At 48.6% G+C, this 57,671-nt stretch carries 34 protein-coding genes (2 of these 34 running past the window's edge); 9 read left to right on the forward strand and 25 right to left on the reverse strand.

Translation table 11 applies throughout. The annotated features are described in order from the left end of the window. From AAC022_RS07900 to AAC022_RS07910, 3 genes are all read right to left on the reverse strand, one after another. A protein-coding gene (locus AAC022_RS07900) for a hypothetical protein (protein ID WP_339729825.1) crosses the window boundary here: on the reverse strand, window positions 1-1,117 show its 5' end (the start). 2,897 nt of this gene lie to the left of the window's left edge; the window shows 1,117 of its 4,014 coding nt (coding positions 1-1,117); it begins with the start codon at window positions 1,115-1,117; the stop codon falls past the left edge of the window. Between the two features lie 131 nt (window positions 1,118-1,248). Beyond that, window positions 1,249-3,792, reverse strand: coding sequence for a vWA domain-containing protein (locus AAC022_RS07905; RefSeq protein WP_339729828.1), 2,544 nt, complete (start codon window positions 3,790-3,792; stop codon window positions 1,249-1,251). 35 nt (window positions 3,793-3,827) lie between these two features. After that, window positions 3,828-6,086 (reverse strand): BatA and WFA domain-containing protein, encoded by a 2,259-nt coding sequence (locus tag AAC022_RS07910; protein ID WP_339729832.1) that lies wholly within the window; start codon window positions 6,084-6,086, stop codon window positions 3,828-3,830. Window positions 6,087-6,397: 311 nt separating this feature from the next. On the opposite strand from AAC022_RS07910, the gene AAC022_RS07915 reads away from it, so the two are divergent. From AAC022_RS07915 to arsC, 5 genes are all read left to right on the forward strand, one after another. Beyond that, window positions 6,398-8,467 (forward strand): FAD-dependent oxidoreductase, encoded by a 2,070-nt coding sequence (locus AAC022_RS07915; protein WP_339729835.1) that lies wholly within the window; start codon window positions 6,398-6,400, stop codon window positions 8,465-8,467. Window positions 8,468-8,531: 64 nt separating this feature from the next. Next, window positions 8,532-10,070: a DUF1570 domain-containing protein gene (locus AAC022_RS07920; RefSeq protein ID WP_339729838.1), complete on the forward strand. Its 1,539-nt coding sequence runs from the start codon at window positions 8,532-8,534 to the stop codon at window positions 10,068-10,070. 27 nt (window positions 10,071-10,097) lie between these two features. Continuing rightward, window positions 10,098-10,931, forward strand: coding sequence for a TIM barrel protein (locus AAC022_RS07925; RefSeq protein WP_339729841.1), 834 nt, complete (start codon window positions 10,098-10,100; stop codon window positions 10,929-10,931). 17 nt (window positions 10,932-10,948) lie between these two features. Next, window positions 10,949-12,307 (forward strand): sulfatase-like hydrolase/transferase, encoded by a 1,359-nt coding sequence (locus AAC022_RS07930; protein WP_339729844.1) that lies wholly within the window; start codon window positions 10,949-10,951, stop codon window positions 12,305-12,307. A 6-nt stretch (window positions 12,308-12,313) separates the two neighbouring features. Further along, window positions 12,314-12,658 carry an arsenate reductase (glutaredoxin) gene (gene arsC, locus AAC022_RS07935; protein ID WP_339729848.1) on the forward strand — a complete coding sequence of 115 codons (345 nt, stop codon included), beginning with the start codon at window positions 12,314-12,316 and terminating at the stop codon, window positions 12,656-12,658. An 89-nt stretch (window positions 12,659-12,747) separates the two neighbouring features. Here the strand turns inward: arsC and AAC022_RS07940 are convergent, their stop codons facing one another. Beyond that, window positions 12,748-13,434 (reverse strand): hypothetical protein, encoded by a 687-nt coding sequence (locus tag AAC022_RS07940; RefSeq protein ID WP_339729851.1) that lies wholly within the window; start codon window positions 13,432-13,434, stop codon window positions 12,748-12,750. A 318-nt stretch (window positions 13,435-13,752) separates the two neighbouring features. Between AAC022_RS07940 and AAC022_RS07945 the strand changes: the two genes are divergently transcribed. Continuing rightward, the gene (locus tag AAC022_RS07945; protein WP_339729853.1) at window positions 13,753-15,078 is read left to right on the forward strand and encodes a Gfo/Idh/MocA family oxidoreductase; all 1,326 of its coding nucleotides are present in this window, start codon (window positions 13,753-13,755) and stop codon (window positions 15,076-15,078) included. 90 nt (window positions 15,079-15,168) lie between these two features. Here AAC022_RS07945 and AAC022_RS07950 read toward each other — a convergent pair whose 3' ends face one another. The 7 genes from AAC022_RS07950 to AAC022_RS07980 all read right to left on the reverse strand — a co-directional run bounded on the left by AAC022_RS07950 (window position 15,169) and on the right by AAC022_RS07980 (window position 22,161). Then, window positions 15,169-16,278 (reverse strand): type II secretion system F family protein, encoded by a 1,110-nt coding sequence (locus AAC022_RS07950; RefSeq protein ID WP_339729856.1) that lies wholly within the window; start codon window positions 16,276-16,278, stop codon window positions 15,169-15,171. 50 nt (window positions 16,279-16,328) lie between these two features. Next, a complete protein-coding gene (locus tag AAC022_RS07955) occupies window positions 16,329-17,189 on the reverse strand; it encodes a type II secretion system F family protein (protein ID WP_339729859.1) in 861 nt (286 codons plus the stop codon). Next, window positions 17,189-18,553, reverse strand: coding sequence for a CpaF family protein (locus AAC022_RS07960; protein WP_339729862.1), 1,365 nt, complete (start codon window positions 18,551-18,553; stop codon window positions 17,189-17,191). The genes AAC022_RS07955 and AAC022_RS07960 overlap by 1 nt, the downstream gene beginning before the upstream one ends. Before the next feature lie 14 nt (window positions 18,554-18,567). Continuing rightward, on the reverse strand, window positions 18,568-19,830 hold the full coding sequence (locus AAC022_RS07965) for a hypothetical protein (protein WP_339729866.1): 1,263 nt from the start codon (window positions 19,828-19,830) through the stop codon (window positions 18,568-18,570). A gap of 76 nt (window positions 19,831-19,906) precedes the next feature. Next, window positions 19,907-21,004, reverse strand: coding sequence for a Flp pilus assembly protein CpaB (gene cpaB / locus AAC022_RS07970; protein WP_339729869.1), 1,098 nt, complete (start codon window positions 21,002-21,004; stop codon window positions 19,907-19,909). Between the two features lie 114 nt (window positions 21,005-21,118). Further along, window positions 21,119-21,475, reverse strand: coding sequence for a TadE family protein (locus AAC022_RS07975; RefSeq protein ID WP_339729873.1), 357 nt, complete (start codon window positions 21,473-21,475; stop codon window positions 21,119-21,121). 113 nt (window positions 21,476-21,588) lie between these two features. After that, on the reverse strand, window positions 21,589-22,161 hold the full coding sequence (locus tag AAC022_RS07980) for an A24 family peptidase (protein WP_339729876.1): 573 nt from the start codon (window positions 22,159-22,161) through the stop codon (window positions 21,589-21,591). 627 nt (window positions 22,162-22,788) lie between these two features. On the opposite strand from AAC022_RS07980, the gene AAC022_RS07985 reads away from it, so the two are divergent. The 3 genes from AAC022_RS07985 to AAC022_RS07995 all read left to right on the forward strand — a co-directional run bounded on the left by AAC022_RS07985 (window position 22,789) and on the right by AAC022_RS07995 (window position 33,903). After that, window positions 22,789-23,574, forward strand: coding sequence for an inositol monophosphatase family protein (locus tag AAC022_RS07985; RefSeq protein WP_339729879.1), 786 nt, complete (start codon window positions 22,789-22,791; stop codon window positions 23,572-23,574). A gap of 307 nt (window positions 23,575-23,881) precedes the next feature. Next, a complete protein-coding gene (locus tag AAC022_RS07990) occupies window positions 23,882-27,232 on the forward strand; it encodes a hypothetical protein (RefSeq protein ID WP_339729881.1) in 3,351 nt (1,116 codons plus the stop codon). Continuing rightward, window positions 27,229-33,903 (forward strand): hypothetical protein, encoded by a 6,675-nt coding sequence (locus tag AAC022_RS07995; RefSeq protein ID WP_339729884.1) that lies wholly within the window; start codon window positions 27,229-27,231, stop codon window positions 33,901-33,903. The genes AAC022_RS07990 and AAC022_RS07995 overlap by 4 nt, the downstream gene beginning before the upstream one ends. Before the next feature lie 89 nt (window positions 33,904-33,992). On the opposite strand, the gene AAC022_RS08000 is transcribed toward AAC022_RS07995, so the two are convergent. From AAC022_RS08000 to AAC022_RS08065, 14 genes are all read right to left on the reverse strand, one after another. Then, window positions 33,993-35,963 carry a PDZ domain-containing protein gene (locus tag AAC022_RS08000; protein ID WP_339729887.1) on the reverse strand — a complete coding sequence of 657 codons (1,971 nt, stop codon included), beginning with the start codon at window positions 35,961-35,963 and terminating at the stop codon, window positions 33,993-33,995. 44 nt (window positions 35,964-36,007) lie between these two features. Beyond that, entirely contained in the window at window positions 36,008-37,054 is a 1,047-nt protein-coding gene (locus tag AAC022_RS08005; protein WP_339729890.1) for a trypsin-like peptidase domain-containing protein, read from the reverse strand. A gap of 29 nt (window positions 37,055-37,083) precedes the next feature. Then, window positions 37,084-38,832 carry a trypsin-like peptidase domain-containing protein gene (locus AAC022_RS08010; RefSeq protein WP_339729893.1) on the reverse strand — a complete coding sequence of 583 codons (1,749 nt, stop codon included), beginning with the start codon at window positions 38,830-38,832 and terminating at the stop codon, window positions 37,084-37,086. An 83-nt stretch (window positions 38,833-38,915) separates the two neighbouring features. Continuing rightward, window positions 38,916-40,082: an NPCBM/NEW2 domain-containing protein gene (locus AAC022_RS08015; RefSeq protein WP_339729895.1), complete on the reverse strand. Its 1,167-nt coding sequence runs from the start codon at window positions 40,080-40,082 to the stop codon at window positions 38,916-38,918. Window positions 40,083-40,117: 35 nt separating this feature from the next. Beyond that, on the reverse strand, window positions 40,118-41,254 hold the full coding sequence (locus AAC022_RS08020) for a hypothetical protein (protein ID WP_339729898.1): 1,137 nt from the start codon (window positions 41,252-41,254) through the stop codon (window positions 40,118-40,120). 40 nt (window positions 41,255-41,294) lie between these two features. Next, window positions 41,295-43,037, reverse strand: a complete 1,743-nt coding sequence (locus AAC022_RS08025) for a hypothetical protein (RefSeq protein ID WP_339729900.1) — start codon at window positions 43,035-43,037, stop codon at window positions 41,295-41,297. 214 nt (window positions 43,038-43,251) lie between these two features. Next, window positions 43,252-45,732: a hypothetical protein gene (locus tag AAC022_RS08030; protein ID WP_339729902.1), complete on the reverse strand. Its 2,481-nt coding sequence runs from the start codon at window positions 45,730-45,732 to the stop codon at window positions 43,252-43,254. A 64-nt stretch (window positions 45,733-45,796) separates the two neighbouring features. Beyond that, window positions 45,797-48,253 carry a vWA domain-containing protein gene (locus AAC022_RS08035; RefSeq protein ID WP_339729904.1) on the reverse strand — a complete coding sequence of 819 codons (2,457 nt, stop codon included), beginning with the start codon at window positions 48,251-48,253 and terminating at the stop codon, window positions 45,797-45,799. Further along, window positions 48,250-50,517, reverse strand: coding sequence for a BatA domain-containing protein (locus tag AAC022_RS08040; RefSeq protein ID WP_339729906.1), 2,268 nt, complete (start codon window positions 50,515-50,517; stop codon window positions 48,250-48,252). Before AAC022_RS08040 ends, AAC022_RS08035 begins: the two co-directional genes overlap by 4 nt. A 63-nt stretch (window positions 50,518-50,580) precedes the next feature. Further along, the gene (locus tag AAC022_RS08045) at window positions 50,581-51,492 is read right to left on the reverse strand and encodes a DUF58 domain-containing protein (RefSeq protein ID WP_339729907.1); all 912 of its coding nucleotides are present in this window, start codon (window positions 51,490-51,492) and stop codon (window positions 50,581-50,583) included. Beyond that, window positions 51,458-52,534, reverse strand: a complete 1,077-nt coding sequence (locus tag AAC022_RS08050) for a MoxR family ATPase (protein WP_339729908.1) — start codon at window positions 52,532-52,534, stop codon at window positions 51,458-51,460. The genes AAC022_RS08045 and AAC022_RS08050 overlap by 35 nt, the downstream gene beginning before the upstream one ends. Before the next feature lie 346 nt (window positions 52,535-52,880). After that, window positions 52,881-55,796, reverse strand: coding sequence for a phosphoribosylformylglycinamidine synthase subunit PurL (gene purL / locus AAC022_RS08055; RefSeq protein ID WP_339729909.1), 2,916 nt, complete (start codon window positions 55,794-55,796; stop codon window positions 52,881-52,883). Window positions 55,797-55,871: 75 nt separating this feature from the next. Next, entirely contained in the window at window positions 55,872-56,753 is an 882-nt protein-coding gene (locus tag AAC022_RS08060) for a prephenate dehydrogenase (protein WP_339729911.1), read from the reverse strand. Window positions 56,754-56,873: 120 nt separating this feature from the next. Further along, window positions 56,874-57,671: the 3' portion of a PQQ-binding-like beta-propeller repeat protein gene (locus tag AAC022_RS08065; RefSeq protein ID WP_339729913.1), read on the reverse strand. It continues 477 nt past the right edge of the window; only the last 798 of its 1,275 coding nucleotides appear in the window; the start codon falls outside the window, past its right edge — the gene reads right to left on this strand; the stop codon is at window positions 56,874-56,876.

Below are 57,671 nucleotides of genomic sequence, written 5' to 3' on the forward strand. Positions count from 1 at the left end.
CGGTCAACAGGTCGTCACTCAAGACAAACTCTTTTTGCTCGACCGGGGGGCGTTCTTTTGATTCCGTGCCGGATGCATAAAGCTGGTACTGCAAAGTTGCTTCTGTGACAGGGCGATCAAAAGTCAGGTTGATCGTGAGTTGGCTTTGCTCCAAAACATTGATTTCGCTGGGGAGAACCGTCAATTCCTGCTGTTTGTGTTGGGTGTATTCGGGGGGAACGATGATTAACTGGGTATCGGTGATGGAGGGCGGTTCAGAGATCTGGATTGCGTATTGTTTACTGCGGCTGTGATCCGTTGTGATTTTATATTGGAATCCGGTCAGCAGACGTGAGAATTGGGTCATGTAATGGCCGGCTTCCGGATCTAGATCCATGCGTCGGGTAAACTGTTCCCCCTTGGCATCTTCCCATTCGATCCAGACTTCATCGATGGTCCCCGGCTGCTTGGTATGCCAGTGTGGGGTTGCGACAATTTGCAGATCTTTTCCACGGGCAACGGTTTCATCGCCGGGCTGTACTTCGAAGTACAGTGAACTGACTGTAGCAAAATTACCCCAGGGAATGACACTCCGCGAGAGTAACAGACGATACGCATCCGGCCAGATCAACAGCGGCGTTAAAAAGATCAATATCGCGATGCCCGCACTCATGATAAAACGCATCGCGCGATCTGAGGGGACCGTGTCAGAAATGTTAAACGTGGTTAGCGAAGCGATGGTTTCTTTGGCCAGGCGTTCCCGCATCACAACCGAGCTGGATTCATTTTGCGCAGTGGATAATTCCAGTACCGACGTCAGCCGTTCATTCAGGTCAGACTGTGATTCTTCCACAATCGCAGCCAGTTCCACCGGCGTTCTTTTGTGAAAGACGCGACGCAGCATCGCAAACCAGACACAGGCAACGAGTACCGTGACAGAAAGCGAACTCAACACAATTCGTGCCATCGTGCCCAGGGAAAACAGAAAGTCCAAGCTGATCTGCAACGTCACCAGACAGATCAAAACGAGCACAATGAATCCTAACCCTCGGAGCAGAGCCAGAGAACGGATTCTGCGATCGAGCTGGTTCAACTGATGTTTCAGTTCATTAACAAAATGATCTAACTGCCCATCCATAGTTTGTCTCAGCAGGAAATGGTGTTGAATGATTTTGAGGTGAACGGTCCTTGCAGACCGGATACACAGATATTGTAACAAGATCTGGTGTGAAATAGGCCAGAAAAAACCGTTGGAAGCCTAAAATCGTGTCAAGGTAAACCATTCAGTTTGCGAATCGCCCATTCTACCGTGAGAATACCCATGATCAGAGTCAGAATCAGCCAGTGGTCCCATAGTGTGATTTCATCTTGATTGGTCGTTTCCTGGCTTAAAGTGGGCAATAATTCCAGCAGTTGATCGATTGTCCCGGGCGTCAGCATTTTTCCGCCACTAGATTCTGCCATTTCCGAAAGTAACTGTGGGTTGGACGTTAAATTACCCAGCTCAATTGTCTTAATTTCATGGACGAACAGCGGAGTCATAATTTCTTTTCCCTGAGCCACTTCCGGCGATGTAATCAGTTTGAGCTGGTATTCTCCCGCTGGAAGTGCGGGAAGATTCGCTTCATGGATCACTGGCTGGTTCTTTTGCCTGTTGAGATCAAATGACGCAATTACTTTATCTGGCTCGATTGCTTTCGCAATGGTTACACTGGATTTCACATCAGGGAATCGGTCCAGATACTTCTGAGTCCAGCGTGCCGTCGCAGTTGTGATTTCTCCGGCATCAATGTCGGTTTTGCTCAGGCTGAATTTGACGAATTCATTGCCGGCGGATGCTTTATTGCGGGCAGCCCAGCGTGCCAGTTGGCCCCAGAAGCGGTGGTGATATCGGTCTCCCACTCGATACCGCCAGCGCCAGGTACTGTCGATCCCAATCCAGATCACTTTTCCGGAACCGTATTGCCGCTGAATAATCACGCCATCGGTTTCTTCGTCAAGCGGGGCATTGAAAGGCGAAATCCCATAAGCCAATACGGAAGCACCCGGTTTCAATTCTCCCTGCAGAAACCAGAGGTGCCCCGGAAGCTGTTCCCAGATATCACGGTTGGTTGCCGGGTTCACGTCAAATTGGAATAGCGGTTCCGCTTCTCCTTCCGGCGTCAGGCGAAGCCGCATACCTCGCTCGGCGGGAGGCACTTTAAAATTTGCCTGATTCCAGTCGACTGCTTTCAGATTTTTGAGTGGCAGGAGTTCATTCAGGATTTCTGATTGATGTCCCAGAGGCAGATATTTTTTCCCCGCCAGTAGAACCAGTGTGCCTCCCTGGTCGGCAACGAAAGTTTGGATGTGTTCCCAGTTTTCCAGGTGCGCAGGACTCACATCGCCGATGATGATCAGATCTTTTTCTGCGAAGGGATGGGGGTTGTCTGCCAGATTCGGTTGTTTGTTTTCGGGGGGCGTTTTAATTAATAATTGATTTGGAAAAAACGGCTGGGGCAGGAGACCCATGTAAGGCTGTTCAAACAGGACCTGCTGCAGTTCAATCCGCTTATCGCGTTCGAGTGCGTTGTGCAGGTAACGAAATTCCCACCGCGCCGTTTCTTCGACCAGTAACACGTGTGATTTGTCATCCACGATATTAATCGCAAAGCTTTTCTCGTTGTTATCGTCGCGGGTCTCTCCCGGCAGGAGAGTTGTTTCGATTTTGAATTCCTGTCTCCCCAGTTTTCCAGAGTCGAGTTCAAATTCAAGCAGTTTGCTGATTCCCTGGGATTTAAATTGTTTCACAGCGACTTCACGGTCGTTCTGTTTTAAGACCACGCGCACTTCCTGGCCTTCGTAGCCGCTTGTCCCAATTCGGGCTTTGAGTAATGGCTTGTCGTCTTTGAAGGTCGTTTGCGGATAATCGAGGGCTGCAATTGAGATGTCTTTCGGCTGATGTGCTGAGCCCAGAATCACTGGGTAAATCGGTATCTGCATTTGCCCTAGTTGCTCCGCGGTCGAGACCGGGTTGAGTTGGCTATTATCGCGGCCATCTGTCAGCAGGATGTATCCGGAGATGGGCGAGGCTCCAGATTCGGGACTGCCGGCGGAGGCTTTGAGTGCCTGCGAAAGATTGGACAAGCCCATATGGACCTGATTGGGAACCTGATCGAGCCCTTCTTCCAATGCTGTTTTCTCTGCCAACACCGCATCGCCGGCAAACAGCACGAGATCAACCTGTCCCCGTTTCTGTAATTTCTCCAAGATCGGATTGGCCGGATTCAATAACAGTTTTTGCGCGATTTCCTTACGGGATAGTTTGTCGATTTCCGCAAAGAGTTCTTTGAGATTCTGTTTTCGACTTGCCGCTAGTTTGGTTCTTTTTTCCGGATTCGCAGTTTCGCTCTCATCGACCCATGGTGGTTCTTGCTTTAAGGAATAGGCGTTTTCCCAGCGGTCCAGGCGTTCGTCGATCTGATCGTTGCCGATCATTTTTAGAGCCCGCGCCAATTGCAGTTTTTCCAGATCGCTGGCATGGCGATCCTGGGTGTTCATACTGTCGGATACATCAACGGCGACTACCAGACGGCCTGTTGTTTCTGTATTGAAGGACCAGGTTAGAACTGGTTCCAGAAATGTGAGCAGAATAAAAATGAGGGTCGTTACACGCAGTGCGATCAGGGTATTTCCCACCGCAGGCGCAACCAGCCGCCGTTCGTAGCGAAAGAGCAGGACGATGGTCACCAGCGCCAGCATCACGGCACAGACGCTGACTATCGTCCATCCGCTCAATTCGAAACTGTTAAACTGGAAGTGCCGTTCACTCATGTCAGCAAAGATCTTAAATAGTGGGATGGGGGTGATTAATGGGAATTATCAGAGAGGGTCGCATGCCCACCCTGTACGAGTCGCCTTGTCAGAAACAACTCTCCTACCATTAACAGCAGGAAGATCAATAACAGAAATCTCCAGAATTCTGTTTCTGAAACATCCGAAAACATCGCCTGTTTCAGTTCATCCAGTGTATTAAAAAATTTCAAATGATAATCATCTGTCAGGGATTTCTGTTGTGCTTTCGAGAGCGGCGTTAAATCCGATTCACTGCGGTCAAAATTCACAACAAAGCGATCTGCTTTCAAGTCGGTTTCTACACCCTGTTTGGGATTCAATGCATATACGCCGGGTAGCGAGGTGTTTTGAGATTGAAAGGTCGCTCCGTTAGCAGAGGGATCAATCGTACCGGTGACCGGGGTGTTGTTCGGGTCGAGAACTTCGAGCTGGTCGATCGTCGTCTTGGCCGGTACGGGGACGACAATGGGTTCATCAGTATTAATATTTCGAAAAACGCGTCCTGAAGAGAGTTCGAAAACGGCTTCATGCAGAAAAGGGACATAATCGGGCTTGGTCGGCAGATTATTCCAGTCGGCATCGAGGGATGACGTCAGTAGTAAAACACGACCCCGTTCGTGGTTCATCAAATACATCAGTGGTTTGTTATTACTCAGCTCGGCAATTTTGACGGGTGTCGATCGCGGTTTAGCCTCCGATTTCTCAGCCTTATCGTCGGGAGGTTTCACGTCTTCGTCGAGAATCGAGACATCCCACCAGTGGTTAAACCGGGCTGAAGTCAGGCCGCTGGCGTATTCTCCGCGAAAGCGGGTTAGCCAGGGCATTTGCAGGCTGTCTGAACTGATTTGAGTCAGATTGCCGAAGTCGATCCCCGGATTTGATTCGTGTGCTTTGAGTTCAACAGGGATTAAGCCATCCGCATGAAACAGCAGCTTTTGATATTGTTCGGGGTTGATCTGATCTCCCAGCGTAATCATGACGCCGCCCCCTTCGTGATTGACGAAATCAATCAGATCGCCTGCTTGTGTTTCGGTGAGCGCATCCACATTTGCCAGAATCACAACCGCCTGATTTTTTAAGATCTCGGCATTCAGCTGTTCTTTCTCGATGATGGTTGTCTGAATCCAGGGGGTGCGGTTTGTGGGAGCCATTAATGCCAGGTTGGCAAAAAACACTTCGCTGCGTGTCGGGTCAAAACTGGGGGTGCCATCGACCAGCAGCACAGGCAGGGCGCTGGTGACATGCAGAGCCGCATCCGATCGATCATCTCCCGGAAGTTGATCCGGGTCCAGCACAACACTGACGACGTGGGTTCCTTCGTCTTCAAAGCGATACTGGAACTCAATCGCGGCCTCGCCATGATTTTCAATTTTCACCGATTGTGTCTTTTCTTTGATCCGCTGGCCATCGACCTCGAAATAGACAGGAGAGATCAGCGTTGGTTCAGTGCCATCGTAGCGAATGGTGGTCGCGATTTTTACAGGAAGGTTTTTCACACAGACTTCACGCGAAACGGTTAACTTTTCGACCCGTAAATTGGATTGCAGTCCCTGATTCTTTTCTCCCGCCACATTGGTGGCCCATAGATCAATGGGCACAGCCGATTGTTGCAGCAGGTCATTGACCTGATCCCAGAGAATCGTATCCTGTGGCGTCCAGCAGAAAGCCTGATCGTCCGTCAGGACAATGATTTCCCGTTCCAGATTGGATGTTTTACTCAGAGTCTGAACGGCTTTGGAAACCGAGTTTGCCAGATTAGATGATCCGGAAGGGGGGGGCAGCTGATTCAATTTTTCCCGCACCAGTTCAAACTGATGTGTGGGAGACTCGGTCACCAGACGCGGTTGGTCGCGGGCATCGATGATCGTAATCGTGTCTCCCGAGTTCAATTCTTCCATAAAACGGTGTACCCATTGAATGGCGGCAGAATGTGGCGTGGTTGCTTCTCCCTCCCATCCCATGCTGTAAGAACCATCTATGATGAAGACCACGTCGCGGGATTGTGTCGAAATAAATTTTGATAAAAATCCGCCGGAAATCCAAGGCCGTGCTAGTGCAAACGTGATGAGTGCAATCAGTAGCATGCGAATGGCCAGCAGCAGCCAGCCTTCCAGGCGAATGCGGCGTCGGGTACGTCGGCCCAGTTCCAGAAATTGCATCGCTCCCCAATGCACGATGTCGTAGCGTTTACGACTCAATAAATGCACTAAGAAGGGTAGTGAAATCCCCAGCAGGCCGAGCAGCATCAGCGGATTGAGGAAATCAAATGTCATGAATGCCTGCTGTGTCTGGGGGATGAATGAGGAAACTACGCACGAGATGTTTCAAAAAGAGAACATCAATAATTATATGCAGGAATCGTCGTAAATGGTATTGCTTACACAATTAACAATTTAAGTCTGGCATAAATACAGTTTTCTGGCGAACTGGTTTTTAAATCCCGGTTCAATGATTATGATGGACTGAACAGGGGCATGTAAACATGTCCGCTTGATTTTCACATCCGATTAATAAACTCCGTCATCATAGTGAGGTTTAGGGAATGCACTTTATTAATACGAAAATAGTCCGGCCAGTGTTAGTAATGATTTTGTTGTTCGTCGTTACTACGACAACGAATGCGAAGGAAATCAAGCCGGATCGAGTCGAATCATCCTATGATGTTGTCGTCTATGGTGGTGCCTCGGGAGGGATTGCGGCGGCCCTTCAAGCGAAACGGATGGGAAAATCAGTGTTATTGATCGAACCGGGCAGTCATTTGGGAGGACTCTCTTCCGGTGGTCTGGGGGCGACGGATATCGGAAATAAAGCGGCCATCGGGGGTATTGCCCGCGAATTCTATCGCGCATTAGGCACGTATTACAGTCAGCCTGAATCCTGGGTCTATCAGAAAGCTGCCGAGTATAAAAGCCGCAGAAAAAAAAGTACTGAAGCAGAGATGTGGACGTTCGAACCACACGTCGCAGAGGCAACGTTTGAAAAAATGCTCGACGACGAGTCGGTGCCTGTCTTAAAACACCAGCGTCTGGATCTGAAGCAGGGGGTTCAAAAACAACAGTCACGCATCGATTCCGTCAAAATGGAAAGTGGCCTGGTGATTAAAGGTAAGATGTTCATCGATGCGACCTACGAAGGTGACCTGATGGCGGTCGCTGGCGTGTCTTACCATGTAGGACGCGAGTCGAATGCAACGTATGGTGAAACGCTAAATGGAATTCAAACTAAAAATGCCGTGTATCATCAGTTTATAAAACCCGTTGATCCGTATGTCGTTCCTGGAGATCCGAAAAGTGGTTTGTTGCCGGGAGTACAGCAGGAAGGTCCCGGCGGTGCGGATGGGGATGGCGATCATCGCGTGCAGGCTTACTGTTTTCGCATGTGTACGACCGACGTTCCGGAAAATCAGCGTGAATGGGTGAAGCCTGAAAATTATGATCCGATACATTATGAATTGTTACTGCGAAATTTTGAAGCCGGCGACCATCGTGCTCCCTGGGCGCCCAGCCTGATGCCGAACCGGAAAACCGATACGAATAATAACTTCGCGATTTCGACTGATAATATCGGCAAGAACTACGAATATCCGAACGCCGATTATCAAAAACGTGCGGAGATTATTCAGGAGCATTTAGCCTATCAGCAGGGGCTCATGTGGACGCTGGCCAATTCACCTCGGGTTCCCGCAGCAGTTCGTAAGAAGTTTCAAACCTGGAAGCCGACCAAAGATGAATTTCAGGATACGGCAGGCTGGCCGTTCCAGCTTTATATTCGCGAAGCGCGGCGGATGATTTCGGAATATGTGATGTCCGAAAAGAACTGTATGTCCGATATTGTAGCAGAAGACAGCGTTGGAATGGGGGCTTACACGATGGACTCGCATCACCAGCAGCGTTATGCCATCAATGGAAAAGCACTGAATGAAGGAGACGTTCAGGTCGGCGTGCCACACCCTTATCCGATTTCCTATCGTTCCATTCGTCCGAAAAAAGAAGAGTGCGAAAACTTGCTGGTGCCCGTTGCGATGGCTGCCTCGCATATTGCCTACGGTTCGATTCGAATGGAGCCGGTATTTATGGTGTTGGGCCAATCCGCGGCGACAGCTGCCAGCCAGGCAATTGATGCAGGCAAAGCGGTTCAGGATATTGATTATTCCCAACTGAAAAAACGGCTTTTAGAAGATAAACAGGTGCTGGCCTGGGAAGGACCGCGTCGTGTTCCTCCGATTCGCGTTGCTGCGTTAACGGGAATTGTGGTTGATGACCGTGATGCCAAATCGACGTTAGGGTGGAAAAAAAGTTCATCAGGAACCCCTTATGTTGCGTATGGATATCAGCATGACAGTGATAGCAACAAAGGACAAATGCAGATCGCTTTTTCAGCGGAGATCCCAAAGAGTGGTTTGTATGACGTCCGTGTTTATTATGCACCTAATTCCAACCGGGCCACGAATACACCCTATACCGTCAAGTATTCTGGAGGGGCCAAAACCATCAAGGTCAATCAGCGACAAAAACCGAACCAGGAGAAATTTCATCTGCTCGGACGATTTGCATTTGAAAAAGGAAAACACGAAGTTCTGGTGATTACCAATGAAGGGACCGACGGGCATGTGATTGTGGATGCCTTGCAACTGGTTCCCGTGAAAACGAACTAAAAACGTCTTGAAATTGTCTTTTACCTTTATCCGGTAAGAACGACTTAACTTCATAAGGACCACCATGCAAAACAGCATTTTTAAATGCAGTATGAGCCTGCTGATATTTACATTGGCCTGCCACCTGGGGAACACGAATCTACAGGCAGATATCTTCACATACGTTGATGAGTCTGGCAAGACTGTGACCACGGAAGCATCGCTCTATGGTTCTGGGAAATATCGCGGAGAGATGCAGCATGGCCTGATGAAACCGGACGGCTACCTGGAAATGGTGCCGCAGGGGAAAATAAAAAAACGAGTGCTCAAAGCAGAGCCTCAACCGCTAACAGTAGAGCAGATGTCAGAAGGATTATTAAAAAAATTTGGCAGTGAAAAATTTCGCTTTCATCTGCAGAAGCCATTCGTCGTGGGCGTTGTACTGGCGGCACCACTGGATGGTTCGGATAGAACAGAACTGCGCGTCAAAACGTTTCTGGAAAAAGCAGGGCGTTTTATGCATAACGTGGAAATTATCTTCGAGACCTATGCCCGAAAGATGAATATCGAACTACAGGAATATGAGTTTCCGATGGCGATGCTCATTTTCGAATCGGATGACGATTTTGAAAAATATGCCAAAGAAACCTCTTCACTGGGAGATGGTGCTGGAAATGTGCTCGCTTATTATTCTCACATTTCCAACAACCTGATTCTCAGAATGAGTGAGTGCAGCTCTTTTGAAACACCATTACACGAAGCCATCCATTTACAGACCACCAATCGCGGAGTCGTCAAGCGAATGGCGCCGGTTCCTTCCTGGTTTATGGAAGGCATCGCTACCGGTTTTGAAGGCAAGGGGGATCGGATTAACGTCAGCCCGGAACGAATCAATTCACACTATGCGCTGCTTTCCGGGATCGCAAAGTTGTTGAACTGGGGGGATGTGGTCGCATTAAACGCTGCCTTCCGGGGAAGTATTTTGTCCGGCGATGCTTACGTGCATGCCTGGGGATTGCATTGGATGCTGGTCACCCAGTATCCGAAAGAGTATGTCGAATACATTAAAAATCTTTCAGCAAAAGAGCCGTTCGAAACATCTTCACCAAAGGAGCAATACGAGGAATTTGTCGAGATTCTGAAAGTCCGACCGGAGTCGCTCCAGCTCAAGTTTAAAGTGGAACTTGTTAAGGCAATTTTGGATCAGAAAGTGAAATTGCCTGCCTTAGATGATCGTACCGTTCACCTGGAAAAACATAAACAGGAGATGGCCATTGTAAAGATGACAGCGACATCATATTCGCGGCTCGCACCACCTCGGATCGAAGGCTGGCTGCAGAATATATCTCCGTTTCGTCCGATGACGTTTCATGTCACGGTAGAGACTGATGCGGGTACGTATGCGGAGTGGTATTTACCGAAAGTGGGGATTCGTAAGAAAATCAAAATGAAGGGACAGAATGCTGATCATTTGATGCGCGGCGGCAGGGGAGGCAGCTGGAAAACGTATCATGTCGAAGTCGAATCGGCTTATCCCAATAGTGAAATTGCCAAAGAATGGGCTGCGGGGAAATTGCCTGTTCCCGTAGTTTCTCGTAGAGTACAAGCTACTCCCTCAAATTGATTTTGAAAACGAATTGAAGGTCATACGATGAAACTGTCACTTTCAGTGAGGATCGCTGAAGCTGCCTGCAAGACGAAATTAAACATTCCCTTTTCCAAAATTGCCACGATTGCCGCTGATTTGGGCTATTCTGCATTGTGCATGCGAGCCAGTGTGGCAGGCGTGCATAGTTCACAAGCAGAGCTGGAACAAGTTCGTTCCGTTGTCGATCAGGCCGGTCTGGTTGTTTCGATGGTCACCGCCGATTTTAATATTCCGCAAAATAACGACCAGGCACCTGAATCGCTCCAAAATATTGAACCCAGTCTGCATGTCGCGGAAGTTTTAGGGAGTCGCATGGTCCGGGTCTGCTTAAAAACCGAGGCCGATATTCCCCACGCACAACGGGCCGCCGATCTGGCTGCTGAGCGGGGAATGCAGTTGGTGCATCAGTTTCATCCGGCTTGTCTGTTTGAAGAAGTCGAACGGTCCGTTTCTGTTCTCAAACAAATTGATCGTCCCAATATTGGTTTGATTTATGAACCGGCAAGCCTGTTGATGTGCGGCCAGGAATACAGTGAAGCGATGATGCGGCAGATTCTGCCCTGGCTGATGAATGTTTATGTGCAAAATTTGGTGATCACCGCCGATGGGCCGGATCACCTGGAAACCTGGTGCCTGGGAGATCGTCCGTTTCAGCTCTTGCCATATTGGGACGAAAGTGGACGTGGGATTGATTATCAAAAAGTGGTTGACGGTCTCCATGCAGTCGGCTACGACGGCTTTTTTACCGTGCATCAGGCTGAAGGAATTGTGACGGCTGATGACGCCCGCGCGTATGCGGTGCAGTGTAAAGAATGGGTTCAGTCACTTTGTCCATGAGTGGTACAAGCAATTTAATGAAAAAAGCATTCGTTGTCAGTTTTGAGCAACTTCCCGCCTGCATGTTGGGTTGTTATGGGCATCAGTGGATTGAAACTCCTAATTTCGATCGTCTGGCTTCCCTTTCCGTCGTCTTTGATCAGCACTTTGCGAATGATCTTTCAGCACAAAATTCATGTCCCTGGTGGACCGGTCAAACGATTCCCAGCGCCTTCGAAACACAGGCAAATGAGAATGCCGCGGCTCTCTTCAGGCATCTAAAAAAACAGGGGGTTCAATCTACCTTGCTGCTGGAGTCAGACAGCGAAGCCGGACGAAATGCAGGCACCCGAGCGCAGGAAACGTGGTTCGAACAGTTCGATCAGGTAGAGACGGTGACAGGCCAAAACGGATTTAAAGTCAGTGAGGCGAACACACCCATTGCACAACTGATGGAAGCCGCCCTGAAGCGACTGCCGGAATGGATGGAACGCTCCGAGGACCAACTGATCTGGATTCGGTCTGAAGGCGTCCCACTGCTGCCTCTCGCACCGGAATTTTTCTCGACCCTTTATCTGGATGAAGTCCTTGATCAGGGAGACAGCGATGACGAGCTCGAAGCACAAGCTTCAGAGGGTCTCGATCAGTTCGACGCAGATCTTGTAGACGCAGATGAGAGTTCAGAGGTGGACCTCGATGCAGAAGACTGGCAGGAATTGGTAACCGTTGTCGCGGAATTATTTATCAATCCTGAAGAGTGGTCTGAGCTGGAAGAACATGAACGTCAGATGGCACGCGTCGTGTATGCCGGGTATGTCACGCTGCTGGATCAATGGTTTGGACGTCTGCTGGATCAACTTCTGGAGTATGCAGAATCACAGTCTGTTCTGTTAATTGTGACCGCAGCTCGAGGCGGAACGGAACTACTGGGACCTGTCAGACAAGTGGAAAGCTGGGGTTTGTTTGAAGAAACGACGCACGTTCCGCTATTGATCTTCGATTCAGAGAATAAGGAGCAGGGGACACGCCGGCAATTCCTGTCGCAGTCGGCAGATATTCCTGTGTCGCTCTTATCATGGTCGGGCATCCCGCAAGAAAAAATTACCTGTGCTGGTACGGATTTACTCACATTGATCCGCGATCAGACTGCGATTCCGGAGCCCGTGATTTATGCCGCCAGTGATCGGGCGATTGCATTACGGACGGACGAATTTTATTATCTCAGGTTACGAGAAAACCAGGAGACTCTTGATTCCACAGAGCCGCCGTTTTTGGATGAGTCGTTGAAAATACAACTCTATCAAAAACCGTCTGATCGTTGGGACGTCTATGAACTACACTCGCAATTACCTGAAATCGTAGCACAGTTGACTGCGCTGCTGGATGAAAAAGAATAGAATAACATGATGAAAATTTATCATAATCCCCGTTGTGGTAAGAGCAGGCAAACGCTGGCCTTGATTGAAGAGGCGGGCATTCAACCCGAGGTGATCGAATACCTGAAGACGCCACCCACGGCTGAGGAACTGGATTCCATTCTGAAAAAGTTAAAACTGGAACCAGGTGATTTGATGCGGAAAGGCGAAGACATTTATCGCGAACTGAAACTGAAAGAACGCGAACTGACTCGCCAAGAGGCCATCGCGATTATGGTAGAACATCCAAAATTGATTGAACGTCCTATTGTGATCAAAGGGCAACAGGCAGTTCTTGGCCGACCTCCCGAGAATGTGAATTCACTGCTCTAAGCAGAAGTGGATCGGATTCTAAATGGAGATCCTATTTTAGACGTGTTCCAAATAGCCCCGAAGACGCTACAGCAAACCGGGAATACCGGCTAATTTTGAACTGCATTCACGGTTGGTATGATGGGCGATGACATGTTACGCCCGACCAGCAGGCCGATGGAGAATGTCAGTGCAGCAAACGTGATCAGGATAATGATCCAGGTGCCCGTTGGCAGCTCGTATCTGGCAGAGCGTTTCAAACGGCTCTTCTTTTTTTCCGCCAGGACGTCCGAGGCACGTTTTTGGGCGAGACTGGCCAGGGTTGATAATTCTTCTTCGTGGTTAAACTCTGTCTGGTTTGCTGGCTCGACTGGCAACTGGCTTACTGGTACCACTGGAGTTTCAAGATGTTGAGGATTCTCTGATTCCACCTGTTGTGGGGCGACAACCGGACTGAATGATTTGACGGGAATTGCTTTAAATGCCTCTTCCTGGGAAGACTGCATCTGAGGTGCAGGACTCACAGGGGCAGCGGGTTGCAGGTTTAATTCTGATTCCACATGCTGCTGTTTATCAAGAGTGACATTTGCGCCGATGGCCGCCAGTTCATCCAGGGCGTTCGTCAGCACGGCATCTTTCAGATCCAGTTTCGGCTGCGGAATCGGAGCAACCTGCCCATCCAGACCAGGAACCCGCACGGACAAACCGCAGGTCGGGCAGTCGACAACCTCTCCTGCTTTGGAACGAGAGATTCCCATCAACTGATCACAATGTTGACATCGAAATTTGATAGGCATGCTGCAATTTCTTTGATACGTCTTTGTTAATTTGCTGATTGTGTCGCAGAGGGATCGATTGTCTCACCACTGCTCCACACAGTTGCAGTTCTATTAGTAACGGCAGGAATCGGGCTTGTCTACCAGTTTTTCCCATCTTACGGATAAGTGATTACCCACAAATGTGACAGAAATGCGTATTCTATATTAGATGAGGGGATATTAAATGCTCTTTTACCTGTTATAATCATAGACAGTCAATTGTACAGAATAAATCCATGAACTGAAACAAATTCAAAAGTTCAAGTTAGAGAACGAGTTAAAGCAAGAGGTTTTTTTGTGGACGTAGAGGAATTCCTGAAACGAGATGTGAATCGCCGTCAATTCCTGGATCGGAGTGCGCGAAATGCTGCTGGCATGGCCGCGGGAATGGCTGCCGGAGTAGTTGGCTTGGCCAGCGACATGGCAGTGGCTGAAACGTCGCCAAACGAACGCGTTGTTTTGGCCGGCATTGGGGTCCGGGGGCAGGGAAAGTTTCTGACATCCAGCATGGCCGGTTTTTCTGATGTGCGTTTCAAAACGATCTGTGACGTGGATGAGTCCGTCGCGCCGGCTGCTGTGAAAGCGATTGAAAAAGGCCAGGGAGTTGCACCGCAATTTGTTACCGATTTTCGTCGTGTTCTGGACGATCCGGAAATTGATGGCGTTGTCATTGCTACGCCCGATCATTGGCATGCTTTGATGTCGATTATGGCGTGTCAGGCCGGTAAAGATGTCTATGTGGAAAAACCGGTCTCACACAATCTGACGGAAGGACTGAAGATTGTCGAAGCCGCCAGAAAGTATCAGCGTGTGGTGCAATCTGGAATCCATCAACGGAGTGGGGCTCATTTTCAATCAGCCGTTGACTTCGTACGGAGCGGAAAACTGGGTGAGGTCAAACTGGCTAAAGCCTGGATTATTCATCGACGAAAATCGATCGGGAAAAAGAAAAACGCAGCAGTTCCACCGGGCGTGAATTATGATCTCTGGCTGGGACCCGCCGCCAGTCGTCCGTTTAATCCCAATCGATTCCATTATAACTGGCATTGGTTCTGGGATTATGGGACGGGCGAAATGGGAAACTGGGGTGTGCATATGCTGGATATTGCACGTTGGGGCCTTGATGTCGATCTGCCAGAGCGGATCTCTGCCTCAGGCGGAAAATATTTCTTCGACGATGATCAGGAAACGCCGGATACCCAGGTGGTTCAATATAATTATCCAGGAAAAACCATCGTCTGGGAGCATCGACTCTGGAGCACACATGGCATGGAAGGTCGTAATGCTGCCGCCGCTTTTTATGGTGACAAAGGAACGCTGATTGTCGACCGAGGAGGCTGGAAAGTTTACGACCAGAAAGAGGCGGCCACTTCCGGAACCAGCGATCAGGCATCGACTCACCACCGCAACTTTATTGACTGCATCAAAACCCGCAACAAGCCGACGTCCGATATCGAAATCGGTCATACTTCCAGTGCATTATGTCACTTAGGGAATTTAGCGTACCGGGCCGGTCAGGAGATTCAATTCGACACAAAACAAAACCGCGTGGTTGGAAATGAGCAGGCAAATGCATTGCTGGGACGCGAATACCGACAGGCCTGGGAACTGCCTCAGCTTTAAATGAAATTCGTTAAGTTATCAATAAAAACGTCCTGGCAGTGAGATGACTGCCAGGACGTTTTTTTAATTGAGTTCCCATGATCAAGGTGATTATTGTGGAGGACCCACCTGTTGGAACAGGTCTGTTGTGCTATTCAGACTGTCGCTTCCGCCGGAGTGGAAGAAGTCGGAGAGTTCCACAATCGCCGGTCCCAGTAGAAAGATATAAATGGCCGGCATCAGACAGAATACTGTAGGAAACAGCAATTTGAATGTTGCCTTATTGGCTTTTTCATCTGCCCGTTGTGACAGGCTTTCCCGCATGTTATCACTGTATTCCTGTAATGCCGACGTTACATTGGTTCCCATTTGATCGGTTTGAATCAACAACGAGGCAAAGGAATGCACTTCAGGTACATCAATCCGGTTACTGAAATTCGAAAGCGCCTGCGAAAACGTTCCGATTGAAGATTGTTCAATCACGATGCGAATTTCTTGCGCTAAAGCCGGATAAACTTTTGCCAGTTCAGTGATGATTTTCTTTAAGGCACGCGGAACAGTCATCCCCTGCGAGACGCACATATTCAGCATGTCTAACATGTCAGGAATCCCCTGTTCGATTTCACTTCTTCGGTCAGATGCTTGACTTGTAATAAACAGAAAGGGAACCGCCCAGACCAGAATCGGTACCAGAATCATCGAAATCAGGATCGGGATTTCGAAGCGTTCCGGCGCAAGAATTAAAATCATACCAAAGAACAGCAGAGTCCCCAGAATCGACAGATAGCGAATTGCTGAAAAGTTCTGTAGTGCGTGTGGTTGATAATATCCGGCTGCCTGGAGTTCTTTTTTAGTTTGCACACGTCGGGTTTTCGACTCCGGCATCATTTCAGACAGAGCCGGGGTCGCCGAACCGAAAACATAATCATCGGTTCCCATTGTCGGAACATCGCCTGCTTCAATCTGAGGCAATTTTTCTGCGGCTTGTTTGTTTGCCGCATTTCCTACAGAGAACAGTTGTCGGTTTTCCCATGAAGCGGGAGTCGAAACTGATGAGGAGACGGAATGTTCCAGTGAAACCGTTTCCTTTTCTGGTTCAACGTGTTTTTCTTCGTGCTCGACGGTAGTCATGTTTCGCTTACGAATGATGCGATACAACATCCACAGAACGATAATACCACAGGCGGCATAAAAAATTGTAATTGTTGTTGGTGTAAACATAAGGTTGCCCTCGCCAAATTATGGCAGGTCTGAGTTGTTTTCTTATTGGATCAGGTACGTTGGCTTGTTTTCAAAACTCGCAGAACCCACAAAGATCCAATAACTTGTAATGCAATAGCCGTAAAAGTCGCAGCCCGTCCCCACGATGAAGCCATCAAGGTCGTTAAATACGTAGGGTCGCGTAAGATGAAGAATCCCAGAATCAAAGGGGGGAGTAAAATCATCAGTACTGCAGTCGCACGGCTACCTGCAGTAGCGGTACGCAGGCGACCTAAAAATAACATACGGTCACGAATTGTTCGTGCCAGTCGTTCGAGCACTTTCACCAGGTCTCCCCCGGTTTCCTGATGCACAATCAAGGCCATCGAGAGAATGTTCAAACTGGCAACGCCCGTCCGTTCATAAAGTCCGTCCAGAGCTGCCTTCATGGAAACACCCATTTCCAGACGTCGGGCAGATTCCTTGAGTTCGTCTCCCAACGGGGCAGGCGTCTTTTCTGCCACACTGATGAAACAGTGTGTCAAGCTGCGGCCTGTCTTGGCGGCACGCGCCAATTCGTCGATCATATCGGAAAGTTGTTCGTTGATTCGATTCTGGCGTCGACTGCGCAGGAAAATCAGATAACCAATCGGAGCCATCCCCCCCAGCATGAAGGACAGCGATGTCGAGAGGAAATTTTCCTGCAGAACGAAAATCAGACCACCGAGCAGGGTCGCACTCATCAGGCAGAAAAACAGTATCACTCCCGGATTCGCGTCGACTCCGGAATGGATGATCAATTCATCGAATCCACCATTCACACGGTTACTGATCTGTTTTGAATCAGAAACAGCATATCTATTTCGATCCCGCAGGATTTCCGAAAAATCATCTGCAGAATTCAGCGTATTAATTGTGGCGTCTGTGGCCATTATTCAATCTCCTGTCCATCCTGCTTATCAGATTGACGGTCCGTTAGCTCTAATTCACGGGCATGAAACAGATCATCGCAGTCATTAAAGTTAGTTTGTGTTAACCAGTTCATCGCAACAGGTTTATGCCCGGTTGCATAAAAGGCACCGTTCACATGACCATCCGGATCAACACTGGTAATTCGAAAGACGAACAGGTCTTCCACCATATATTCACCGTTCTGGAAACCGATCAATTCTGAAATACGCATCACTTTTCGCTCACCATTGGGAAGACGTGTGATGTGAACCAGCAAGTGGACGGCCGAAGCGATATACCGCCGGGCGATTGTGTTCGGAAGTTCCGCACCCGAAAGGGCGATCATCAATTCCAGTCGGTCCAATGCGTCACGGGTATCGTTGGCGTGGACAGTACTCATCGAACCATCGTGCCCCGTGTTCATGGCTTGCAGCATTTCCAATACTTCGCCGCCGCGAGATTCGCCGACGATAATTCGGTCCGGCCGCATTCGCAGACTGTTTTTCAACAAATCGCGTTGATTGATTTCTCCCTGGCCTTCAATGTTGGATGGTCTGGCTTCCAGTGACACTACGTCGGGTTGCTGGAGTTGTAATTCCGAGGTTTGTTCAATCGTGACAATTCGTTCTTTACTTGAAATGTAACGACTGAGGTTATTCAACAATGTCGTTTTACCGGCACCGGTACCACCACTGATCAAGATGTTGAGTCGTCCATTAACTGCCATTTCCAGGAATTTTGCCATGTCGGGTGCCAATGATCCCATCTGTACCATGTCATCGAACAACAGAGCCTGTGATCGAAAACGACGAATGGAAAGGGTGGGGCCTTTCAGAGCCAACGGCGGAATCACAGCGTTGAGACGTGAACCATCGGGAAGCTTGGCATCGACCATCGGAGAGACTTCGTCAATACGTCGGCCTGCACGCCCGACGAGCCGATGGATCAACTGGATCAAATGCTCGTCATCGGCAAAACGGATGTCGGTTTCTTCCAGCACCCCGTTCCGTTCGACGAAAACTCGGTCGGCACCATTCACCAGCACATCGCTGATTTCAGGGTCACTCATTAAAGGTTCCAGTGGACCAAAGCCGTAGATCTCGTCCAGGATTTCACGAACCATGACCTCACGGTTCTGCTGGTCGAGGGCGATCTCCTGTTGCATACAGAGATGTTCAGCCAGCCCGCGCAGTTTTCCACGTAGATCTTCTTCCGGCAGTTCGCCTGCTTTGGAAAAGTCAATCGCATCAACCATCTGATGATGCAGTTGCGTTTTTAACCTCTGGAAGGCTTTTTTTGCATCAACGGTTGAATTGGGAACTCTGGTTTCGTTTTGTAATACCATGTTTCATCTCCGCCCTATTGGGTCAGATAAAGCTTGTAAATGTATTTGTTTGTACTTTGTTTTTTGTCGTCTGCCGATGGTTTCGAATTCAACGCAGATGTGTTTTCTGTGTCCGTAGTTGGTTTTGGTTTCGCCAGCACGACCGCCCGTGAGGTAATGACTCCGGGCTGTAAGATGATTTCACATGTCTGATTCTCAAGTCGTTGGACGTCCATGATCCGCCCCGCTACGATCTTGGTGCAGTCTGCTATGCCGTTATATGATCTCGGTGTGGCGTTTATCTTGTCATACAGAAAACAGATACGGCACTGACCCAGCATGTCTTTAAATGCGTCCTGTTCATCATTTTCAATATTCGGGCTGCATTTGATTTGAACGGGTTGCGAATCAAACAGTAATTCGCCGTGATATTGTTTCAGGTCCTGTTTAGACAGCCCAGATAAAATCTGCCGCACAACTACCTCGGAATTGAACTGTGAGTCAAAATCGAGGATTTGCATGTTGGCATCAGAAATTTCTCCCCGTCGTGGCTTACCAGTCAGCTTGATTTCCGGAATCCCATCCGTACCGCGAGTGACTTTGCCAGTTGCCGGATCGAATTGATATTCATCGTTCCCTTTTTTCTGAACGATCTGGAGTTCCCAGGTTTCAGTGTGCTTTCCTGTAGGGTCATCTTTCAGAATTGCCAGAGGAAATGCGGGAACCGCAACATTCTCAAAAGGACGAATGCCGACGACGTGATTATCGAGCGAGGCTTCGATCTGTGTTCCTGGAGATCCCAGATTGGTCCGGGTGACTTCAGACAATAGTTCTGCGATAGGGTTATTGAGTCGGCTTGTGTGATCTGTTTTGATTTGCACGCTCAGCGGCTCATGATCGGTTTGTAAGAATCGTCTTTCACCGGTCTCAGCCAAGGGGACTGTTTTCCCAAACAGGAGATTATCACCTGTTGTCAGTTGAATACCGATATGCTGTCCTGCGACCGTATTCAGTTTCAGCGCACGATTGGCCGATGTTTCTGCCCGCTCCATGAGCTTGTTGTAATCCGGTTTTTCCTTGAGTAATTCATCCGCTGCCAGTTCGTGACCTGCTGCTAAAACCGCCGTTTCAACACACGTAGTGACTTCCAAAGTTGCGGCATCCAGCCAGAGTCGATTTACAATCAATGCGATCCCTGCCATGACAACCAGCAGCACTATCGCGGCGAGAGGAGTGATAAGTCCTCGTCGACCGACGTGCTGTGGTTTCGTGATCTGGGTTCGCTGGTAACGTTTCATGGCAGTGAATTTCGGTAATCGTCTCTTTTAGAAATACGGCAGAATTACAGGAAGTGGGTACTGATTCTGTGATCTGTTAACGCCCCGTTGGTCGGTTCTGTGTATAAGAACGTGCCAAGGGGCCTTGCTGCGGATCAGGAAAACTCTGTCTATTCGGAGTACTTTGTGGACTGCTCTGTGCAGAAGGTCCTGCTGCACCGGGAGCACCAGGTGCCTGGCGAATCGGAGCACTGATGGAACCACTGTCACTGTCAGTACCGCCACCTCCCCAGTTAGGATTGAGATATCCGCCTGAGTTGAAGGCACGGTTGCCACCACGATTGAAATTGTTATAGTCGCCAAGCCGAACGCCATTCTTGTCGAACTGGTTAACGCTGCGACTGGAACCGTAATAGCCTTCTACTACAAAGGGTTTGGGAGGTTCTTCCTCTTTTGGTTTTACCGGTGTTTTTAATCCCAGAATTTCAAACAGGGTTACTTTGTCGGCATTGTTGGTTGCGACGCCTCCATTCCCTTTACCTTCGGGAGTATAGCTCATGGTGATATCACCACGATCACGGGCGAGAATCATAATGTTGGCCTGTTCCGGTGTTAATTCGAGAGTCACATTGGTGCCTCGTCGGGAACTGCTGTTTTGTGTGTAGCTACGGTTAATGGCGATGACGCGAACACCTTTGAACAGGGTCAACGTCATTCCGCCATTCAAGCGTTTGTCATTGTTCATGCCGGTAGGGGTCATGTGGACGTCGACATATTCACCCGGTTTAATCAATCCATCAACCAGGTCGACCGATGATTCAAGCGGGACTGAGATGGCGCGCATTCCTGGCTCAACCTCAATCGGTGGCGTCTCACCAGCCGGATAGAGTTGACCGGTCGAAATCGGAGTCGCAGCCGGAATGCGTTCTTTAACGATTCGGCCGACAATGACACGATTCGACGTCATCATTTCCGGTTTCAAATTCTTGATCGCGATTGGTCCCAATCCCAGGTGGTCTTCGGTCACCAGGGTACCTGGCTCCAATTCACTAATCGCCATGGGAATGTTTCGTGTTGCAACCGGCGGTACTTCTTCTTTTCCCGCCAATAATCTTTTTCCGATATAAGCTGCAATCAGTATGCCGAAGACGCCAAACATCAACATTGATACTTTTGCAGGGGTCAGACTTTTCACCGGATCAATCTCCCGTAACTTGATGAAGCAAGGGTTCTACCCGACTTCCAACATTCCCTCCTGTTAACTCGTCGGAGGGCTACACGATTATTTCCAAATCAAACCAGTTGAAATTTACTCTTTAATCATTCTGGTTTCAGAGTACAAATTTTGTCCTTTGATGTTATATCCAATGGGCCAGAGCAGATTGGGGGAAGCCAACGTCATGGGAATGCTGACAGCAACCATGACAATATCTCCCGAATTTTCTCCCAGATCAGCTTTCACGACGGCCCCTTGTCCCAGTTGGGGAGGCAGGATTTTCAATACTTCCTGTTCCACATTATTCTGGGTTACACCCGGTAGTGTTGCCAGGCGAGCACCAATCCGGCTGGCCTCGACAACATCGGCGCGTGCATAAAACAAGAGTGTGAACTCTAAAAGTGCGAACATAACAATACCGAAAATCGGTAAGACCAGGGCCAGTTCCATGCTCAGGAATCCCCTGCGTTTTGCTCGTTTCTGTTTTTTCTGAATTCGTTTTATATTCACAGCAGAAAGACTTTCATCGATTTCCTGGTACTATGAGTTTCTGTAGACAGCGATTACGGCAGTACGATTGATTTAACCAGCATCCATGTGGTCACACTCCACGTCGCCAATACCACGGGAAGTGCAAACGGCATCAGGCCTCGCTTCTGTTTTTGTTCCATGGTTTCCGCTTTGTTTTTATTCTTCTTGCCTTTTACTGTCTTACCAGTAGCCAGATATGTTTCTTTGGTTTTCCTTGCCCCGCGTCTCACGACACTCCAGAACAGAATTACAAATGATCCAACCAGTACAAACAGCGTGCCCACAATCATGACAGCCAGTGTGGCTTTAAAGCCCAGCCAGATAGATAAGGCCCCCATCATTTTGACGTCTCCCGCTGCGCCACTGCCTGCCAGCCAGATCAGGAAAAATGAGCCGAATCCAGCCAGGAAACCCAGACCTCCATACATCAGGCCTTCCCAGCCATTAAAAACGGACTGATAAACAATCCCTAAAACAAAGAAGGGGACTGTCAGGACGTTATAGATTTTTCTGGCTTTGTAATCTGTAATGGCAGCGATGACCGTAAAGATCCCTACGCTAATCGCCATGATATAGAGTGAGAGCTGTGTGAGCGGAAAATCCATTTGTTATCTCTTCAATCAATTTGTCTAGTTAGGAAAATTCTACCGAACAAGGCAGATAAGGTTCTTAGAAAAACAATAATGAACCTGATACTTGGTGTTGAAAATATACCTCATGTTTCCAACCTGATACTTCCAATCTGAAAAAAATCCACACCTTGACTGGCTTCACTGTTTTGAATAAGCAACATCGATCACTGTGATTGATAGAGTTGTTATTATGCTTTGGATACATAGAATCCCGAAAGCCGCTATAATCTGGCTGCAGTTGAATTTGCTGCGATGTGCTGAGCTGTGTTCCGGGAACGTTCCCTATGGATTGCACGTGGGCGTCCCTGCGCAACTGCCTACTATTACTGAGAGTCTGATGCCTCGCAGGCAGAAAACCGTTGGCGTTGCAGTTGTCAGTAAGACAATAAAAGAATAATGAATTCAGGACGTTGACGGTTCACGAGCCGCGACAGGATTCATAGAATGGGTTTAATTCGATTATTCAGCATAATTATGATAGGCGGACGAACTTCCGAGGATTTTCTCTGGTTCCAGGTCCCCTTGCCAAAATGATTTTCTGAATCTGATTTAAATGCTCAGAAGACTGAGTCTGAAATGTGTTTCATGGAAGGTTAAACATTGAATTCCACTGAGTTGATTGACGCCGCCGAAACTGCTGCGCGACTAGGGGCAAAATGCCTGTTGGATTGGGTTGATGAGTTTCGTGTCTCTGAAAAAGGACGATCTGATCTGGTGACAGACGCTGATTTTGCGTCGCAGTCCGCAATTGTAAAGCACATTAGCGAGCTATTCCCCGCGCATCATATGCTGGGTGAAGAAGGTTTGGCCCAAGAAGAGGGGGAATCAGACTATCGCTGGGTTATCGATCCTCTGGATGGTACTTCAAATTATGTACATGGTTTTCCCTATTATTGTGTTTCGATTGGATTAGAGCACGAGGGTGAGCTGATACTGGGTGTTGTATACGATCCAAATCGTGATGAGATGTTCTCAGCCTTTCGTGGGCAGGGAGCGCAGTTGAACGGAAAACCCATTACGACTTCCCGTATCCCGACTCTGGATCAGGCAATGTTAGTCGCCAGTTTGCCCGTTGGTACAACAGGCCAGGATATTGCCGTTGACCGATTCTTGCGGGTCTTGCCCGAAGCACAGACACTGCAGAGGACGGGGTCGGCAGCGCTCAATCTGTGCTACGTTTCAGTAGGACGAATTGAGGGATATTGGTCCAGTAATTTAAAACCCTGGGACATGGCAGCCGGAGTCCTCATTTGCAGAGAGGCGGGAGGGGCGGTGACATCCATTGAAGATGCCTCATTTTCAATTGAAACGCCCAGTATATTGGCAACAAATGGAACAAATATTCATTCAGAATTGCAAACGTTGTTAACCGGACCGCTTTTTTAGTCAGCTTTGAAATTCCTTCTTTAATGTGCCCGAAAAGCGACGTATGATATAGGGACCCAAATGCATTCTTTTTGTATGCAGTGTTGATACGCGTGAACACTGTTTGTGGAATGTGTTTCGATCAGGCAAGTGGAAGAATTCCTCAGTTGTGGAACCGATTTAGCTCCTTCCAGGTCAATGAGTTAAATTGATTTCAAGTTTTCCGGTTCCCGCAATATGGGATCAAATTGCGATTATGTCACATCTTACTCGTTTCGTTTTAGTCTCTTGGGGACTGCCTTTGCTGTTGTTCTTCTGCGTGGAACGTATGTCTGACAACGTTTACGCACAACAACAGCCAGGCGATCGAGCCAGTAATAAGCAGGACGAACGCAAAGCCAATTTCGGGGCCCGGCTCCTTAATTCTGCCAGTCAACCCAAACGCGGAACCGAGCCAAAAAAAAACGATTCAAGTTCAGACGCTTCCAGGTCAGTTGCAGAGGGTTCGTCCAAAACACCAGATCAACAGGGAGTCTATTTTAAAGGAGCCGACGGCCAATATATTCCTCTTCCCAATCTCAATCTCGATCAGATTCTCGAATATCTGAAACAGAAGCAGACGACTCAGGTAGAACAGTCGCCCGAGTATGCGGTTTCTTCCATTTCACTCACTGGTACCATTAAAGAAGATCGCGCCATTCTTGATGCACGCATTGTCGTGTTGATTAACGAAGAAAATAAATGGATCCGTGTCCCTTTAAAATTAAACGAATCGATCTTCTTGAAGACCAGTTATTCCGGTACAGGCGAATCGAGCCCGGGTGGTTTTAATCGTACCGATGGCTATCTCTGGTGGTTTCGTGGAAAAGGGACGCATGAACTGAATCTAACTTTAAGCATTTCACTCAAACAGCAATTACCTTCACGGCGTCTGCAGTTAGTGCTGCCGCAAACCGCCGTAAGTAATTTACAGTTAACTGTCCCATTGCCCCAAATCAGTCTGGAAGTTCCCAGTGGAGTCGCAGTTTCGAAAAAGGCAGTTTCCGAAGACCAGAGTCGGGTAGAACTGTTCGGGCTGGGAGAACAGCTGGATCTTTCATGGCAGCCGATTCCTGACGAGAAGAAAGTCGAAACAGTATTGCAGGTCGAGACACTGATCACGACCGATTTTACCTCAGACTCGGTTTTACTCAACGCGAACCAGTCAATCAAAGCATTGACGGGCAGTCTTCAGACAATCCAGGTTCAGTTACCCAAGGCTTTTCGGTTATTAGATGTGAAGTGCGACGGTTATAAGAGCCATCAGGTGACGAAAGACAATCAGGTAGACGTCTCCCTGATTGAACCCACAGTGGGACCAATTGAATTACAGTGGACTCTGGAGACGGAGTTTCCTGAACAGACCGGCCACTTTCTGATTGACGGCTTTGATGTGAATCGCGCCAAGCGGCAAACAGGTTTGATTGATATTCAGACACTGGATGGCTATCGCATTTTTCGCACTGAAGGGCAGAATCGGTCTGTCTATCAAATCAAAGCCAACCAGAAAGACTTGGATAGCTCATATCGCTTTCTGAAACAACCCTTTCAACTGCCTCTGAATATTGAGCGAGTCAAACCTTACTTCTCCGCCAAACCGTTTTACCTGGTTCAGATGTTTGGGAACCGGGCAGAACTGGAAGCCCGCGTGAAAATTAATGTATTTCAAGGTACGCTGGATCAAATCTCGTTCAATTGGCCGCAGCGGAAAGAAGAAGGCTGGGAACTGGAATTACTGCAGGAACCTTCTTTGGCGGAAGCGATTGAAGTTGATCAGTCTCAGCCGGACAGAATTAACATTAATCTGCTGAAACGCTCCAAGGGAGAATTCGAAATATCATTCCGTGCCCGGCGCCCTGTGATTGCAGACCAGGAACCATTCAATTTTACGCTCCCTGAAATCAAAGCACCCAGCCTGTCAGCCACATCACTGGTACTTGCCAATGATACTAACGTCGTCACCGATCTGACCCCCTCGCCGAAAACACAGGTTCTGTCAACTCCTCTGGTACAACTGGATCAGTTCAAACTACCGGGGGATGTTCAGATTTCGCGAAAGGATATGTTCCAAATCCAACCGGGAGCCAATGATTTTTCGGCTGTGGTTTCGATTCATAGCCAGGAAATCACAGCCACCAGCACAGCCTTGTTAGAAATTGACGGTTCTGAAACGCGGGTTGAGCAGGAAATACAGTACCAAATTGAGTACGAACCACTTTCCGAAGTTCGCTTACTGGTGCCGTTGTCGTTGAAAAATCGTGTCAATTTTTATCTGGATGATGAGCAAAACCCGCTTGTACCAACATGGACTTCGGACGAAACAGATCCGATCCAGAATGCCCGGCTTTCTCTGCGCAGCAAAAAACTGGGATCAGTAAAAATTACAGCAGTCTATTTATTGCCACAAACTTCTCAATCCGAAATATTTGTTCCGTTGATCCGTTCTGACGATGTGGCATTTTCAGAAAGCCAGTTTGAGCTTTCCATGATGAACGATGAAGATGCTCAGTCGCTCGAAGTTGAAAGTATGGATGCGGCCTGGCAGCAACAGTTGGCCATGAACAATATTGCGTTCTGGCGCGCTGTGGATCCGAAAGCAGATATTCATCTCATATTCAAAAAAAGCGAATCAGGATCTCTTTTGTCGTATTCGATCAGTCAGGCATGGATTGATTGCAGTATCGACTTGGCTGGCTCCTATCTGGCACGCGCTCAATATCAGTTTCCAGTTTCGCCTCGAACGCTTTCGTTCCGCATGCCGGAAAACTCAGGAATCAAAATCGATGAGATCTGGTGGAACGATCAGCGGGTCACGGCCAGTCTACTTCAGGGCAGCGCTCAGGAATACCAGCTCAGCTTGCCAGTGGTGAAAGGGAACGAGGCAGCTTCGAATATCCTGACGATTGATTATGGTTCCACTAAACATCAGCGTGATTCTCAATTCAGCTCATTGAGAGTTAGTGCAGCTGAATTTTCAGATAATCTCTGGGTAGAAAAGACCATGTGGAAAATCAATCTGCCCAATAACGAACATCTCTTTACGATTCCGCGCGGGTTCACTCCTCAATTTCGCTGGGAGCATCAGGGGGTCTTCTGGTCTCGGCTGTTTTCAGGTCAGAAAGGAATTCCTGTCGCCATGAAAAATACGCCCCCCCAACGGATTGATTTTCCGGGAGTGAATGACTATCAATTCTATCGGATCGGGCCGGCATCTTCGTTGCAGTTTCATTCACTTTCACGTTCGATGATTGTGTTTATTGGAGCCGGGACTGCTTTGTTGCTGGGATTTCTTTTAATGAGTATTTCAGTCCTCAGAAGCGCCTTGGTACTGCTGGTTATGATGACCGCCGTTTCCGCTGTCGCTCTGTGGTATGCTGCTCCGGTGGAAGTACTATTGCAGCCTGCGGTATTCGGATTACTTCTGGCAGTTGTCGCGGCACTGATTAATGGGACGTCACGAAAGCGACGAGAATCTAAACTGTTGACGCTCTCCGCACCGAGTGACTTTATACCTCCGCCTTCTTACTCAGAACGCATTCGACCTTCGGAAGTCGATCCAGAAGACATTACGGCTGTCAGACCTGGTTCTGAAGTTGTTGATAACCCCGTCTCATCATCAGAAGCCGGGGCCAACAGATGAGAGTGACTCCGAAATTCAAATGGCTGCCGAGTACCACCTTTAATGCGATCTATTTGATGATCGTCGGAATCTCCTGTTGCTTGATCTCAGGGAGTCTGTCAGCTGCTGAAAACGGTACGTTTAATCTTTCTCCCTCATTACGAATCAAAGAAGTCACTGTTTCTGGTCGCGATACGTCTCAATGGCCTGAAGGGAACTGGTATCCCGTCCCTTTAAAGAAATATCAGTCTCTGAAAAATGCCGCTCTGTTAAAAAAAAACACTCCTCCAAATTCCTGGATTCAGGATGCTAACTACATAGCAACGCTCAAGGGTGATCACCTCATCGATGGTCGTCTGGAATATGTTCTGCATTGTTCCCGGAATGAGCCGGGTTTTATTGATCTGTCAAAACTGAATTTGGCGATTCATGAATTGAAGTGGGGTAAGCAGGATGCTGTCTGGGGGGTAGCTCCGGATCAACAGACACTGCTGCTCGTTGATCATTTTGGCGAGTCGCTAAAGGGGCAATGGAGTCTGAAAGGCAGACAACTGCCTCAACGAACAGAATTTTCTTTTAAACTACCTGAAACGGTGGTCTCACGTGTTCAGCTCAATGTTCCTCGGGGAATGATGCTGACAACGTCGGTCGGTTATGTTTTAGGGCCATCAAAATCCGATCTGCCCGAGTATGACTTATGGCAGATTGAACTTGGCGGACAGTCTGAATTTCAAGCCATCATTTACCAGAGCGAGCGACAGAAACAGACACCTACGCAAATTCTGTATCATCAATTTGCACAGGTTGGCATCCGGGAAGATGGTTTAAGGCTTCGGGAAGACTTTCAGATTGAAGTCCTGAATCAACCCGTTCAAAAACTGGAATTTGAAGCACCTGCAGAATATGAAATTTATTCTGTGACTCTAGGCAATGACCTGGCTTTACCATTTGAGGTGAAGCAGCGGAAAGGTCAGAATCTGGTTACTGTGGATCTCATTGATCCTCTACTGGGAATCAGTCGTCCCTTATCGGTTCGTGCATTGGCTTCGTCGTCTTTAGAGGGGAATGTGACCGTTCCGCGACTGAAATTAAAACAAGCCCACTTTTTGGGAGGAACGGTGCATCTTGATATTTCTGCACCATTACAGACACACGCCATCACTTCGACGGATTTGCGCCAGACGGGGGTGCTGATTCAAGAGGAACAGGGAGAAGCATACGACTTTAAGCAATATACTCCTGATGCACGTTTGCAGTATCGCCTGGCCTTACCGGATCTGAATCTTTCTGCCAGAGTTCATAGTGTGATTCAAGTTGAAGATAAAGTCTGGAATTTAAAATCACGAATTCATTGGGCTTCGGCTGCAGGTACAACTTATCGTCTGGAAGCGATGATTCCGGCAGGCTGGGAGATCACGCAGGTCAACAGTCTGGTTGCTGAGAAAAATTCCGGTGATCTGGTCTGGGATGTGGAACAGAGCGGCCGGCAACAGAAGTTGAGTGTCCGACTTCCGATTTCCGTTTCGCCTGAAACTCCTTATTCACTTGAGATTCAGGCCAAGAGACTGGTTCCGGTTTTAAAACGGCCTATCGATTTGTTTGGTGTGCGGCCGTTAGGCTGTGACAATGTCGATCGGATTTTAGAATTAGCTACCAGTTCGGAAGTCGGCTTACTGTTTGATCCAGACAAAGAAGTAGAAGAACTTGCAGTAAGCGAGCTTCCGAAAAACTGGGACTTTCCGGTGGCAGATTCAAATGTGTCTCGATATTTTCACCTTTCCCCTTACTCTGGTGCAAGATGGGGGGCGCTGAATCTTTCGAAAATGGAACAGACACTTCAAGTTGTCGCCAGTACGTTTATTACAATCAATGACGACCGAATTCAGGAAAATTTTATTTTGAATTGTGTCCCTGCCAGAGGAGGGATTCAACGGGTGCTCGTCTATCTTTCGGAAGCAGGCGAACCCGTGGAATGGTCGCTGCCTTCCGGAAGTGGCTTGCAGTCAAAACTTTCCACTCGCAAACTACCGGTTTCGGAACATCAGAACTGGGAGCTTCCCCATTCAGGCGAACTTTGGGAGTTGACCTTTTCGGCACCTGTTTTCAGGGAAATCGAAATTCGCGGAGAACGCCGTCGGCCTTTCCAGAAAAACTTGAGAGCATCACTGGCGTATACTCCCCAGGCAAAGCCAATTCGTAGTGTGGTCCGCATTTTGAATTCCAATGAATTGAATCTGCGTATCCAGACAGAAGGTCTGTCGGCAACGTCTGATTCCGCAAGTAGCACGCGACTGAAGCGCAGCCAGCGAAACTATGAGTGGGATTACGAACATCCTTCTGGTTCATTAACGATCACGCGCGCATCTGATCTTTCCGGTACTGGTTTAGAACAAGGCGTGGCAACGATTATTGTTGATACAAAGTTCGGTCACGGAAATGGAGAGCCTGATGTGCATCAGGCAACGATTGAGCTCGATTTATCAAAAACATTTGATGATAAAGTATTGTTTCATTTCCCGGCTGAAGTGAAACTGATTTCAACAGCAGTCAACCAACAACGTGTGACCCCGATCGAAGCAGAAAACCATTTTCTGGTTCCTCTCTTCGATCAATTAGACTCTTATCGAATTACGATTCAGTATCAAACTGCATCAGTGTCCGACGATCTGAGCGTGACACGCCAGATCCCATTTCCTCAAATCAATCAGCGGGTTCTGGAAACAGACTGGAATTTCTCACTACCGGAAGGGATGAGTCTGTTAAGCGGTCCTGAAGATATGGTCTTGCAGCAGGCAATTCCTACAGGAACACTGACGCGCCGATTCTTTGGGGTGCTGGGGAAAGACCAGAACTCTGCTGAAAGTGCTGAATCCCGCTGGAATGCCATCGTATTGTTTCCGGTGAAGTATGGTACTCTGAAAACTTCCAACACATATCAGGCGAAAGTCGTCTCCTGGATAGTTTTACTGTCGACTATCATTGTCGGACTCTTTTTGAGAATCTTACGTGTTGGAATACGGGACAAGCTCTGTATTATATTGGCGCTGGTCTCACTGGCTCTGGCCTGGATCTTTCCGTTGCCATTAGCACAAATTGCAGGCAGTTGCTTCACGGGGATTTTAATCGCGATGTTAATCCCCCGCCGGTTCCTTCGGCAGGAAAAAATAACACAAATCGAGGATCAAAGCACAAAAGCATATCAACAACCGACCTCTTCGATCTACTCTGCGGCCCGTATGATCCTGTTGGGGGTACTTTGTTTTTCTACTACTGGATACGCGCAAAAATTACCCGCGCCGGTTCTGACATCCAGTGCGACTCAATCAAAGAAGCTCAGAACGGAAATGGTCCTTCTGCCTGACACGTCAGGTTCAACGGCAGAGTCGTTTGCCTATCTCACACCTGACTTACTTCAGGAACTGGAAACGCTGGCTGCTAATACACTGCAGCCGGAATATCTGATTTCTTCAGCCCACTATGATAGTGAGATTCTCGATAACCAGTTACTGACTGTGAAGGCGACCTTTCGGGTCAAGGTCCCGATAGAAAAAGAATTTGCGACAATTCAACTGCCTGTCAGCGGTGGAAATTTAAGTGGACCAGATTCCTGTCGGGTCGACGGGAATATCGTCCCGGTTTTACTGGGCTCAAATGGACAAGGCATCCTGGTGAATGTCACAAATCAGCGATCAGGTTTAGCTAAGTCCTCTTCCAGACCGGACGGACCGATTGAAGCGAGAAAACCACAATTGCCGTTTTCTTATCAGGATCATCAGATCGAGTTGATCTTGCATCCGGCAGTGAAATTCGGTCCTACCAGTGGGCAATTCGAAATAGGTATTCCTCCTGTCGCGATAAATCAGTTTACATTTCAATGCAATGATCCCATGCACTTGATCGAACTCACTGAGACGACCGGTGTTTCCAAATATCAGTTGGCTGGAAAAAAACAGTTTTCGTCTTTCCTGAAAGAGAATCCCATACTTAAGGTCAAGTGGCTGACCAGCGAGGACTCAGAAACAACCCCCTTGAATCTCGAAGCAACGGTTTTAACCAAAGCCGAAGTTTCTCCTTCGTTGATCCGGATGGAAGTCCAGGTGAATTACACGGTGCTGAGTGGAAAAGTTGACGTTCTGTTTTGGAAGTTTCCTGCGGGAGCGATCTTGCGAAGTGTGAAGTCTGCTGGAATAACTGTGGTTCCTACAATCAATTCGATTGAGCAGGGGGCGAGTAAAGAGTTGCTGTTGGAGTTGTCAGAGTCTAAAACGGGCGAATTCATGATTGACGCCACTTTCGATTTGCCGGCGAACGATCCATTGACAGCAGTAAAAATATTACCTGTTGATTTCGGTTCTGCGAAGCAGAATCCCCAGTCGACAACGGTTACGGTAGTGTCACACCAAATCGGCGTGAGTGCTGGTCCTGAGTTTGAAATTGAACCGGTGGGAACGCTCCCCGAAGGGGTTCTGTCAATTTCTTCCAAGATATCTGGTAAACAAATCGATGACAGTATCTTAAAGTCATCTGCTTTACTATTTCAGGTTACTCAGCCCGCTCCCATTTCGCTGGTTCTCAGGCCCAAAAATCCAAAACGGTCAGCAAGAATCAATCAGACCATCGTGGTGAATCGGAAGAATATTGATTGGACTTTTGCTGCAGAATTACGAATCAGTCAGGCACCCGCATTTCGGCACACCATTATTGTTCCGCAAGGTTTTCGAATTGAATCACTGTCGGTCAAAGAAGAAGATGTGGAGAGGTTGGCCCACTGGCATCGCATTGGAAATCGAATCACGCTGTTTTTGAAAAATAAAACGTCAGGCCTGCAGGATATCACTCTCAAGGGATGGCTACCGATCCGAAAGCTGGGCAGTCTGAAAATACCAGGCATTCAACTGCAGGGAGTAGAAATTGAAGAATCTCTGTTAAGCTTATACAATAAGCCGCAACTCGAAGTGCAGTTAACGTCGCCGCAGTTCCGCCGAATTGAAGACAATTCTTCGCAGTCCGTGATCGCCGATCACTTTTCGTTCGTTGGGCGATTTCAGAAAACTGATTCTACTGATCAGCCAATTTCACTCTTGGTCAAGTTGCAAAAATCCGCGATCACCGTTGATACACTGACAATCATCAACTCGGTAGAAGACCAGCAGATTGAGGTAACGCAATCATTGCGTTTCACCTTGCCGGCTGCTGAAAAGAAAAAACTAAAATTGCTGATTCCGGCAGAGTATGGGAATGAGTATTCGATCGACGGAATGCCATTTGAAATTCAGGATAAAATGCCCGATGGATTGCAACGGGTTGAGTTACAGCCAACAGCTGCTGTTATGAAGGAAAATACTGTCACGGTCAGAGCTACGTTCTTGAAGCCAGCCAGCGAACTGATAGTCGTTCCCGTGACTCTGGAAAATTCACACATTCAAAATAACTACCTTCTGCTTTCAACAACACTGGACTTTCAGTTAACAGACAAAAAGCCCAGCCAAACCGTTTTGCCTGACAAAATACCATCCTGGGTACAGGCTCGCTGTGATGCGTCGTCTAATCTCGACTGCAGTCGTGTCTATACGGCTTCTCATTTGCCCTGGAAATTGAGTACGGCTTCGCGGAGTGCTGGCGTAGCGAATGAAGAGTTTATTCCTTATCTTGAAACGGAAATTATTTTAAGCAATGAAGGGACCGTTCATGGATTAACCCAAATTAAGTTATTTAATCAAAACAGTCGTGTGCTAAATCTGGACTGGCCCGAAAAATCAAAGTTGATGGCGGTGCTGATTAACGGTGAAATTGATAGCTCTCTCAAACCGGAATCCGGAAAACTGGTGGTTCCTTTAAACGGGGGGCCGCAATTTGATGAAATTACTTTGTTCTGGGAATCTTATCAGGTCGATCACCAGTTTTTCCTGGAGAAAGCGCAGTTGCAAATCCCGCAGCCGAACAATTTTTCGTTTGATAAAAATCTGATCAAAATCATTGCGTCCGATAGCCATCGAATGTTCCTTTCAAATTACGTAACTCCGTTTACTTATTTTGCAGACAAGCTGGATGAACAACTCAAAATTGCGGAACTCGAGCTTGAAATGGGAGAAGAAAACCGTCTTTCGCGATCCACGTGGGATGTCATCACGAAAGAGTTCGCGAAATTGGAATTGATCGTGGCAGAACCTGTTGAGAACGGCCAGGGGATCAGTGAAGAGCTGAATCGATTCGACGATTTAAAAGAACGCGTTTTCGATATAAAACAAGATCTCTATCTCGATGAAGAACCAGATCAAAAAGCACTTTCTTTCGTGCATCAGTTTCAACAAAAATTAGGACCAGTGCCCCTGCAAAAAGTGCGTTATTATTCCAGTTCCGGAGATTCAAAAACTGATTCTGGTACTTTGCTGGCTTGGATTATCCCAAAATTATATCTGGACGTTGTACTGGCCGGTTTCTGTCTGATCATCCTGCTGCCGATTCTGGGCAGATGTGTGCAATCCCGGTCTGCTGATTGGCTGGATACTCAGCCAGCGATTGGGTTGATTGCTTTAGGCATCCTCTGGATGTTATTTTTAACACCTCAATATCTGGGGCTGGCATTCATTGCTCTTGCTATTATGGTTGTATTCAAAAATAGGCAATCCGATTCTGCAAGCGCAAATCTGCCGATACCAAACTCTCCTGGCACTCATAGTGCGGTAGAGTAATCTGTCTTCCCCAGAAAGAGCAGAGACATTCAGGTTCAAGTCACTGGTGATTCTTAATATCGGCTGAAGCCAATTTCAAACGGAGCGAACTAAATTCGATCCAGACTGTCTGCCCAGCGACCCATTTCTTTTAAATTTGGCTGTTTCAGATATTGCCCGGGTTGTCTGTCGTCCTTAAGCAGCTGGAAGACAGTCGGGTAATTCATTTTTCGAATCGCCTCGATCTTAGGCTGCAATAACTGATTCAAAGGGTTATTGGCATTCAGCACAAAGTACAGGCTCAGTGGAAAATCGGGGTCGGTTTCAGGAGGTCTGTCTTGCAGGGAAGCATCGGAAACGGCGACACCACGAAACAGGTCTCGATATTTAAATGCCAGATGGAATACAAATTCGGCACCGTTAGCATGGCTGACAAGAAAGATGCGTTTCGTATCAATCGCATATCGTGTTTGCATAGATTCGACCACTTCCTTGACGAATTCCGCTTCATCACGATTCCAGCGAATGACATCTTGTGCGGCAGGTCCCACAATGATGATTCCACGTTGTTCGCAGATACTTTTCCATTCCTTGGAAATCGTGGATTCCATAGTGTTCCCCGGAGGATGGATCCAGACCATCAAGCCATATTCGTAGTTGGGATCATAGTTTTCAGGAACGTACGCCCAGAAACTCTGCTCGTTGCCGGGAAGCTGATCTTTAAAGTGTCCTATTTTGATCTTTTCCTGCTTGTTTTCTTCAGCTGTTCGCGATGGTTGCGCCTGGGATGGCAGCGATGACTCTACTGAGTTGGGCGTTGACTGTAATTTCACATTGAGGGTCAACGGTTTTTGATTTCTGGAAATCAGCAGCGTGGCAGGCTCGCCGGGGCGCAAGTGATTGACCATCAATGCCAGTGCTTCCGCGGATGTCACTTTTTGTTGGTTGAACTCCAGAATCCGGTCTTTGGGTTTCAGGCCTGCTTCCGCAGCTGCTGACTTGGAAAAGACAAATCGCACACCTACTCCTGGTTCTGTTTGTGTTTTTGATTCACGGAGCGGAAGAATACCGAGAGACCCTGATTCAAACGGGACCAGTTTTTCAACCAGTGTGGCTTTAAACGTCAATGGTTTTTGGGCACCCTCTCTGGTTACGGTCAGACTAACTGATTCACCGGCATATTTGCTCATCAGAACCTGTTTGACTTCAGAGTGCATGTTGACGGGTTTACCATCCAGTCTGGTCAGGGTATCCCCTGACTTTATTCCGGCGGCCTGTGCCGGGCTTCCATAGCGTACCCGATCCAGTTTCATGTTGTTCGATAGATCCCCTTTTCCAGTCATCGTGATGCCTAATAATCCTGGATGCAGATCTTTTCCAGTATTCAAGCGGGGAATGATATTTAGCACGTCATACATAGGAATCGCAAAACCGATTCCCGAGTCATACCACTCAACGCCAGCGGTTTCTCCTGTGGCACCCGGTGAAAGCGGGACCAGAATTCCCATCAGGCGGCCATTGATATCTACCAGGGGGCCCCCATAATTAATCGGCGAAATCTTGGCATCTGTCTGAATGGCTTTGCCCCAGATTCGTTCCAGAGCACTGACAATTCCCACGGAGATACTAGGCTGATCCAGATCGAATGTTCGTCCCAGTGCAATAGACCACAGACCTACCTGAAGTTCGTTTTCCGAGACTGCTAAAGGCACGGGCAGATTTTGTGATTCGATTTTTAACAGCGTTAGCATTTTCAAATGATCAGTGGCAACAACCTGTGCCGGAAAACGGCGCCGATCCGGTAGTGTCACCAGAATCGAGGATGGTTTGCCGATGAAATTGAACGCACTGGAAATGATCAGGCCATCGCGACTGACAATCACACCTGATGTGGGTCCGGTACCGGTTAAGATTTTTCCGACTCGTTCCTGACCGCCGACGGTTTCAATTCTGACAATGGACGGATTTACAAAGGCAGCTGCCTGTTTAAAGGCGCGTTCTTCCAATGATTCCAGATCTGGGGTTGGCGGCTGAGCCTGTGCAGAATGAATGCAGGGCAGGCACAGTGCAAAAATGAGCATGGAGATATTTCGAATGTATGTCATAATATTCAGGCTGTGAAAGGTTATTTCTTCTCGGGAGGGACCTGGAATTCGACGGACACCAGTTGATTGTTCCGGCGCACAACCAAACGCAGCAGGTCGCCAGACTCAAGTCTTCCCAATTCCGTTTTTAATGTTTTACATGATTTGATCAGCTCATCGTTTACAAATACAACGAGATCGTCAGGCTGCAGGCCCGCTTTAGCAACGAAGGAATCGGGCAACACACTATCGATATACGCCGGGGTTCGATACAGCACGTCCGGTACCATCACCAGCCCAAAATCGACGGGGCGGTAGCGTTCTGGTGCTGTTCTTTTGGGCTTGTCTTGATCTTCGCTGGATTCAAATTTGCCACTGATTATCTGTTCGATACTTTTTCTGAGTACGTCAATTGGTAGGGAATAGTTGACCCAGGTATTGGTTTTCGCATTGCGAACCTGCTTGCCGATCATTCCCAGGAGTTTGCCATCATAAGTTAAAATGGCTCCCCCGGCAGCACCCGGATTATTGGTAATTGCATCGACAACATATACGTCACCTGTGTAGGAAAGTTCAAAGGCACCCCGTCTTCGCGGTAAATTAGTGCGTGCTTCAATTACGCCATGCAGAACGGAAACCGGTTCGTCCCCGGTTGCGACACGAAACATGTTACTGAAACCTAAAATTCGTGTGCCGGGACCAGCGATGGCTTTTTCATGATAATCGAAATAGGGGAGATTGAGTTCTCGGTCCGATTTCAATTTGATAATGGCCAGATCCAGATGAGGTTCCGCACCTAAGACTTCTGCGTCAAACTTTCGTCCATCGTGCAATACCACAGACAGGCGATCCGTATCAAGGACAGGACTCCAGATGGTGGCGATATGCCCCTCGGGAGAGACTAGAAAACCGGTACTGTAACCGTACAGGTTCTTCACGCCGCCGGCACCAAAGATTTTGACTAACCGAGGCAGAGCATACTTGATCGTTGATTGTGACGAGGCCTGCGCAGTCAATGGGACCGCCAAAAGAGAACCGGTCAGGCACAAACACACGAAAACGAATTTGACAGTATTCTGTTTAATCACTGAGGATCAACCTTCATCACAAAGATTTGCTACTTCTTGGGGGTATCCAGGGTATCTAGCTTTAGACGTTCAATATTTAATTTCATCACAGGTCGGTTTCCGTAGAGAATATCGAGTTCACCCGGAAACTTTTGGCCGTTGAGAGTTTGAAACTGCTCAAAGCGAATTGAGCAGACTTCCGAATTCTCGGTGAGATAAAAATCAAACCCCCGCAGAACCAGATTTGATTTATTAAAGTACCAGCGGGAAATTGTTCCGGTCTGGGTCGCAACCAACACATCGACCAGTTCATTTTTTCCATCCAGGCGTTCGCTACCCAGATAATAAAAGTCAGTAAAGCGTTCGCTCTGCCCGGACAACAGTAGTCTGAAGTGATGTAACGCCGCGAGTAACCCACCCGTTCCCGGTGGTTCATCTACAAAAATTCCTGTCTCCAGTGATTGCAGAAAGACGTCATTGCCGATTTCAAAGCCGATGCCTTTATCGGCCAGGGTGAGTGTGAATTCACTGCCGTTTCCCTGTTTTCCTGTCAGCGACCAGGTTCCTTTACGATCAGAAAAATTGCTAGTGGTGTTTAAAGCCTGCAGTAATCGATCTTGTTGCTGCTGATTAAAGTAGTAATTCGCAAATCCGGTTTTGGGAACATAAAGGTGCTTGTGTTTTTCTGGTGGCGCAGGGGCCGGCTTCTCATGAGGGTTGGGCATCTGTGGATGCTTTTCTTCGCCGGGACGTGAAGGTTTTGCAGGATGTTTTTTCTTTTGCCCGGCCTGTTCCTGTAATTCCGCTGCGGTATGCAATGCCTGCAGCCGCACATAGATAGTGTTCTTTTTCTCATCCCGCCGATACACGAGTGGCAGAGTCCAGCCTGCGGGGTAAATGCCGAGTATGTTTTTGAATTGATTGACACTTCGAATCGGTCGTCCGGCAAAGGAGACAATTTCATCACCGAGCCGCAGTCCTTTGCGATAGGCGTCTGAATCTTCCAAAATATCGGCAACGTCAATTGTGGAATCAAGGCTGGTTGTCACGGTTGCGCCGAGGGAAGCGTGGTCAACAATCCGTCCGCTCTTTAAATGATCCCAAAAGTGTTTGATTTGGTTAATGGAGATAGCGTAACCGGCTCCCGAATTGACGCGGCCTCGTTTTTCAAACGAACCACGCCCGTTAATTCCGATTAGTTCCCCGCGAGCATTGAACAGGGGACCTCCTGAGTTACCCGGATTGATTGAAGAATCGACCTGAATGCAGTCGGTGTATTCCAGAAACGTTCCCGCGGGATATTGATAGCGATGAACCCCACTAACGATTCCATAAGTAATTGTTGGCTGAAAATCGGTGGCTAATAAAAATGGATTTCCCATGGCATAGGCCCAGTCACCCACCTGGACTGTGTCGCTATTTCCCAGTTTGGCAACGGGAAAATCGGTCCGTCCGAGTAATTTGATCAGTGCCACATCGCCGGTAGGATCAATACTGACAATCACAGCGTCATAGAGTTTGCCATCGTTCAGCCCACACTTCATGAAGTTGCCTGCGCCCGCGACAACGTGAAAGTTGGTTAAAGCGTAGCCGTCCGGTGTCACCAGAACGCCGGAGCCACCTCCCGCACCCTCAGCGCCAAAGATCGCGACAACAGAAGGGGAGACTGCTTTGATAACATCGATGCGTTGTTTTTGTGCTGCCAGAACAGCAGGATCTACTGATGAGACTTCTGCAAAGGCAGGTAAGCTCAGAAGCATGCTGATGAGGAGCGTAGCATAGAAGAGATATCTCTGCATTTAATTACCTTTAAACTTCAATCATAGAACAGTCGGTCATGCTTCTTCCACGTGAAGAGAAATCCGCTTGCTGCTGAGTCTGATTACTTAATTAAGCGTGCCTCACAGAGATCAAGGTGATCACAGATCTCCAGATTGTCACCAAAATCTACTAAGATTTCAAAATCGCGCACGCCGCGAACATCCAGGTTTAATTCAATTGGTGGGTCAGAGCTCCGCACGTTTCCGGAGTAGAGCGTTCGCCCATTACCTTTAATTTCAACATACACAAATCCAATACCGGGAACGGAATCATCGATTCCCATGATTGCCCGAAAATTACGATATTCTTCTTTGACTCGATATTGCAGAAGCGTTTTCGAGTGAATGTAAAGCCCACGTGCGTATTCTTTCCCGTCCAGTCGGAGAGGACCTCCGTCGCGGTGTTTGTCTTTACGATACTTCCAGATGGTATCAAAGAACGGCGTGTATTCGATATTGCGGGGTTCCAGATCGGAAAGAAACCGCACTTTACCCTGGCTAAAGTCCAGATTGGCAATCGATGGGGGAGTAAATTGCGCTCGCGCACCACTTTGTAGAGTGGCTTCGAATTCGGTGCCTGAATAGGTGATTGAGGAAGCATGAATCAGACCGCCACTGGTTAAGTGAATGGAGCAAAAGGGGGGCGTGTTCGAAGCGGGTTGCCGAAAGTAAATGATACCGAAGACGCGTTTGCGATTGACGGCGACTTCATCGTCGCCTGTGAAAAATTGAATCTTGTCATCGGTTATTGAGCCAACAACACCATCAATAAAATCGAGCACATTCTCCTTCTGAACGACGAGCAGGTCTTTATTGCTCTTGCCGTTCAGGAGTTTTTCCCACGACGCATTTATATTGGAATTCAACGTACCAAAGCGGATTGAAGAGACTTGATTTGTGGGCAGGATCAGCGTGCCTGTTTGGTCACCACTGACTTTAATCTGCCGAGTATTGCTCTGCAGCGACTGAACGGGAAATCTTGATCCATCTATTAATCGAATCGTTAACGGTGCTTCCAGGCTGCGTTGATATCGGTTTTTGGGAAAACGCACATTCAGAGTTTCTGAAAGCGGATATGTTTTCGATGCGTCTTCCTGTTTGAGATTGATGACTGTTTCGTTCAAAGACTGCAGATTCCCTGAAACAGACGGTCCACTGAGTGAAGTCACTTCGACTTCTGGTGAAACCGCCAGCAGCATGGTTAATGAAATACAAAACAGGGAATGCATAAAAAACTCTCCAGGAACTAAAGTTGGCAAGTAAATTATTTATTGGTATTTGCTTTTTGGGTTGCCAGCTTTTTGAAATATTTTTCAATGGCTTTGCGATAGTGAGAGGGGAAATTACGGTTGATAATATTTTTAGCCGAAGCCTGTTTTTTAGGAGGGAGCTGTCCCCAGCCACCACTATTGGATAACTTTTTCTTATCAACTTCCCCGGGCGCGATCTGACCTTTCACACGGCTCTCATCTGCGCCTCCATTAGGCGAACTTGAACTCCCTGCGCCAGCTCCAGAAGACGAACTGTTTTTGGCCTGGTCTTCCATTTTTTTGATCAGTTTGTCCAGAGATGCTATGATGTCGTCTTCGACCTTCTGAACCTTTTCACCAGAGTTTCCCAGATCGAGCCGACGTTCGACGTCACTCATCTTACGTGAGATTTCGTCCAGACTTTCCTCTTTCAGAGTTTCAAGATCCGCCTGCATCAGCACTGCCACCTGTGTGTAGCGTTCGGGGACGCTTTCAGTATGGTTCAGCAACTGATCCAGAGTTTTTTCGCAGGCTTCCTTCTGTAATAAATGATGTTCACAGGCTGCTTTGAAAAACAGATAACCGGCGGGGTCAATCAGGGTATCTGGCTTGATGGTATTAAAGATTGTCAGAGCATGATCAACCATTCGAAATTGCGTCAAGTTGCGTGCCACATAATAGCGGACGTTAGTCAGGTAAATCGTATCTGCCTCTCCTTCGCTTAATATCGGAGGACTGGAAAGCACCGGGAGTAGATTGGAAAGTTGATAGTCTTTGATTAACTGTTTTGCTTCCGGGTTCACATTAGAAAACACCTCTAATGCGAGAGTCAGTTTTTCTTCCGCAGTGAGTGGGGACTCCAGTTTTACCAGCAGAGTGGCGATCGTTTTTAACTGGGCTGGGTTTTTGACCTTTTGTTCCGCGACCCAGCTTTGCAATTGCAGCTTCAGGTCAACACCCGATGGTGCTGCCAGGAGCGCAACTGGTTCGGCTTTTTTTACCGCTGGTTCTTTAAGCGGAATCGGGACGGGGATCGGCTCCTGTCCGAACACAGAAACGGAAAGTGCGCAAACACAAACAATCATCGAAACCCGTTGCAAACGGCGTTCGACGAACAGCTTTTTCTGAATCGATGGGAACCAATGTTTCATGTCAGCCTGTGACCTTTAAGGGATTCTTCAATCGAAATGATTATTTATTCTTACCTGTTGCCAAAATGTATGTTGCGCTCTGAATACGCGTCTGTCGATTTGACAACTGTTGCAGTTGCTCAAAAATATCTGCTTGGTTGCTATTATTTTCCAAAGCCAGCTTTTCAATTCGGCGGGTTCGTTTATTAACACGGAACTGTAATGATCGCAGCATTTTAATTTCCGCTAACATGTCAATCAAAGCCTTATCCTGTGGAGAGCCTTGTTGCTGTTGTTGTTGCTGCTGTTTTTTCTCTTCTTCCGATTTTTCCATTTCTTTTTGCAGGGCTTCAATCATTTCTTCAAGCGCACTGACAATATCTTTTTCGATTTCCTGCGTCAGCTCTCCGACCTGCGTTCGGTTCAAACGATACGCGACGGTTTGCACATCTTCCTGGACTTGAGATAAGGCTTCACTGAAGGCAACTGATGATCCTTCGTCTTTGATCAGTAAAATGGCCTTTTCGATTTCCAGGCGAATCAAGCTTTCTTCCCGAGATAATTGAACGGCTCTCGCGGTGTGTCGGCTGGTTCGCTCTTTCTCGGGAACCTGTCCAATAGAAAGCGTCCCGGCATAGACGCGTTTCTGTTGTGCCAGAATCTTCTGCAATCGAGCTTCCATAGCGGCCAGCATCAGTTCTCGCTCTTCCTCGCGAAGCTGACGCAGCATTTCTTCCAGTTTTTCTTTGGCTTCCGCCAGCTTCTGAATGGCTTCGTCCTGATGCTTAGAAGCTGCTTCTTTCTGTTTCTTTTCCAGCTCCTCAATCGCTTTTTCCATTTCCTTTCGGGCCTGCTCGATTTGTTCTCGGCCCGGTGTTTGTTGCTCCTGTTTCTGGGATTGCTGGTTTTTCCCTTCTTGAGATTGGCTCTGTTGTCCCTGCTGTTGGGACTTCTGCTGCTGTGACTGCTGCCCCTGCTGGGAAGGTTTCTGTTCAGGAGAACCCTTCTGGCTCGGGTCGGACTTACCCTGCTGTGGAGTTTCTCCTTTTGATTTCGAGTCTTTTGATTTCTCGGATTTAGATTCTGAATTTCCGTTCTGTGATTTCTGTTCCTGCTGTTCGTCGTCTGCTTTCTTGTCCGATTTGTTGTCTGCCTTTTTGTCTGTGGGATCACCCTGCTGATCTTTTTCAAGCTTCTGGGAATCGTTTTTTTCGGCATCTTGCTGATCAATTTTATCAATCAATTTATCAGCGTTCTGGGCTGTCTGTTTTTGCTTCTTTTTCAGATCGGCCGGGTTACCGCCCCGTTCAGTGGCTGCTCTGACATCACGCTCCTGTCCAATCAGTCGGTTGACGTCTTTGAGCAAATCCTGGATGCGCTTTTTCTCTTTTTCGACTTCACTCATGCGATCTTCACTTTGGAGCAACGCCAGAAGTGTCTGCATATTTTTGACCAGGTTTTCCTGTCGCTCTACCGCATCACCCAGTTGGCCTTTTTGCAGCATCTGTAAGACTTGCTGCATTTCTACGGTCATCTGGTTCTGTTTACTCTGACCAAACGCACGAAACAGCAGGTCGGCGCGGGCAGGATCTGTTTTCTTCATATACTCTCCCAGATCATGGAGAGTCGATTCAAATCGTTTGAACTGTTGAGAAATGGCTTCCTGTTTATCAGTCAGGTTACGATCCTGACCGTTGGCATTGCTGGCTTTGGGATCTTGATTCTGAGCACTGCCAAGATTGGGGCAGAGCAGGCCGACGGTCAATGCGATCAACAGAACGGCGACCCGAGGACGATTCAACATGAGTGGTGCTCCTGCCAAAGATTCCATATTGTTCTCAGAATTGATGAAGGTGGGTAAAGATAAGATGAGTGTCCCTCTGATAATCAAGCGCGCAGAGAAAAAGCCATCGGATCTATTATATCAAGTATTTGACTCTGTTCGAAGCATATTTTTGTGTTCAGTTGTCAAGGTGCGGAGAATCACTTCAAGCAGAGTATGACCCGTTTGAGAGTGATTACTCCAGACCCAACCCTTTGAGACGGTCCAAAAGCTTGTTTTTGCGAAACTTTTTCGTTTCTTCTGTGAGTTCTTTCTCTCGTTCGATTAAACTTTTCAACATTTCGATCGCTTCGTGGAATTCTAATAAATCCTGCATTTCATTGAGGACACTCTTCATGCGGACCAGCATTACGTCCAGAAGTTCAATACTGGTCTGTATTTCTGGCAAAGGGTCATTGCTCTTTTCAATCGCCAGACGATACAAGCCCAGGCGTTGATCGACACCAGGGAAGTCCTGTTCGTGGATGACGGTTAGAGGCTTGAGAATTTTGTCATCAATCCGTCCCAGAATCTGTGTGGTGGCAACGCCATTGTTGACCAGTTCTTCCCGGATATCATAAAAGGATTCCACAATCGAAGCGGTTTCGGTCGCGTTTTTTCGTGTTCCATATAATGAGCGGTCAGCCGAGACGGCCACGGCGTTTTGGATTTCTGTTAACGCTTCAGACCAGCGGGGATCAGACTGCCCCTGTTTCTGCTTTTCTTTGATGGTCTGTGCTTGCTTTAATTGTTCAACGCGCTGTGCGAGATCATCGCGTGTCTGGGAGACTTCTTTATAGATCTGTTCGAAGCGTTTTCGCAGATTTAATTCCTTGGAATACAGAATCGAAAGCAGTTCTTCATCGGTTACAATTTCGAAGTGATACGTTTCACCGTGGACCTGATGAGGGCCACTCAGATTGTCAGCGTCTTCTGCCTGGACGGTGAGACTGACTTTCTGTCCCACTTTCAAATCGAGTGGCAGCACTTCAAAACGTTCCCATATTTCGTCGTCACTTCTTTGCAGAGTAAATTCTTTGGGTCTACTGGACGGCTTTTTACGGAACGGACGCGGCCTGAAGTTTTTATCCTGATCAACAAGGAAATCAAAACGCGCTGACTGAATTCCGTAGTCGTCTGTAATTATGCCTTCGATGGGGATCATGGCTTTACGGGTAATCGATTTCCCAATGCCCGTCAATCGAGTGTCAACTTTCGGTGGTTGATCGACGATGCCATTGATACTCAAGCGAATGGGTTCGGTTATCAGCAAGCCGTCGGCATCCTCCAGATAGATCCGGATCGGTTGGTCTGCTGCTAAGGGAATCGCTTGAGGTAGGGTATCCGTGTTCGGAACCCCCGCTTCCTGATTTTCTGCCACTAGCTGAAAGGGAATTCGAAACGTGCGGCCATCGGTGCCTTGCATCTGATCCAGGAGTTGTGACGTCAATGCGATCTGATGCACGATTTCTCCCTCTGGATTTTTCCAGGCCAGGAAGTTTTCGGCCGCTGTTGTCGCATCTTCTGGAGTCTGTTCTAACTGCAACTTGAGCCGATCGGTCTCGAACGAAAAACGTGTAATGGGTTTGTTGGCGGTTGAGACCATTTCAAATTCGGTATTAACGGGCAGAGAAATTTGCGTTCCCTGAACCGTTTGCAGATCTGGTAGCCGTTTGCTGGTCTCAGCATCGGTTTGATTTAAACCGGTGTATTCCGGGTACAAACACGCCAGTTGAATCTGATCCAGAACTGGCGTTTCGACGACTTCGACCAGGTATGGCTCGGGATTGGTGAAGTCATTTCCGGAAACCCAGATCTGAATGCCATCCAGCAAATCTGTAATCGTATGTTTGAATCGTCCTTCGCCCATCCGTGACATGACAGTACGTCCTCCGCCACGTCCATTCTGCATGCGATAGGTCAACTGCACTCGTTCGGGGATTTTCTTGCCATCTACGGTTTCCACCAGCAGCGTGAGGTCATTCCCCAGACCATGCTTATAGGTCTGGTTCTGAAACTCTTTAATGCGGTCGCCGGGTTGTGCGATGACTTTCACAATCAGACCGGTTTCCCGGTTCCAGTAATCGCTGCGGAGTTCCAGATACCCTTTGGCCCAGCGTGCCATCGCAGGCTGATTGATGATCGCCAGAGTGAGAATCGAAATACACAACGCAAACGCACAGAAAAAGGCGCGTCTTAAAGGTCGCTTGTCGAATACATCTTCTAAGGGAATTTCTCGACTGCCCTCGGCCACTTCATGAACGGTTCGTTCCAGCATGGCACGCGTCAGTGCATTTTGTGGCTCGTGTGTTTCATGCAGTTCAATTGCAGTCGCCAGGCGGTCATTTAATTCTGGGAAACGCCGTTCCAAGACTAATGCCAACGCCTTTCGTCTCATTTTTTTCATGAGACGAAAGAGGATGAAACTGACAGCCAGAGATAGAATGATTGCCAGCGCAATCAGCACAAATGAAGCACGAAACCAGACGGGCAATTCGAGATGGCTGAGTTGAAAGTACCCCCAGTCAACCAGGAAGCTAGCCCAGAAGATTACGCCAATCACGGCTAATAGTCTGGCAGTTCCTTCCAGCAGGATGTATCTGCGGATTTTCCCCCGTAACCGATTAAGCAGTTCGGTGATTTCCAGAGGTATGGTTGATTGAGAAGGTTCGTTCATGCGTTTATTTCACACTGTTGATTAAGGGGGCAGTGATCTTTTCTCTAAATTTATATTCAATGCGTCATGACAATTTAAACAGTTTTCTAGTCAGCCATTCCGCCGCCAATAAGCCTGCTAACAGGAAGAAGACCCACGCCTGATCCCAGAGTGTTTTCAGGCGTTCGTCAACAAGAAACTCTTCTCCCACATCAGGCAGGAGTGAGGGGATCTTTTCTGCTTCATCAATGGCAAGGTAGGTTCCGCCGGTATCACGGGAAAGTTCTTTGAGCCCTTTCACATTCTGGCTTAATGATTCATCTTCCAGCCGGGGGAGTAACACCGTCAGGTTGCCTTCGACAGCCTGACCTTTAGAATTGGGAACAGTGAGTTCGAACCGATATTTGCCGGGCAGACTGGCACGGAAACTGGCGACATACTCTCCCGGTCGATTGCGATCATGCATCAATAACAGATTTGGAACCAGAGGCCTGCCACGCGGGTCGATCACTTCCATCGGCACCGATTCCTGAATCAACGGTTTGAATTCGGGGTTGAGTAATCGGACTCGTACGGAAACGGTCTGGCCGAGCAAATATTCATCCCGTTCGAGAATCAGAGTGCCTCGCTTTGTACCCCGTTTCGTACGACCTTGCCCGACATTGCGGATGAGCTTGGTCCAGAAGCGGTCATAGTAATCTTCTTCAATAGACCGTAAACGCCAGATTTCGGGACTGCCCAGATAAAAGGAGCGGCCTTCACCGTAATACTGCGAAGCCATCAAGATCGAGAAGCCGAATTCCGTCTGCGTTTTGGGATCGGGGAAATGGGAATAGACCGTCGCTGCTGCTTTGGGGCCATTGGTCGGGTAGCAGCGATAGATGCCGGGAAAGTTTTCCCATAATTCTTTGGATGTTGCGGGATCATCAGTCAGCATCAGGAAGCCGGCGTCGAGACCAGCCTGAGTCCATTCAATGCGGCGGATTTGCGTGGCTTCCTGATCCAGGTAGTCGCGAACAAAAGAATTGATCGAGACAGGATACAGGTCGAGGATCGGTTGATAGCGTTCTGGGTCCTGGGCGAGTCTTGGTGTATAAACATCGCCGCCAACCAGCACGATTCCCCCGCCTCCGGTGGCAACCCATTCATTCAAAGTCAGCATCTGTTCTGGAGAGAGTAATTCCCAGTTAACGTCAAAAGCCAGGATCACATCGTATTCAAACAGATCCGCTCGAACAGGAAATTCGTATAGCAGTTTGTCCGCGTCCTGAGAGACACCGGGCGGCGCTGTTTGCAGCCAGACATCGGACTTGATTGAAGGGTGGCGATAAAGCATCGTACGGGTAAAGCGGTAATCTCGCATCGGTCCCCCGGCGATCACCAGCACGCGTGTGGGACGACTGAATACATTCACGCTATGTTCCAGCTCATTGTCCATTGTGTTGGCGTCCTGAGCCAGTTGATTGCCCCGCACCCGAATTAGATAGCTGATCTCACCTTCTTCGCTGGGTGTGCGTTCGAATTTGACATCCATGGGCAGCCCATCTTCTGTCGGCAATAAGATATCGCGGGATTCAACGACGGTTGGCTGGGCTTCGCCTTCGATTTTCTTCAGGAGTTCAACGGTGATGTTTTTTCCGGGCATGCCCACCGCTTGCAGCAGTGCTGTAATTTCAAATGCATCTCCAAATTGCACGTCAGTGGGGGCAATGATTTTTGAGATTTGCACGTTGGCGGGCTTAGTGGGGCTGCCAACGCCGAGCGTAATCAAGCGTACTTTCGAGTCTTTGGCTATTTCATTGGCGGAGAGTAAATCGGTCCCTGCATTGGAAGCACCATCGGTAGCGATGATAATTCCCGATAGTGTTGAACCATTGATTTCACGTATGAGCTGGCCCAATAATTCCCCTAAGCGGGTCTCCAGCCCCTGCGGCTGAAGGAGGCTGCTCCAGTCGACTTGGACTTGAGGTTGCGGCCCTGATTCAGAAGTGGCATTTAGCTCTGATTCTTCTGATGTCTGTTCCCGTTGAAAGACGTGATGCGGCCCGGTTAGTGCCTTGTCGAAAGTGTAAATACTGACCTGATGTTTTTTTTGCAGGTCTTTAATCAGCGGTGAATCGGCCAGCAGTTTTTCCACAGCCTGCATGCGGCTGGGAACATTTTGGTTAGCGGGAGAGCTGGCGTTGGCCGGAACCTGCTGGTTGGGATGTCGCATCGAGAGCGATGTATCAACCAGCACGGCGACGCGTGAAGGACGAAACGACATTTTTTGTGTTCGTTCATGTGGATTGAAGATAATCACAATCAAAGCGGCAAATACAGAAAGCCGTAACCCTGCCAGCCAGCAACGCCAGAACAGTGGTAAATGAACGGAATCTTTCCAGATGGTCCGGAACGAAAGTGCCAGCACCAATCCCAGACATCCCAGAAGTAGCAGCCATCCCCAGCCTGAATCGGGCGTATCGTATTCGATCGAACGAAACGAGGTAGTTTCGTCTACGGCGAGAATCAGGGAATTGGGAATCAGGGAAAACAAGTTCATGCGGCTGCACCCGCCAGTTTGGGATGGTAACTTAATCGATACGCGAGTAACTGTTCACAAATCAATAACAGGAACAGAATTACTAATATGGAATTGGTGATTTCCCGGCCCGCTTCCTGCCCTTGAATCCACTGGAATTCGCCGGGTTCCTGGATTTGAATCAGCGGGGAATTCCCCATCTCATTCCTTAATTCATCCGAAGAGGCCAGTGCCAGATTACTTTCCGAGACGGGGAAATTGAATGCATACATTTGTGATTCGACGGTCTGATCCTGTCGTTTCAACTGCACGGAATAGACTCCCGGTTGATCGGTTTCGCGAAACACGGTCATTAAATTCAATGAATCATTTCCGGATGCGTCGGTTGTTTGCTCCGGTGTGGCCTTTAATCGGACGGTTCGTTCTCCCTGAGAGATTGGCGTTTGAATTTCAATTTCATCGGAAAAGGAAGCCGCATCGAGAGAAAATGCAATCGGTTGACCGACAATTTCAGCCTGATCGTGTGAGCGGGACTGGACCAGATATTTTTGTAATTCCAGCTGGAAGACTATGAAGCTTGGGTTGAGCGCCCAGGAATTCCACGGTTCCCCTTCATTCGTCATGACCGGCCCCGCTGTAGTCAGGCAGGTAATGATGCGGCCTTTGCCCAGGCGGTGTTCGATGATAAACGGCGCCTGATTACGGAGGGTCGCGATAATATTCACGCCCGATGCGTTTTGCGCTTCAGTCTGCAACCACTTCTGTGAAAGGGGGAAGTATTTCGAAATTGTGACCGCTTCTATCAGCGGATTGTCCTGGCCGGCAAACACGGAAAACAGAGGGTGGTCACTGACCTGCATGTCGACTGTTGTGTTTGTCTCTCGGGCAGGAAGATCGCGCGGAGAGACTTCCAGCGGGGCAGGGAACAGGCCTTTGCCGTTTTTGTATAATTTGTCGTTATAGAATGCTGGTTGAATCGAAGGTCCTGCAAACCAGATCAAGCCTCCGCCGTCTGCCACAAATGTTTCTAGAGCGGCTACCGCATCCAGGGGGAGCTCAGCCACGTTCAACAGATAAATGTTTTTGAACTGACTTAAAGGATGCCTGCGCAGGTAATCCACACTTTCGACAGAAGGGGCGAAGCCCGTAGTGGAAGCGTCGGGGGCGATTGCCGTTTGAATATACATCCACTCGTTGCCCGAGGGATTGCCATCGATGATCAACACCGGATTGGACGGTTTGACATTAACTGCCAGAAATCGAGCATTATCGCCGCCCAGTGCATCGTTCGTCAAACTGACGTTGATTTCGTGCAGGTCAGGTTTGTTAAACACGACATCAAAATCCTGTGAGATTTCGCTGCCAGCTTCAATTTTGTCAAAGACGATACTCATCGGAAGTTTATTGTGATCGACAAACGCCGCCACACGCACATCCTGAGCGACCTGATCTCCAAAATTCTTGATGCTGACTCGCAGACGGAGCGGGACATCGACGGAGGCGACTTCTGTTGCGCCCGAGAGTTCTGTAATCGCGAGATTCGGTTGGGAATCGGGGACAGTTTTGACCAGATTGATCGCAGTGTCACTCTTACTCAATTTTTTGATGGTGTCGGCCACCCCTTTTTTCTCCTGCCAATCCGATTTTCGGAAGTCGGAGATCAGGTGCAGCGTTTTGATCACAGCCCGGTCTTCGTTCAGCAGTTCCGCTGCAGCTTCCAGTCCCTGATTCAGGTCCAGACTCTGATGCGAGCAAGTCAGATTGGTCAGCTTGGCATCCAGTTCGTTGATTAATTCTTCGTTGATGTCTCTTTGTAAAAACAGCGGGGCATCGGCGCGGGAGAGAATGATGAGCGACATTTTTTCGGTATTGGGACGATTGGTCCCTTCCGCTGCGATTTTGCGAATGACCTGTAGGCCTTCGTCAAAGGCACTCTGTTCGCCCCAGACATTTTGCATGGAACCGCTGTCATCGAGCACAATCACGTGATGCGACTTGGCACCATGGAACATCGATAACTGGTTCGGATCAAGAATCAGCCGCGCGATGAGCATTAACAGGCAGATAATTACCAGAATCCTCAGCAACAGCAGCAGTAGTTGTTCCAGTAATACGCGTCGCTGATTGGTCTGCTGGCTCTGCAGCAGAAATTCCATTGCTGCAAAATGAACCCGCTTGTATTGGAATCGGTTAATTAAATGAATGATGATGGGCGCAGCAACCATCGCGGCACCGGTATAGACCAGTGCTGAATTCACAAAATGTTGGGTTAACCAGGCTTCCATAGGTTGTCGTATCAGTTCATTCTGTTGAGAGTGGGTGATCAGAATCGAGCAGCGATTCGCGTCTTACTGCCGAATCGACTGCTGCATGCCGATCCGATGGTTCAGGTAATGTGCCAGTACCGCATCGAGGTACTCGCTGGTTCTGATGGTTTGATAGTCAAATTTATTTTTGGCACAACGTCTTCTGATTTCATTCAAAAACTCATGCATGGCATTGAGATAACCTTCGCGTAAGGAGCGGGGATCACAGACGAGTTCCCCCGTTTCTTCCATGCCTTCAAATCGCGTTGTCCCGGCGTAATCAAAATCGAGCTCCTGATCATCCAGAATATGCAGCAGCATGATGTCGTGGCCGCGATATTGCAGTAGACGTAGACCTTTGAACAAGCTTTCCCTATTAACGAATAAATCAGAGATAAGGATTATCGTGCCTTTTTTAGATCGCGTTTCGGCGACTTCTTTTAATACGTCAAAAACGTCGGTTTTTTGAGCTGGTTTTTCAGTTGCCAGCGCGGTGAGTAAGGCATTGAGATGATTTCGTTTGCTTAAGGCGGGAACGCGGGAACGAATGGCATCATCAAAGGTAATCAAACCGACGGCGTCCTGCTGTTTCAGCAACAGAAAAGCCAGCGCAGCTGCCGCCGTACAGCCGTATTCATATTTGTTAAGCGGCCCCGACCCGAACTGCATCGATTCGCTGACGTCCACCAGCAGGGTGGTTCTTAGGTTCGTGTCTTCTTCGTATTGTTTAATGTAGTACTTATCTGTTTTCGACCAGACCTTCCAGTCGATATTGCGCACATCGTCCCCGGGTGCGTACTCGCGGTGTTGCGCAAACTCCACCGATTGGCCAAAAAAAGGACTACGGTGCAATCCAGATAAGAACCCTTCGACAATCGAACGTGCCCGAATTTCCAGTCTGGAAATTCGGGAAATTGCTTCAGGCAGCAAAAATTTTCTGTAATCTTGGGTCACTGGTCAGTTCGCCTTCCTTAGACGGAGTCTCTTCAATCAATCGCTCAATCACACGATCCGAAGTAATGCCTTCCGATTCTGCAGAGAAGTTCGTTACGATTCGATGACGTAACACCGGGGCGGCCAGAGCGCTGATATCTTCCGTTGAGACGTGAGCATGACCATTGAGTAACGCTCGTGTTTTTCCACCTAGTAACAGGTTTTGGACTGCGCGAGGGCCTGCGCCCCAGCTCAACCATTCGTTGATAAAATCGGGAGTCCCTGGTTCATTCACCCGGGTTTGTCTGACCAGAGCCAGTGCGTAGTCAATGACATGGTCCGAGACAGGCACCTGTCGCACGATTTTTTGAATCTCCAGAACGTCAACAGCGTTCAATACGTGTTCGATTTTCTGGTTTGTATCGGACGTGGTTTTACGGGCAATTTCCCGTTCTTCCTGGAAAGAAGGATACCGCACATAAACTTTAAACATGAACCGGTCCTGCTGGGCTTCCGGCAGAGAGTAGGTCCCTTCCTGTTCGATCGGGTTTTGTGTTGCCAGTACGAAAAAAGGATCACTCAGCAGGTGCCGCGTTTGTCCGACACTGATCTGATGTTCCTGCATCGCTTCCAGCAGAGCGGCCTGTGTTTTGGGAGGCGTCCGGTTAATTTCATCTGCCAGAACGACATTGTGGAATAAAGGGCCCTGGATGAAACGAAATTCCCGTTCGCCTGTTTCACGGTTTTCCTGTAAGACGTCCGTTCCTGTAATGTCGGCGGGCATCAGGTCGGGGGTAAACTGAATGCGGCTAAACGACATCGAGAGGGTTTGGGCCAGCGAACTGATCATCAGCGTTTTGGCGAGCCCCGGGACACCTTCCAGTAAACAGTGACCGCGACTGAATAACGAGATCAGGAGCTGCTCAATCACCTGATCCTGCCCCACAATGACTTTCGACATCTGTTCGTGAATCTGCTGATAGGCAGAACTCAGCTTATTTATTGATTCCTGAGTGATTTCGAGCTCAGGAGATCCGGTTACATCATGATTCGCTTCCGACATCCGTTTTCACACCTTTCTACAAAGGTAAACACTGCTTAGCACAGATAGTTCCGTAAGTTCTATCGTAATGCCTGAGAAGGGACTTTGCGACTATAAATCAAGAAATTACAGGGGTTTCCTTCCAATCTGCGAGCGTAAAAGGAAAGGCACGATACTGAAGTTTGTTTCCAGTACAACTCACAAACTTCCAGACCTTCTTGCTTATTTTACGCGAGCATCGGGGGTGGGAAAGCCTTATTTTAAGGCTTCCAGGTAATAACAATCAGAAAGACTCGGTTTAGCTGGTTGCTGACAATCGATTTTCGACAGGAAATATCGGGTTGTACACACAGGCGGTATGACTTGGTCAGTCCCACGCCAAGGGGTTTTTCCAAGCCGCTTTCAGCTCATCCAGACTGGCATTGATCGCGGTATTGCCCGCATTGCCTTTCACAGAGAATTGGCGGCTACTGATGACTTCGCCAATTTCAACCAGGGGCAGCTCCTTAAAGCAGGACTGCAACTCATCGATTTTATCCGGGGCGACTTCGATCAAAAAGCGGGTATTGCTTTCGGAAAAGAGCAGACTGGGCGTTGAAAGCTCGAGGGCTTCTGGAAGGCGTGTCGGGTCCAGCTTCATTCCGTATCCGCCGGCAAAGGCCATTTCTGCCGCCGCGACTGCCAGGCCGCCTTCACTCAGGTCATGGCAACTTCGAACGAGTTGTTTCTGAATGGCAGCGTGCATGGCTTTGAAAATTTCCGGCGCCTCATCTTTATCGACGTGCGGGACCTGTCCCCCTTCCAGTTGATTCACAAGCGCGAAGTGGCTGCCCCCCAATTCATCCTGTGTCGAACCAACCAGGAATATCCGGTTGCCGGGCGCTTTCAAATCCATCGTGACTGCTTTAGTGACATCGGCAATTTGCCCGAGGGCACTGATTAAGAGCGAAGCGGGAATGGCGACGGTCTCTTTTTCCCCTTGTTCATTTTCATACGAATACTCGTTGTACAAACTGTCTTTGCCACTGATAAAGGGAGCGCCAAATACGATGGAATATTCCTGGCAGGCCAGTGCCGCAGCAACCAGGCTACCTAATGTTTCTGGTCGGTCGGTATTCCCCCAGCAGAAGTTATCGAGAATCGCAATCTTCGCGGGGTCTGCTCCTACTGCAACACAGTTTCGAATTGCTTCATCAATGGCAGAGGCGGCCATCCAGTGCGTGTTCAAATCTCCATAACGGGGATTCATGCCACACGAGATTACCAGGCCACGGGCTGACGTCAGATCAGGGCGGACAACGGCTGCATCGGATGGGCCGTCATTCTGAACACCAACCAACGGTTTGACCACGCTGCCTGCTTGAACTTCCTGATCATACTGGCGAATGATCCACTCTTTACTGCACACATTGAGTGAACTTAAAATCGCGAGCAGGTCTTTGGTATGATCGTTATTTTGAGGTGGATTCAGGGGAATAAAGTCCGGCGTTTTATAGACGGCTTCTCGAATCACAGGCGGTCGGCCGTCATGCAGGAATGACATTTCCAGGTCAGCCACAATCTGATCCTGATACTTGAGGACCAGATGATTGGTGTCGGTGAACTTTCCGATGACTGATGCCTCGACACCTTCACCGGAGCAGATTGCTTCGAACGCTTCCCAGTTTTCGGGAGGAACAGCCAGCACCATTCGTTCCTGCGCTTCGGAGATCCAGATTTCTGTGTAAGACAGTCCAGCGTATTTGAGCGGGCATTGATCCAGCCAGACTTCGGCTCCCGTATTTTCCCCCATCTCGCCCACAGCACTACTGAAACCGCCGGCACCGCAGTCGGTAATGGCTGAGAATAACTCTTTGTCGCGTGCTTCCAGAATGACATCCAGCATCATTTTTTCGGTAATCGCATTACCTATCTGGACGGCACCGCCAGACAGCATTTCACTGTCCGATGTCAATTCCGCAGAAGAAAACGTCGCGCCGTGAATCCCATCCCGCCCGGTTCGACCACCGACAGCGACGATATAATTTCCCGGTTGTGCCTGCTGCTTGGCTGATTTCCCTACGGGCAACATCGCTACGTTGCCGCAATAGACAAGGGGGTTCCCGAGATAGCGCTCATCAAAGTAAACTGCGCCATTGACTGTAGGAATTCCCATACGATTGCCATAATCACGAACGCCGGAAACGACACCGGTCGCAACAGCTTTCGGATGCAAGACGCCAGCCGGGAGTTCATCGTAAGAGACTTCCGGGGGGGCAAAACAGAAGACATCGGTATTGCAAACCGGTCTGCCTCCAAGGCCTGTTCCCATTGGATCGCGGATCACGCCTCCCAGTCCCGTATTGGCACCGCCGTAAGGTTCCAGGGCAGAGGGATGATTGTGCGTTTCGACTTTAAAGCAGACATCCTGTTTGTCGTCGAAAGTGATCACGCCGGCATTGTCGGCAAATACGCTAACACACCAGTCTTTTTCGCCGAGTGATTTTCGTATTTCCGTGGTAGCGGCAAAGATGGTTTCCTTGAGCATGTTCTCAAAATGAAGGTCGCGTTCGCCATCTCGAAAATGAATCCGACCTGCCAGTGTTTTGTGCGAACAGTGTTCACTCCAGGTTTGTGCGATACTTTCCAGTTCGACGTCTGTTGGATCTTTCTCCTGACTGACATAGTAGTCTTTAATGGTCTTCATCTCGGTCAGGTTCAAGTAGAGTTGACCTTCGCGGCTGAGAGTTTCCAGTTGCCGGTCGTTCATGGACCGAATGGGAATCGTGACCAGTTCAAACGTGTATTCACTGCCCAGCTTGATGGTGTCCATGTTGAGGGGACCGCGAACTACGTGTTCGATAGCTTCGTTCGATAGTACCTTGGCCGCCATGTGGTCCATTTCTTCGGAACTCGCATCAGAGTTGACCCAGTATTTGCGACAGGTGGCTACATTTTCCACCGACAAGCCTAAATCGCAGATTGCCTGTCGAGCACTGTTGGCGATGTTGTCGGTAACACCTGGCTTGAACAGGACGTTCAGCAATGGTTCTGATTCTGTAGACTCTGAAGAGTTACTCGAGAGCATGCGAATTTCAAACGTTTCGACAATCGGATCTGACAGCAAAGAACGAGCAATCTTTTCCACGTCGGATTGATCCAGATCACCCTCCAGCAGATAAGAGTGTGCGGCCTGTACCGAGCGAATAGAACTGGTGCCGAGCACCTGACATTCTTTCAGAATCCGGGCTCCTTCACGGTCAATCTGGTTCTCGGCAGGTTTGATTTCAACTTCGCAAAGCATGGGAATTCCAGTTACTGTTTATTCAAGTCAGAAAAATGAATGAGTTCGATTGCAGCATCGCCCCAGGCAAGTGCACTATTGAGGCCGGGCTGAATTTAATGCATTGTGGTTCTTTTTACCATCTTCCAGAAGTTTGCGCAGTAGATTTTCATCATGGTTTTCGATGGCATCTCTTAAGTGGTGCAGAGATTCGGTGTATTTATCAATACTGTTCACAACGGCTTGACTGTTGCTGAGTAAAATATCGATCCAGATTGAAGGATCGCCGGCGGCAATTCGGGTCGTATCCCGAAACCCGGTTGAGGTAAATGCCCTGTTTTCTGCGGTCAGGGTCATTGCTAATGCAGAAGAAACCACGTGCGGCAGATGACTGGTTTCAGCGAGGATTTGATCATGCTTTTCAGGCGAAGTCACCAGAACATGCATCCCTAATGCTTCCCAGAATTGTTTCACTTTGGCTACTGCCTCAGAGGGGAGCGAAGCGTCCGGCGTGATCACGCAGGATCGATCCTGAAACAGATTGGGATCTGCGAATTCAAAACCGGCCTTTTCCGAACCTGCTAGCGGATGCGAGGCGACAAATGTCACTCCTTCAGGAAGGCTTCCATAAAGCGCTTCGCATATTTTCTGTTTAGTGCTGCCGACATCGGTGATAATGGTACCGGGGCGGCTGTGTTGGGCTACAGTCCGGATGAATTGAACGATTTGGTTGACGGGGGTACAAACGACAATCAGATCTGACTGTGCTGCCGTTTCGGCAATATTGGTTGTGCCACGATCCAGTAACCCGGATTGCTGGGCTGCGCGCATGCGGGATGGATTCCGTCCTGCTCCCAGGACTGTTTCGGTAATCTTGCGGCGTCGCGCTGCCGCTGCAATGGAACCTCCCAACAGGCCGACACCGATGATGCCGATCGTTTTGAAGAGGTAGGGGTTTTCCGTCTTTGGTTCAATCATGCCTCGTATTGTAGAAGCCCCGAATCGGGATTTCCAGCGGTTTGACTACAGTATCACCGACCTGATCGAAAAGTCTCACGACGTTGTAAGTTATTTAATCGTTATCTTTTGTGTTGAATCTCATTTGTCATCTGAGATTCGATAGAGGTAGCCGTTTGTACGCAAATAGATACTGCCTTCGCTGACAGCGGGAGACGCGTTGAATAAATCTTCATCAGTCGAAATTTCGTTCCGCGCCAGTTCCACATATTCAGGACCAGCTTTGAGAACGACCACACCATTATCCCGGGTTGTGATGTAGAGTTTTCCGTCGCCGAGAACGATGGACGCGTAAAGCCGGGACTTGGTCGGGAGTCGATTTTTGTAGACTACTTCTCCATTCTTCGCATTCAGGCAGAAAGCGATTCCACGATCGCTGGCCCAGTAAAGATGGTCCTTGTAGAAAACGGGAGAGGTGACATTCGCCCCGACGTTGACTTCCCACAGCTTGTGAGTTTTCGTGACATCCCCGCGGCCCCCCGGTCGGACGGCAATACTACGGTTGCTACGGCCTCCCAGACAATACAGAATGCCCTCATTCTGAACGACAACGGGTACTACATAGTCTTGAATGCCTTCGCAGGTCCACAGCTTTTTGCCAGTATCCGGGTCGAAGCCCAGGATCTGGGTTTTCTGGTTGACGACCAGTTCCTGTTTGCCGCCCGGCAGATCCACGATTGAGGGAGTGGTCCAGGCACGCACAATATTATCTGCCTTCCAGGCAATCTCACCGTTACTTTTCTTCAACGCGTAGACTGTATCACTTTCAATGCTGGCGTTTACGATCACGAAGTCTTTATACAGAATTGGAGACGAAGCAGAGCCGAAGCCCGCGGTTCCATCACCAACATCGGCTTGCCACTTGAGCTTTCCTTTCAG

The organism is uncultured Gimesia sp. (genome assembly GCF_963976445.1).
Taxonomy (GTDB): Bacteria; Planctomycetota; Planctomycetia; order Planctomycetales; family Planctomycetaceae; genus Gimesia.

Excerpts from the sequence above, each read along its gene's own strand:
- AAC022_RS07905 (WP_339729828.1), bottom strand. The coding sequence starts at position 3,792 with ATGAGTGAACGGCACTTCCAGTTTAACAGTTTCGAATTGAGCGGATGG.
- AAC022_RS07910 (WP_339729832.1), bottom strand. The coding sequence starts at position 6,086 with ATGACATTTGATTTCCTCAATCCGCTGATGCTGCTCGGCCTGCTGGGG.
- AAC022_RS07915 (WP_339729835.1), top strand. The coding sequence starts at position 6,398 with ATGATTTTGTTGTTCGTCGTTACTACGACAACGAATGCGAAGGAAATC.
- AAC022_RS07920 (WP_339729838.1), top strand. The coding sequence starts at position 8,532 with ATGCAAAACAGCATTTTTAAATGCAGTATGAGCCTGCTGATATTTACA.
- AAC022_RS07925 (WP_339729841.1), top strand. The coding sequence starts at position 10,098 with ATGAAACTGTCACTTTCAGTGAGGATCGCTGAAGCTGCCTGCAAGACG.
- AAC022_RS07930 (WP_339729844.1), top strand. The coding sequence starts at position 10,949 with ATGAAAAAAGCATTCGTTGTCAGTTTTGAGCAACTTCCCGCCTGCATG.
- arsC (WP_339729848.1), top strand. The coding sequence starts at position 12,314 with ATGATGAAAATTTATCATAATCCCCGTTGTGGTAAGAGCAGGCAAACG.
- AAC022_RS07940 (WP_339729851.1), bottom strand. The coding sequence starts at position 13,434 with ATGCCTATCAAATTTCGATGTCAACATTGTGATCAGTTGATGGGAATC.
- AAC022_RS07950 (WP_339729856.1), bottom strand. The coding sequence starts at position 16,278 with ATGTTTACACCAACAACAATTACAATTTTTTATGCCGCCTGTGGTATT.
- AAC022_RS07955 (WP_339729859.1), bottom strand. The coding sequence starts at position 17,189 with ATGGCCACAGACGCCACAATTAATACGCTGAATTCTGCAGATGATTTT.
- AAC022_RS07960 (WP_339729862.1), bottom strand. The coding sequence starts at position 18,553 with ATGGTATTACAAAACGAAACCAGAGTTCCCAATTCAACCGTTGATGCA.
- AAC022_RS07965 (WP_339729866.1), bottom strand. The coding sequence starts at position 19,830 with ATGAAACGTTACCAGCGAACCCAGATCACGAAACCACAGCACGTCGGT.
- AAC022_RS07975 (WP_339729873.1), bottom strand. The coding sequence starts at position 21,475 with ATGGAACTGGCCCTGGTCTTACCGATTTTCGGTATTGTTATGTTCGCA.
- AAC022_RS07980 (WP_339729876.1), bottom strand. The coding sequence starts at position 22,161 with ATGGATTTTCCGCTCACACAGCTCTCACTCTATATCATGGCGATTAGC.
- AAC022_RS07990 (WP_339729881.1), top strand. The coding sequence starts at position 23,882 with ATGTCTGACAACGTTTACGCACAACAACAGCCAGGCGATCGAGCCAGT.
- AAC022_RS07995 (WP_339729884.1), top strand. The coding sequence starts at position 27,229 with ATGAGAGTGACTCCGAAATTCAAATGGCTGCCGAGTACCACCTTTAAT.
- AAC022_RS08000 (WP_339729887.1), bottom strand. The coding sequence starts at position 35,963 with ATGCTCATTTTTGCACTGTGCCTGCCCTGCATTCATTCTGCACAGGCT.
- AAC022_RS08010 (WP_339729893.1), bottom strand. The coding sequence starts at position 38,832 with ATGCAGAGATATCTCTTCTATGCTACGCTCCTCATCAGCATGCTTCTG.
- AAC022_RS08015 (WP_339729895.1), bottom strand. The coding sequence starts at position 40,082 with ATGCATTCCCTGTTTTGTATTTCATTAACCATGCTGCTGGCGGTTTCA.
- AAC022_RS08020 (WP_339729898.1), bottom strand. The coding sequence starts at position 41,254 with ATGAAACATTGGTTCCCATCGATTCAGAAAAAGCTGTTCGTCGAACGC.
- AAC022_RS08025 (WP_339729900.1), bottom strand. The coding sequence starts at position 43,037 with ATGTTGAATCGTCCTCGGGTCGCCGTTCTGTTGATCGCATTGACCGTC.
- AAC022_RS08030 (WP_339729902.1), bottom strand. The coding sequence starts at position 45,732 with ATGAACGAACCTTCTCAATCAACCATACCTCTGGAAATCACCGAACTG.
- AAC022_RS08035 (WP_339729904.1), bottom strand. The coding sequence starts at position 48,253 with ATGAACTTGTTTTCCCTGATTCCCAATTCCCTGATTCTCGCCGTAGAC.
- AAC022_RS08040 (WP_339729906.1), bottom strand. The coding sequence starts at position 50,517 with ATGGAAGCCTGGTTAACCCAACATTTTGTGAATTCAGCACTGGTCTAT.
- AAC022_RS08050 (WP_339729908.1), bottom strand. The coding sequence starts at position 52,534 with ATGTCGGAAGCGAATCATGATGTAACCGGATCTCCTGAGCTCGAAATC.
- purL (WP_339729909.1), bottom strand. The coding sequence starts at position 55,796 with ATGCTTTGCGAAGTTGAAATCAAACCTGCCGAGAACCAGATTGACCGT.
- AAC022_RS08060 (WP_339729911.1), bottom strand. The coding sequence starts at position 56,753 with ATGATTGAACCAAAGACGGAAAACCCCTACCTCTTCAAAACGATCGGC.